We start from the raw sequence: 57,671 nt of genomic DNA, 5'->3' as shown, positions 1-57,671 counted from the left end.
TGTCGGATGTGTGCAGAAAAATAGGAATGACCGAGGCGTATGAAGAGTATAAAACGCTTCAGTTGTGGAATAGTGTTGTTGGTGATGCCATAGCGCGGGTAACAACGGTCGAGAAGATGAAAGAGGGTGATTTGTATGTAAAGGTGAGAAATCCGTCTTGGCGAATGGAGCTGAATTTCAGGAAACGTGATATAGTGGGAAGAATGAACAAAGCTATAGGATATGCTATGATAAGGAATATCATTTTCAGATAACCCGGAATGTATCATTTTATTTACATTCCGGATTACTGAATTACCTAAGTCACTTTAAAATAATATCTTAGTTAAATATTGCAGGTGAGATTATACATCTCGATCATTTTTTCTGCAAATGCTTTTCCAAACTCATGGCATTGCTCGAACTCAGGTTCGTGAGGTTGGAATTTGATCATAAGGTTCTTGTCGAAAACCTTCATTTTTAGGTTTGAAAGATTGCTTTCGATGATTTTAACACCTTCACCGCTCCAGCCATAAGAACCAAAAGCTGCCGCAAGTTTGCCTCGGTCGCGTAATGGATTGAGCACGGCAAAGATGTTGTAAATCTGCTGGACGATGTTCTGATTGATGGTCGGAGAGCCGATGATGATTCCCATCGAGTGAGAGATTTTCTCCTCAAGTTTCTCGGTTGAAATATTTTCTATATCGCACACATCAACGTTGAAATCGCAGGACGATCTCAAACCATCAGCGATTTTTTGCGCGAGAACCGAGGTATTTTCATATGCTGATACATACGCGATGAGAATGCTTTTTTCGTTTGGCATCGCGATTGCCGCCTGTGAAAAACGCTGTGAAAGATCGACATACTTTTTCCAGTCCGATCTGAGAATCGGTCCGTGACCGGGGCAAATCGCGTGAATATCGAGCGGGCGGATCTTCTCGATCGCCTGAAGCATGTATTTGCTGAACGGCCTCAGAATTGCGTCAAAGTAGTATTTGAAAGCGTCGTCGAAATCACCGCAGAGGTCATCATACATCGCTTCGTTGCAGTAATGGCAACCGAAAGAGTCGCAGGTAAAAAGTACGCGATCCTCTTCGAGCCAAGAGTAGATCGTATCGGGCCAGTGCAGATTGGGCGCGCCGATGAATTGGATCGTCTTGTTGCCGAGATCGAGCTTGTCGCCGTTCTTGACGACAATATGCTTGAAGTCGTGACCGGTCTGGTCGCGCAGAAACTTGATGGCATTGCCACTGCCGACAACGGTGGCGTTGGGCGCAACGGAGAGCAGGTTGTGAATGTTGCCTGAGTGGTCAGGCTCGGTGTGATCGACGATGATATATTCGATCTCTTCGGGGTTGACCACCTGCTTCAGTTTTTCGAGATACGTTGGCCAGAACTTCAGTTTGGTGGTTTCAACCACTGTTTTTTTCTCGGCATTGATGAAATACGAGTTGTAGGTGGTGCCGTATTTTGTTTCCATGACGATATCGAAGGTGATAAGGCCTGGATCGAGTACGCCAATCCAGGAGACATCGTCGGTAACGGGAAGTATTTTGTTGTCTATCATACTATTTTAAGGTTTATGTTTGTGATCGGCTGATTATATAATTATAGAGTCGGTTAAAACGTTTAAAAAATAAGGATTTTTAAAAAGGGGTTTCATCTCGATAGATATCTTCTGTTTCAAGATGACGAATTTCACGAATTATCTCTATGCCATCAGTCGAAAAGGCGAACAGGGTATCAGCGGAAAATATCGTGCTGAAATCCTGGGGTTTGAAGAATGGCAGAAACTTTTGCGTGAATTCATCGAGGCGTTTCAGGTAGAACGCGGTGTTTTCATCAGGTTGTTCCTTGTTCCACTCTTCGGCAAGACGCCCTTTGTCAACGAATGTCGCAGGATTGCCGGAGCCGGAGATGTAATAAGTCATCCGATCCCCTTTAGAAATTTCCAGACCCTGACGAAGAGCGATTTCGTAAGTGATTGATTTGGAACGCTTTCCGGAGCGGACATCGGCAGCATACTGAACGAGCGGGGTTTTCATCGATTCGGTTCTTGAAAACTCCGAGATATTGAAGCGATGGTTCAGTAGATCATCACGATAGCGCACATACAGGTCATGGAGGCCCTGAATGTCATCCCTGAGCAGGAGAATGAATCCCTCCCTGATGAAATCGCGTCCGAACTTTTCCCCGCTTCGGCTCACGAAGGCCGACCCTTTCAGCTTCAGCTTGTCATGGTAGTCGAGAAGAACGTAGTTCTTTTTCATATAGGAGATCATTTTCCTGAAGCGTCCGTCGTATGCGATTCTGATGCCTGCCGGCATGGTCGATGAAACTTCCTCGACGAGACTGCGCTCTTCCTCTTCGGTCGCGACGTGTGGCGGCGGCACCAGGAAAATGCCGTCGGTATCGACCTCGATGACCTGAGCGCCGCGTGACTCGAACTCCCGGATCATCGTCCGGGCGATCTCCTGGCCTTTGGCGGTGACGCGGTCAGCTTCGTCGAAATCGTTGAAAATGCCGCTGCTGAAGCCAAGATAGCCGTACATGGCGTTGATGATGATCTTGAACGACGACTGCATGGCGTCGAAGTTGTAGGCCACGGATCGATTGCCGGCAGCGCTCTCCTCTTGCGCCCGTTTCTTGGCTGCAAAGCGTAAATCCCTGAGATCCTTGAGAATGGTCGGAAATGCCTTGAGGGTATCGGTTTTCGGACAGACGCCGAACGAGAGCATGATGGATGGATAGAGCGATTCGACGTCGGCATAGACGACAGGGCCGAGAATTCCCTTGAGGAAAACCTCGGTAAAGCCGCCGCTATGCTGCTGGCCTATGGAGGGTCTCGGAATGGAGATTTTCCGCCTGAGATATTCACGAATCAGGATCGCTTCTATTTTTGCCGCTGGGCCAAGTCTCGACGTGTTGGCATAGCTGTAGGGAACCATGCTGGTCATGCTGAAATTGGTGCCGGAGAGTAGTGCCGCTAATTCACGGGTTTCACGTACATCGTCGAGCGCGTAAGCAAGGAGGGTTTCAGGATTGTTGTCCCAGGTCGAGACGATATCCTTGTAACTCACGTAGGTTCTGTTCGGCGAGGCGAAACCGAAAAATTTGGCGACAGCCTTCAATCCATAGCTGGGAAGAACGCGTTTGGAGGTGTCGTAATTCTGGACGAGGAAATAGGTGTCGATAACGTGTCTTCCGGGAATGTCAAAAAACTGGAAATCAGCCGACCGTTCAGCGAAACGGATGGATGAGGGATAGGAGCGCGGCATCTGACCATCACGCCCGATGGCGAAACGAACTCCGTTAAGTTCGCAACGGCGTTGCAGATAGGGGAGATCAAAACCGAAAATGTTATGCCCCTCGATCACATCGGGGTCTTTCTGGCGAATGATGGAAACCAGTTCTTCAAGCAGCGCTTTTTCGCTTCTTCCTTTCGAATGAATGACATGCTCCCATGAAAGATTGTCGCTGAGAGAGATGATGATGACCGGATCATCGCCAATACCTTTTCTGTTTCCGTCATTTTTTTCAGGGCGGAAATAGGTTTCAATGTCGAGCTGAAGACGATAAATATCGTCGAAAAGCATCCCTTTAAACAGGGTTTTACCAGTCTGCATGAGGTACTGGGTAATGGCATCGCCCCTGCTGTAGGTCAAATGGCTGTTAAAGCCTGACGTGCTCTGCGACTCTCCGCTGGCAGAAGAATCCGTAGTGCTGGAGTTGACGAAATCGAGCGCAGCACGATAATTCTTCCAGCTTCTGAAGATGGCAAGATACTGGTAGTAGTTCTCGCCTTCGAGTGGAATCAGCCAGAATTTTTCCTTGTCGATGGGCGTGAAACCGTCAAGCAGCTCGTTGTCGGATAGAAAAAAGAATGGGTAAAAAGGCTCGTCACGTTTCGTTACGCCATCTGGTGTTCTGATAAACAAACGAATTTGCGAATCATTGAGTTGGTACGCACCGACAATGTTCTCCTCGGGGTCTTTGCCAAAAAGCAATTCATTGCCAAGGGTAAAATCGACAAGGTTATTCATGCAAAAAAGAATGCAAGTTTGAAAAAATGTTTCACGTGAAACTGCATTATCGACCGAGTCTGATCATGAGGATCGAGATGTCGGACGGTGAGACGCCGAGAATTCTCGAAGCCTGTCCGATGGTCGATGGACGGTGTTTCATGAGCTTTTCCCGTCCCTCGCTTGAAAGGGAGTTTAGTGACTCATAATTGAAATGGTCTGGAATATGCAACGAGTCGAGACGGACTATCCTGTCGGCGACGAGCTGCTCGCGTTTGATATAACCCTCATACTTGATTTCGATCTGAACCTGTTCGGTAACCCGAGGATCACTACAAAAATCTCTCGCTACGGTACGCAATGATACAGAGTGATGCAGGATGTCCTGAAGCTCGATACCTGGACGCTTGACCAGACTCAACGCGCTTGCCGGGGTTTTGAGTTCCTGCAAGCCTTTGCTTGCCAGTAGCGCATTGATCTCCGCAGGCGGCACTTTGGTTGTCTTCGTCAGTTCAAGACAGTGCTGAACCTGTTCGATAATTGTTTCAGTTTTGATGAGTTCATCAGAAGATACCAGGCCGCAATCGTAACCGATTTTGCAGAGTCGTATATCGGCATTGTCGTGCCGCAGGATGAGGCGATGCTCCGCCGAGGAGGTGAACATGCGATAAGGTTCTCTGGTCTCCTTGGTTATCAGGTCATCGACAAGGACGCCGATGTATGCCTGGTCGCGTCCGAGGATCAACGGCTCTTTGCCGAGAATCTTGCGAACGGCGTTGATGCCTGCCATGAGTCCCTGCGCGGCAGCCTCCTCATAACCCGAAGTTCCGTTGATCTGACCGGCAAAAAAGAGGTTTTCGACAGGGCGGGTTTCCATTGTCGATCTGATCTGCCAGGGATGGAAAAAGTCATATTCGATGGCATAGCCGGGTCGGATCATCCTGACCTTTTCGAGGCCGGGAATAGATCGCAGGCCGGCGAGCTGAACCTCTTCAGGCAAGGAGGTCGAGAAACCGTTGACGTACATCTCGATGGTATCGACGCCTTCAGGTTCGAGAAAAATATGGTGGCTGAGCTTGTCAGGGAATCTGAAAATTTTGTCCTCGACTGATGGGCAATACCGGGGACCAACGCCCTGAACCTTGCCGGTAAAGAGCGGAGAGCGGTCGAAGCCGGTACGCAGGATGTCGTGGGTCTCTTCGGTGGTCTTGGTCAAATAGCAACTGACGAGGTTTCTCTCGGCAACGCTGTTCGATGAGAAGGAGAATGGCACCGGATCGACATCGCCGGGCTGCTCGGTGACAATGTCGTAATCGACGCTTCTTGAGTCGATTCGCGGCGGCGTACCGGTCTTGAGTCTGCCGAAAGAAAAGCCGAGCGATGCGAGCGATTCGGTCAACCCTTCGACAGGCGGCTCCGCCGTGCTGCGGCCACCCGGAAAGTGATCCATGCCGATGTGAATCAGGCCGTTCAGAAAAGTCCCGCAGGCAAGAATGGCGGTTTTGGCCTTGATCGCCCGGCCAGATCGAACCGTGACAGAGCTGAATATTCCTCCGGATGCGGACACGCCGATAACCGTATCCTGAGCAATGTCGATGTTCTTCTCATGTTCTATAACCTTTTTCATGTAGAGGCTGTAGAGCGTCTTGTCTGCCTGGGCGCGAGGCGAGTGCATGGCAGCTCCCTTGCTGCGATTGAGCAGGCGGAACTGGATGCCCGTGGCGTCGATGGCTTTGCCCATCTCTCCGCCAAGCGCGTCGATTTCGCGGGTCATCTGTCCTTTGGCCACGCCGCCAATCGCCGGATTGCAGGACATTCGAGCGACGGCTGAAAGGTCGGAGGTTATGAGAAGGCAGTGAAGCCCGCTTCGGGCGACGGCCAGCGCCGCTTCACAGCCCGCATGGCCAGCGCCGACAACTATGACATCGTACATGAAAAAAGAGTTGTTTCACGTGAAACATCGAGTGTGGTTCGTCTTTGTTATTTATAGCAAAAACAAAGGGTTATAGGTTTTTTATCACAACAGCCTGGCTGGCTGACCCATCGATATCACGCGATCTGATTGCAGAAAAGCTGTTTTTTTTTGTCTTTTTACAGTGTCTCGTGATGGCTGTAATGTTTGATTTTGCAGCAAATCGTCTCTAAGGGTAAATACCCCTGCCGCTTGCGGCGTAAAGTATGTAAAATTGTCTTCAAGATACCCCGCGGCTTGCGGCGGGGTTCTTCATTCGATTTCCAGAGCCTTTCGCTAATCAATCGGTTTTTCATTGTGTGCCGGTTGACACAATGCGCATAATAACAAAATAGGTTAAAGAGGTCAACGGGATGAATCGAGAATAGGGTGAGTGCATTATGAATGCTGCGGCAGGTTTTGGAAGCTTGGAGGATACGATTCGCCTGCCCAAAGAAACTCTCCGCAAGAAAGATGCATTCCTGCCCACGCTAAATTGAATGGATATGGCGTTTCTGCGACTGGCGTAAAATATGATTTGCTGTTTAAGGCGTTTTTCCGTCGCAGGATGTGGGTGAATGATGAAAATGTCTCCGAGAGACGAGGCGGCAGAATATCTTTGCCGCCGCCTCATCGGACTGTTTTGTCGTCAATCAGTGGCATTCAGACGCTACCGCTTGCTTCGAGTTCGCGCTTGAGGGCTTCGCGCTCGATTTCGAGACGACGAAGTTCGCGGTTGATACGGTCGAGTTCTTCCGGCTCGCTGTCGATCTCCAGCCGCAGGCGTGAGGAGGCTTCGTCGATCAGATCGATGGCCTTGTCCGGCAGGAAGCGGTCGGCGATGTAGCGGTTCGACAGCTCGGCGGCGGCCACCAGCGCGGCGTCCTTGATGCGTACGCCGTGGTGGATTTCGTACTTCTCCTTCAGGCCGCGCAGAATCGACACGGTGTCCTCCACGCTTGGCTGATCGACCACGACGGTCTGGAAGCGGCGTTCGAGGGCCGCGTCTTTTTCGATGTGCTTGCGGTACTCGTCGAGCGTCGTGGCGCCGATGCAGCGCAGCTCGCCCCGCGCCAGCGCGGGCTTGAGAATGTTGGCCGCGTCCATTGATCCCTCGGCGGAACCCGCGCCAACCAGCAGATGCAGCTCGTCGATAAAGAGAATCACCTCGCCGTCCGAAGCCTGCACCTCCTTGATCAAGGCTTTCAGGCGCTCCTCGAACTCGCCCCGGAACTTGGTGCCCGCAACCAGCGCGGCGATGTCGAGCGCGGCGACCTGTTTCGATTTGAGGTTTTCCGGCACGTCGCCGCCAACGATGCGCTGGGCGATACCTTCGACGATCGCCGTTTTGCCGACGCCCGGCTCGCCGATGAGCACTGGGTTGTTCTTGGTGCGGCGGCTGAGAATCTGGAGCACACGGCGGATTTCGTCGTCACGGCCAATCACCGGATCGAGTTTGCCCTTGCGCACCAGATCGTTGAGATTACGCGAATATTTCTTGAGCGACTGGTAGCTCTCCTCGGCGTTCTGGCTTGTGACGCGCTGCGATCCCCTGAACGTGGCCAGCACTTTCAGAATGGCGTTGCGGTCGATGCCCGCATCTTTCAGCAGCTTCGAGACCTTGACGCCCGCCTCGCAGAGGGCGATGAACAGATGCTCGGAGCTGATGTAGTCGTCCTTGAGCTGCTCGGCCTCCCTGAGCGCCGCGTCGAACACCTTGCCGAGATCGTTGGAGATATACTGGCCGGTCGCCGAAGCGCCGGTGACTTTGGGAATGCGGTCGATCTCGCGGTCAATGACGCTGAGCAGCGTATCGACGGGCGCTTCGAGTTTTCGCGCAATCTGGCAGGCGATATTGTTGTTGTCGCCAAGCATGACGCTCAAGAGGTGTTCGGGTTCGATCTGCTGGTTCTGCTTACTGCTGGCCAGCAACGAGGCCGCCTGGAGGGCCTCCTGCGCCTTGACGGTGAATTTGTTCGGATCGAAGTGCATGGTTGATCGTTTCTTGCTGTTTCTGGTTCGTTCTTCACGAAGGCGAAAAAATCAAAAGCTTTCTCCGCCTTGCGTTATCATCACTATAACCATCGAAAAAGCAAAAAAGTCACACCGTGAAATCCGGAATGTTCCAAACGTCACTCCGCGATTTCATCATGACTGCAAATGCGGAAAGCGCTGTTCGATCAGTGGCGATCCATGCTCTTCGGCAGGTTCTGCATGAAGGAGCGCGCGATCACCTTGACGATCTCGCCGCCAGTCACCAGCAGTTCCGCGCCCTTTTCGCGGATGTGGATCTGCGTAGCCACCTGATCCTTGAAGAACTCTATGCTTGCCGGGTCGTAATTCTTGCCGCTCACGTATTCGTCGATGAGCACTTCGGCCTGGCTGTAGGGCAGATTGAAAACCTTCACGCCAAGTTTGGCGCGTTCGATGGGGTCGAGAATTCTCTGTCCCGATGCTTGCTGCTCCATATCGCTGCGTTGTCTTCTGGTGAAAGAAAAGAGTGAAACAGCCCGAGCCGCCAAAGCTCTGACTTTACGGAATTTAACAATCTTCGAACAAGATGCCAGCGCCCGCTTTTTCGGAAAGTTCAGGCGTTTTGCCTGGCTGGACGCCGGACATCGGTCATCATCGATCCTGAAACAAAGAGGAGAAGCGCGACAAAGATCATCTCTCCATGCACCGGCACCCGCTGACCCGGCGCCATGATCCAGCGGGCGGCGGCGGCCTCGGCGGCAATGTTGGCGGCGACCTCGTCATGCACCGGGGCCTCGGGGCGGCTGTAGTAGAGCTGCCCGTCCACCGTCTTGATGAGACCGGCGAGCAGATCAGGCCTGAACGAGGTCAGCACGACCCTGCCCTGGGCATCACGCTTCGGCCCGCCTGGCATGGGAATTGGCACCGGCTGAACTCCGCCCACGCCTATTACGTGGAGATGCACTCCCCGCTTGTTCATCGTCGCGGCAATATCGCCAAGATCATACCCGTGATCCTCCCCGTCGCTGCACAGCACCAGCACCGTTTCGTTCCCCGACGCCCGCTCGCCTGAATCGGCGAGCCGCAGCGCCGACTCGAACGCGCGGCGGTAATCGGTGCCCTGCGTCGTGATGAGGTCAGGGGTCGCCATATCGAGCAAGACTTCGAAATCCTCGTCGTCGCTTGTCAGCGGGCACTGCACGACAGGGGTTCCCGCAAACAGCAGCAGCGCCTGTCGCCCCTCGCCGAGGCTCCGGCTGATCTGAAGCAGCTCCGACCTGGCGCGCGTCAACCGGTCGGGCGCGGTATCCCGCGCAAGCATGGAGTTGGAAATATCGAGCATGAAAACCACATCGATTCCCTTCTGACGCACCGGTTTCTGGCCGCTGCAAAGTTGCGGGCCAGCCAGCGAAACGATCATCAGCGCAGCCGAGAGGAGCAGCATGAGGCGGCGAAGTACGAGCTTTCTGAAGCTTACGGCAGGCAGGATTCCGGAAATCCCACCGGTAGCGTCGATCTTTTTCCAGAGCGACATTTTTCGGCGAACTCCGTAGAACACCAGAGCCGAGAGCGGAACGAGCGCCCACAAAAGGATGAGATAGCCGGGCCTTGCGAAGCACATGGTTATGGAATCCTGATGAAACGGGTTGCCGAGAGCGCCTGTTCGGCAAGCAGCAGGAGCACCGCCGACATGAGCAGCCACGGATACAGCTCCATGGTTCGGCCCGGCATTCTGCCTTTCAGGCGTGATTTTTCGAGGCGGTCGATGTCGCGGAAGCTCTTCATCAAGCCGAACATATCGCCAGCACTGAACATGCGTCCGCCGCTGATGCGGGCCACCGCTTCGAGCTCGCCGCGTCCTTTGCGGCTCGAATCCGTGCTCTTGACGCTCTCGAACGCACGGGCCTCTTTGCCAGCGTAAACGGTGTAGATTCTGACGCCATATCTGGACGCCAGCCGCGCCGCGGTCTCCGGCGAGACCTCCCCGGCGTTGTTTTCGCCGTCGGTGATCAGCACCAGCGCTTTTTGCCTCGACGGGGCGGCTCTGAGGCGGTTGGTCGCCGTCAGTATCGCCGTGCCGATCGCCGTGCCCGGCTCGTCGAAAAAGCCCGGCGTGAGCGTCTCTGCCAGCCGTTCGAGCACGTCGTGGTCGATGGTCAGCGGGCAGCGAGTGAAGCTTCCGCCGCTGAATACCACAAGCCCGATACGGTCGGCTGGCCGGTTGTCGATGAAGCGCATCGCCGCGTCGCGCGCCCCATCGAAGCGGCTTTTGCCGCCGAAATCGGGCGTGTTCATCGATTCCGAAACATCGAGGGCGATCATGATGTCGATGCCGACCGTGTCGCGCGAGGAAGGCGGGAACGGCGCTTTTGGGCCGGAGAGCGCCAGCACGACGAGCGCCAGCACCAGCCAGTGCAGCCATGCGGGAAATTTCGAGAAGAGCGACAGCGCGGCAAACCCGGCGCCGCGAAGCGCCGACACCGACGGAAACAGTACGCCCGGCCGGTTTTTCCGCCAGAACATGCGGTACGTGATCGACCCGGCGACCGCCAGCGGCAGCAAGAGCAGCCACCATGGATTGTCGAACCGTATGCCGCTGACTATAGTGAACAATGAATTCATCTGATGGGTCGGCTTTTCCAGAAGATGCAAAATCCCCCGCACATCCACAGCATTCCGCCCCGCACGGAGCGTCTCAGCCCGAAATTGTGATCACGCTGACGACGAACAGCAAGCAAATTTGCAGGGACTCCACTCCCTTGATTTCGAGCCGGATCATCCTGAAAAAGCGAAGCCGCAGAAGATCACTGCGGCTTCGCTTTGACTATTGTGCCGCACGTACGGCGCCGCAGTCAAAGCGAGATATTCTTCAGTGCACCGACGACACATCTGCCTTCTCCTTCTTATCCACGCGGATGAAAAGCAACAGCGGCATACAGATGGCGAAGAGGATGGCGATCAGTTTGAAGGCATCCATGTAGGCGAGGTGGTAGCTCTGGGTCGTCACGGTGTACTCCATCGCTTTCATGGCCATCTGGTGCGCGTCAACCGGAGCCGCGCCCGTCGAGGCGAGGCTCTGTTCGATTCCGCCGATTCTCGTCACGGCGGCGGGGTCGTAGGGCGAGAGGTGGCTGAGCATGTCGATGCGGTGCGCGGCCACGCGCTGGGTGACGTAGGTGTTGGTGATGGCGATGCCGAACGAGCCGCCGAGCTGGCGCACCATGTTGTTCAGGCCGGTCGCCTGACCGATGTCCCTGCCGTGCAGGCCGGTGACGGCGAGCATCGTCACGGGGATGAAGATGAAGCCGAGGGCGAGGCCCCTGAGCATCAGAATCCAGAAAAAGTTCGTCGCGCCGGACTGCATCGTCTGGTTGCCCAGCTCCCAGCAGAAGAGGAAAAAGGCGACCATGCCCACCGTCATGAGCAGCTTCGGCGATGCCCCTTTCTGCAGGGCGATGCCGAGCGGCATCGAAATGACGCCGGTGAGCATGGCGCTGGGAAAGAGCACCAGGCCGGTCAGAAGCGCCGTGAAGCCGAGCAGCCGCTGCACGAAGACCGGAAAGACGAAGAGCGAGCCGTACAGCCCGTAGCCGACAATGAAGGTCAGCACGGCGGCGATGGCCAGATTTTTGCTCCGGCCCAGCACGGAGAGGTCAACCGCCGGATGCTCCGTGTGCAGCTCGTGCCACACGAAGGCGATGAGTGAAACGACGGCAATGAACGTAAAAAAGGTGATGTAAGGCGTTTCAAACCAGTCCTTCGACTCGCCGCGTTCGAGGATGAACTGGAGCGAGCCGATGCCCGCCGAGAGCAGGCCGATACCCGCCCAGTCGATCTTTTGGACCGTATGCTTCACCCTCGGCTCCTTGACGTAGGTCAGGGCGGCCCAGGCAGCCAAGAGGCCAACCGGAATGTTCACGAAAAAACACCACTCCCAGGAGAAGTAATCCACCAGCCAGCCGCCGAGCAGCGGGCCAATGGTCGGGCCGAGCACCAGGCCCATCGAAAAGATGCCGGTGGCCGCGCCGCGCTCTTCGGGCCTGAAGGTTTCGTACAGAATCGCCTGCGAGGTAGGAAGGAGCGCTCCGCCGCCGATGCCCTGGATGAAGCGGAAGAGCACCAGCGTCCAGATGTTCGTGGCCATGCCGCAGAGCAGCGAGGCGGCGGTGAAGAGCAGGATCGAGCCGATAAAGTAGTTTCGTCGCCCGAAAAGGTTGCCGAGGAAGCCCGACAGCGGAATGATGATCACGTTGGCGATGGCGTAGCTCGTCACCACCCACGAGACATCCTCGATGCTCGCGCCGAGGTTGCCGCTGATGTGGTTCAGCGCAACGTTGACGATGGTGGTGTCGATCAGTTCGAGCATCGCGGCCACGATGACCGTGATGGTGATGATCCACTTCCGGATCCCGGTTTCGTAATGATTCTCCGTCGCCTGGGCAGTCGGCGCGGCTGTTGCGATAGTTTCAGACATTATTTCACCTTCACTTCGACGATGACGTTCATGCCTGCGGCGAGCGGCAGCTCGGTTTTTTCGTCGAAGACGATCTTGACCGGTACGCGCTGGGTCACCTTCACGAAGTTGCCGCTGGCGTTATCGGGTGGAAGCAGCGAGAACTGTGCGCCCGTTCCGGCGGAGATAGAATCGACATGGCCATCGATCTCCTTGCCGGGGAACGCATCGGCCCTGACGATCACCTTCTGGCCGGTGCGCATGTGTTCGAGCTGCGTCTCCTTGAAATTGGCGACCACCCACAATTTGCCGCTGCCGACGATGGCGATGAGTTGCTGGCCGGGAGTCACGTACTGGCCGGGCTGAACATTCTTTTTTGAAATCTTGCCGTCAGCCGGAGCGGTAATGGTTGTCCACGAAAGCTGGAGTTCGGCGTTTTTCAGCTCGGCCTCGGCAAGTTTTGCCTGGGCGAGCGCGGCTTTGTAGTTGTCGCCAGCAGCGGCGTGCTGCGCGGACGAGGCGGTCGCGCCAGCCGTGGCGGCATCGAGTTCCGCGCGCGAAATCACATCCTGCATTTGCAAATTGCGGCTGCGGCGGAGGTCGGCATCGAGCTTCGTCTGCGTCGCGCCCGCGGCCACGATTTCAGCCTGCGCCGCCGACACCGCCGCCCGCGCTCTCAGGAGTTGCGCCTCAGCCATGTCGCGCTTGATCTGGTAGTCCGAAGTATCGATGCGGACGAGCGCGTCGCCTTTTTTGACTGTCTCGTTGTCTTCGGCGAGCACCTCGGCAACCTTGCCCGGTACGCGCGGAATGACCGGATAAATATCCCCAACGATCTGGGCGTTGTCGGTCTCGACGTAGCTGAACGAGCGGACGAGCTTCATGCCGCCCCAGACGAGGCCGATGGCGAGCAATATGCCGAATATTGCCATGCGCACCCACGAGCGCTCCTGTTTTGGTTTGCCCGATTCGTTGGCCGGCGTCTGGGGGTTGGATTGCTGCGTTTCTGCCATTGGTGTAAATCTGTCGTTGGTGTTTACAGGATTGCTTCTTTCTGTTTCCGGTGAACCGCCTCCGCTTCATTGACGGGTTCCGGCGAGCGGAGCACCAGCACCGGGCACGGCGCGTTGCGCATGACCGATTCGGCGGTGCTGCCGACGAGCAGGCGGCGGATGCCGCTCGCGCCGTGCGAGCCGAGCACGATCATGCTGGCTCCGGTTTTTCGTGCATGGTCGATGATCGTCGCGGCTGGTGAACCGTACTCGACGGCAAAACGCACCCGGCAACCGTAGGTCGAAAGCAGGTCCGAATATCTTGAAAATTGGTGGAGATGCTCCTTGAGCAGCGTGCCCCGGTCGCCGGAACCGGCGTTGCCGACATGCAGCACGATCAGCTCGGCATCGCCCTGGCAGTGCTCGGCGGCGTGAAGCAGCGCCCTCTCGGACGAAGGCGAGAAATCAACCGGGCAGAGCATGATTCTCGATGGTTTTGCATGAGTTATCGTCATAATCGTCACTCCGTTTATCGCTCGATCAGATCGCCAGCGGCGCGTCTGACCGAATAGGTGTTCATTACATATTCATATCGCGACTGCAAGTTCGCCAGCTCGGCTTCGGCCAGCGTCGCTTCGGCGTCGAGCAGGTCGAGCGTGGTGGCGAGGCCGTTGTCGTAGCGGATTCGCGCGTGCTTGGCCGCCAGGTCGGCCTGCGAAACCTGAAGGCGGGTGGTCTCGATCTTCTCCCGGCTGCTTTGCAGGTCGTTGACCGACTGGCGTACCTCGGCCTGGCTCATCTGCTCGGCGTCGAGCCGCTGCTGCTCGGCCGAGCGCTTCATCGCGGCGGCCTCCCTGAGCGCGGCGCTCCTGCCGAAGCCGTCGAAGATCGGCACCTGAAGCTCCACCCCCGCCGCGACGTTGGTGCGCATCTTGTCGATGTCGGGCACGTAGCCGTTGCTTGTGCCCCACGAGGCGCTGCCCACGATCTTCGGCAGGAACTCACGGGTGGCCAGATTTTTTTTGTACGCCGCCGCCTTGAGATTCTCGCGGGCGAGCATCACCTCCGGCCGGTGGTCGAGCGCCGAGGCGGCAAGCTTGTCGGCATCCATGCCGGCAGCCGAAATGTCGAACGAGCCGCTCAGGTTCAGCGGAGCGTTCTCGTCGAGGCCGCAGAGACGGCGCAGCGTGATCTCCTGATTGCGGAGCCGGGTCTGATAGTCGATCCTGCGGGTGGCGGCTCTCGACAGCCGAACCTGGGTCGTCAGGAGGTCGAAGCGGGTGGCCGCGCCCTCGGCGTAGCGCTTCCCCATGTTGTCGAGATTGGTTCGCAGGGCGGCAACCTCCTTTTCCTGCACGCTGACCGCCTCCTGCAAAAAGAGCACGGAGTAGAAGGTCTGGACGGTCGCCAGCGACAGATCGCGCAGGGTCATATCCTGCCGGATGCTCGCCGAGTTCCGTCCGGCCTTGGCCATATCGACGGTGCTCGAGGTGCGGCCGAAATCGAACAGCATCATCTCGGCGGTAATTCGCGCGTCGTAATTGTCGTTCGGCATGAACTTCATGGCCGCGCCGCCAAAAGATATCTCGGAGACCGGATCGAGGTAGCGGTAGCCAGTCTTGCCCGAAATTTGCGGGAACCAGGCGCTGCGGCTTTCCGTCACTTTCGCATCGGCGGCCTTGACTTCCTCCGAGGCTTGCCGGGCTTTCGGGTTGTGCTCGCGCGTCATGCGGAGCGCGTCGTCGAGCGTCAGCGGCGTTGCGCTGTTTTCAGCCGCCAGCAGAGGCTCGCCCGTCGAAAACGAAACGGCGATGAGGAGCAGGGCGGCGATGGTATTTCTTTTCTTCATGGTATGCTGCGTGTTTGTATCGATACGAACTCAACCTCAACTTTCATGCCATAATTTCTGTTGTGCTCTGATATGCCCTAAGTCTTTTTTATTTGATGACTTATTTGTTTTGATCCGACTTGGGGGCTTTTGATGAATTCTGAAAATTTCAGAATATTCCGCAAACAGCGTTCCGAAAAAATAAGAAATCTGCCCATGAATGCCACCACTTTGCCCGAAGCGCTCAAGCTCATGCAGTATATCGGCGACGCCATCGGCACCATCCGCGACCCGCAGGAGCTGTTCCGCACCGTGACCGACAAGCTTCGGCTCATCTTTCCGTTCGATTCGGCGGTCATCATCACTCTCGACCGCGACCGCCGCCACGTGAGCGTTTTTTTCGAGATGCTGCGCTTCGAGCTGCCCGAAGAGCTTCGGGTGCAGAAGCGCTCCATTGTCGGCACCTGGCTTGAAAGCCACCTCGACGACCGCGCGGTCACGGTCGCCACGATCGCCCGCGACATTCCCTCGTTTGGCCAGGGTGACGCGCCGCTGCTTTGGACGCTGCACGAGCTGGGGATGCGCCAGATCGTGCTCTCGCCGCTCCGGTCTGGCGGGCGGGTGATCGGCTTCCTCAACTTCGTCTCGAAGGAGGAGGAGGCGTGGAGCGAGAGCGACGAGTCGTTGCTCGCCGGGGTTTCCTCCTCCATCGCCATCGCCGTCAGCAACGCGCTCGCCTACGAGGAGCTTCGCCAGCGGGAGGCCGAGACCGCCATGCAGCTCGCCATCAACAACGCGCTGTTCACCATCAAGGATCGCAGCCAGATGCTGCTCACCGTCTGCGAGCAGATCAGCCGCCTCGTGCCCTGCTCCTTTCTCGGTATCCGGGTGGTGGGCCACGACGGCCGCTATCGGATTTTCGACAACTTCATGCGTGAGCCGGGCCAGAGCTTCGCGCCATTCTCGCCGCTCGAACAGCTCGAAATGAGCGTTGATGACCCCGTCGCGCGCGAAAGCGTCGAGGTGATTTCGAGGCCGGGGGTCTATTCGGGCGAGCGCTTCGAGGAACTGTGCCGCGAGTTTCGCCTTGTCGGCATGGTGCGTGAGCGCTTCGGCGTCAGTTCGAGCATCATCGTGCAGCTCTGGGATTTACCGGGCAGCCGCGCGGGCCTCATCATCTCGGGCATCGGCGTGGCGCTCGGCGAGGAGGAGCTGGCCACGGTGCGGCTGATCGTGCCGCAACTCGCGCTCGCTTTGCAGAACTATCTGGCCTTCGACGAAATCGACCGGCTGCGTCGCAAGCTCGAAGGGGAGCGCACGTACCTCGTCGAGGAGATTCGCGAGGCGCACAACTTCGAGGAGATCGTCGGCCAGAGCGCCCCGCTTGCCGAGGTGCTGCGGCGCGTCAGCCAGGTCGCGCCGACCGATGCCACGGTGCTCATCGAGGGCGAGACCGGCACCGGCAAGGAACTCGTCGCCCGCGCGATTCACAACCGCTCGCCGCGCAAGGAGCGGGTGCTGGTGCGGGTCAACTGCGCGGCCCTGCCCGCCTCGCTCATCGAGTCGGAGCTGTTCGGCCACGAAAAGGGGAGCTTCACCGGGGCCGTCGAGCGGCGCATCGGCAAGTTCGAGCTGGCCGATGGCGGCACCATTTTCCTCGACGAAATCGGCGAGCTGCCGCTGGAGTTGCAGTCGAAGCTGCTGCGGGTGTTGCAGGAGAAGGAGCTGGAGCGCATCGGCGGGCGGCGCGTGATTCCTGTCGATGCGCGCGTCATTGCCGCCACCAACCGCGACCTCGAAAAGGAGGTGGCCGCCGGGCGCTTCCGCGAAGACCTCTACTTCCGGCTCAACGCCTTTCCGCTTGCGCTGCCGCCGCTCCGCGAGCGCCGCGACGACATCCCCGTGCTGGCGATGCACTTCGCCCGCAAGTTCGCCCGCGAGTTCGGCAAGCCGGAGCGAGCCATCCGCGAGCGCGACATGCGCGAACTGATCTCGCGCGACTGGCGAGGCAACATCCGCGAACTTTCGCACTGCATCGAACAGGCGGTGATCGTCTCCGAAGGCGAGATGCTTGACTTCACCACGGCGCTGCCGCCACGGAGCGAAAAGCGCGAGCCATCCGCACCATCGGCGATCATGACGATGGCCGAATTCGAGGAGGAGTCGCGCAGCATGGAGCGCAAGCTCATCCTCGACGCCCTCGACCGCGCCGGAGGGCGAGTCAGCGGCGCAGGCGGCGCAGCGGAGCTGCTGAAGATCAACGCAAAGACGCTCTACTCGCGAATCGAGAAGCTCGGAATACGGAAGCGGTACGACGGGGGGTGAGGGGGGACATTTTTCCTTGTTGAAAGAGAGTTGATAGTAAACTGATGGTCATTTGATTTTTTTATTATCTTTTTGTCAATAGTACTTGCCACGCTACCCGTCAGAACAGCGTCCCAGGGCAAGTCTTTTGCATTAAGCCTTACAAGTGTCCACCACCTGTAAGGCTTTTTTTATACCCCTGCCCATGCTTTACAACAAACAGTCTATCTCTCTGCCTCAACAGATTCAGCAACTGAAAGCGCGAGGTCTCGTAATTTCAGATGAATCGACTGCTGAGCACCATTTGCGAAATATCGGTTATTACCGGCTTGCCGGTGACTGGTGGCCCATGCAGTCAGACAAGGTGAACCATGTATTCAAGCCGCGCAGCCGGTTTGAGGATGTTATCGCCCTGTACAGCTTCGACAGCGATTTGAGGCTGCTCGTGTTCAAAGCCATCGAGCGCATTGAGATCGGCCTTCGCACAAGGATGATTAACCACCTCTCGGAGGAAATCGACCCGTGGTGGTTTGAAAATCAGGCGATCTTTATCAACCCCAACGCCTTTAAAACCAATCTAAAATCTCTTGATCGTGAGTTGAGCAAATCGAAAGAGGTCTTCATTCAGGAGCATTTCAAGAAATATCACACAGACCATCGGCGGCCTCCGGCATGGAAGTCGCTTGAGGTAGCCAGCTTCGGGCTTTTGTCCAAATTGTATGGCAATCTCAAGCCAGGGATCAAGTCGAAAGACTCGATAGCACAAGAACTTGGCACGGTCAATCACTCCTTTCTGAAGAGCTGGCTTCAGTCCATTTCGCAAATCAGGAACATCTGCGCTCATCACAGCCGCTTATGGAACAAAAACCTGCCGGGGCGACCGAAACTGATGCCAAATCCTCCTTTGCTGTGGGTTATAGACTCTCCTCACGTTTCAAAACATCATATGCTCTATGTGCATCTGTGTTGCATGACGTATCTGCTCGATGCCGTCAGTCCGGGACACCGATACCCGGAACGCCTGAAGCATCTTTTCTACTCGTACCGGAGCGTTGATCCCAACGCGCTCGGGTTTCCGGAGCGGTGGCAGGCCGATCCATTCTGGCAGTGACCTCTTGATGGATTTGATAGTTCGCGGCGCTGGATTGTTGCTGTCTGTTTGTGCATTTATTAGATTTATACATGATGTGTATAACCGAAACCTTTAACCGCGAACCATCATGAAAACCATTACCCGTCGATTGTTTGCTGTTGTGCTGGCGCCGGGGCTGTTGCTGTCGGCATGTGGCAAGAAGGATGCCGATGCGCCCGGTTCTGCCGGCGTCGAACAGTCGGCTCCCGCCATCGCTGGCCCGTTCACCGGCGTACTCACCATGAAGACCACCATGCCGAATGCCGGCACGAGCGACATGAAGCTCTACATCGGCCCGAAAGGGATGCGCGCCGAAAGCAAGGCCAGCTTCGGCGACCAGAAAAAAGAGGTGTCGATGAGTGTGCTGTCGCTCGCGGACAAGCCCGACACGATCTACATGATCAACAGTGAGACCGGCGACTGCATGGCGTTGGATGTGTCGAAGGTGAAAGAGCAGGATACCGTCGAGGACCCTTACGAAAATGCGAAGTTCGAAAATCTTGGCAAGGAGCGGGTCAACGGTTTCGACTGTAACCATGTCCGGATTTCGTGGCCCGACAAGAAGAGCACCGTCGATCTCTGGGTGAACAAGGATATTCTCGACTATTTCGCCTATGCGCGGATGCAGGGATCGAAAGACCAGAAATATGAGCGTCTCGCCGCAAAGCTGAAGGCAGCGGGTCTCGACGGCTTCCCGGTCAAGACGCTGATTTCGCCGGAGGGCGTGGTGACCGAGCTGGTGAAGGTCGAGCGGATCACTCCGGACGCCAAACTTTTCGAGGTTCCGGCCAACTGCGCAAAAATGGAGATTCCCGCCGTGCCCGCTGGCCCTCAGGGCATGAGCAAGGAGGATGTGAAAAAAATGCAGGACTGGGCGCGCAAAATGCAGCAAACGCAGAAGCAGTAATCGGCAAAACGATGAAACCCCCGGCGATTTCGGGGGTTTCGTGTTTTATGGGGCGAATGGATCGGATGCCGGATCGTCGAGCAGCTCGATGGGGAGGCGGCGGCATCCGTCGGCGATGCCGAGAGCAGCTCCGGCTCTGTTTCGCTCCACGACGCGGTTTCGTTGTCCGGCAGCCCGGATTTTCATCATGCAATCGCTCCATTTTCTTTTTACCTTCGTGAGACAGCGCCCGGCGAGAAAAAGAAAATGAACCATTGAAGACGACGCACACCATCATTCACGGCGACAGCCGCCAGATGAACCTCTTGCCGGATCGATCTGTGCATCTGGTCATCACCTCTCCGCCATACTGGCAGCTCAAGGATTACGGCAGCGAGCGGCAGATCGGCTTTCATGACAGCTACGAAAGCTACATCAACAATCTGAACCTTGTCTGGCGCGAGTGCGACCGGGTGCTCCATCCGGGCTGCCGCCTCTGCATCAACATCGGCGACCAGTTCGCCCGCTCGGTCTATTACGGACGCTATAAAGTCATTCCGATCAGGACGGAGATCATCCGCTTCTGCGAAACCATCGGCCTCGATTACATGGGCGCGATCATCTGGCAGAAGGTTACCACCACCAACACCACCGGTGGCGCGACCATCATGGGCAGCTTTCCCTACCCGCGCAACGGGATTCTCAAGCTCGATTACGAGTTCATCCTCATCTTCAAAAAGCAGGGAACCGCGCCGAAACCCACGCTCGAACAGAAAGAGCGCTCCGCCATGACCAAAGAGGAGTGGAACACCTTTTTCTCCGGCCACTGGAATTTCGCGGGCGCCAAGCAGGACGGCCACATCGCGATGTTTCCCGAAGAGCTTCCGAAGCGGCTCATCAAAATGTTCGCCTTCCAGGGCGACACAGTGCTCGATCCTTTCATGGGCAGCGGTACGACCTTGCTTGCAGCGAAAAATCTCGGACGCAACTCTGTTGGCTACGAAATCAATCCCGAGTTCATCGACATTGCCAAAGTCAAACTCAACACGCAGCAGCAAGACCTCGCCGGAACCGAGTTTCATTTCCGGCAGGATCGTCAGCAAGGCAACATTGCCGACATGCTCGACCGGCTTCCGTACCTCTTCGAAGACCCGCACAAGCTCGACAAAAAGGTCGATCCCCGCAAACTGACCTTCGGCTCGAGAATCGATCAGCGGAACGGAGCGCAACGCGAGGAGTTCTTTACGGTCAGCGATATTCTGACTCCTGAACGGATTCGTCTCTCAAACGGTCTTCTGGTCAGGCTGATCGGCGTGAAAACCGAGGCAGAGAAAAAAGAGCAGGCCATGCGCTTTCTGGCCGAGAAGGTGAGAGGCAAAAAGGTGTTCATGAAATACGACGCCACGAAACACGACGAACAGCGTAATCTGCTTTGTTACCTCTATCTCGAAAACAAAACCTTCGTCAACGCCCATCTCATCAAAAGCGGTTTTGTGGGAATCGACGAGAGTTATGAGTATAAGCACAGGGAGAAATTTTTAACGCTAACCGCTCAAATCGATGGCTAAAGAGTGGATTCTGAACAGCGCCATGAACCGCTTTCAGCTCAACTTCAAAAAGAACGTCGGGCCGACCTCCGAATCGATCAGGAAGTGTTCGCCGAAAAATCTCGAGGAGTGGCGCGACTGTTATTACGCGCAGGTCAGGCCGGAAGAGCATATCGTCGAACTCGGTAAACGGCTCTATGTAAAAATAACGGAAGTGATTCAGTCCGAAGTGGCCGAGGTTTCTGAAGAGGACTGCATTCAGTACATGAAGCAGCTCGTCATCGACAGGACGTATGATGGCTACGTGACTGAAATCCAGACCGTTTACGGTCAGTTACAGCACAAACTTGGCGTGAAAATCGAGTCAGCCCTGGATGAATGGGATCGCTTGTACAATGTTGACTTTTTCATCAGCGTCAACCAGCATTATATCGGATTGCAGATCAAGCCGATTACCTTTGGCGGCGGTGCTCCGCAACTTCCCAAGATTTTCAAGGAGAAGTCCATTCAGGAAGAGACGCACAAAGCGTTCAGCGAGAAATTCGGCGGCAAGGTGTTTTATGTTTACTCAGCAAAAACCGGTGAGAAAAAAGAGATTTGCAATCCCGAAGTCATCGGCGAGATCGAAGCGGAGATAAAGCGCCTTTCGTGAGAATTTCCTGAAAATCGAATCATATTGAGACTACCCCTTGATTATCCGGTTCCGCTTATCTTCTTCTTCCTGAACTCGAACGCCACCCGCTTTGCCTCGTATCCGGCGCGAAGCTTTTACCCGCACACCTCGCGGATGGCGCGGGCGATGATGGGGATGCCTCGTTCGATTTCGGCGGGGGTGTTGTTGCAGTAGGAGAGGCGCATGGTGTTGTTGCGCTTGCCTGCGGGGTCGAAGGTGCTGCCGGTGACGAACACCGCGCCGCCTTCGATGGCTCGCTTGAGTATCTCGGTAGCATCGGCTCCTTCCGGCAGGGTGAGCCAGATGTAGAAGCCGCCTTTCGGTTCGTTCCAGCGGACGTACTCCGGCAGGTGCTTGCGGAGGGCGTTGGTCATGCTGGCGGCGCGGTGCTTGTACTCCTCGCGCACGGTGGCGATGTAGCCGTCGATCTTGCCGGAGCGGATGAAGGCGTCGGCGATGACCTGCGAGAAGCTCGGCGAGCAGGCGTCGGCGGATTGCTTGATCAGCTCGCACTTTTCGTAAATCGCTTCCGGCGCGAGCAGCCAGCCGAGGCGCAGGCCGGGGCCGAGAATTTTGGAGAAGGAACCCATGTAGCAGATGTCGATGCCTTCGGGGTCGAGCGCCTTGATCGGCGTCAGCCGCTCGCGATCCTCCTCGCTGAACCAGAGGTCGCCGTAAGCGTCGTCCTCGATGAGCGGGATGTCGCGCCCCTGCAACGCCTCGACAAGCTCACGCTTGCGCTCCGAGGTGTAGAGCATTCCCGCCGGGTTGTGGAAGTACGGCGTGATGTAGAGAAACTTCGCCGGATCGGGCCGCGCGGCCTCCTTTCGCAGCATGGCGATGTCGAGGCCCTCCTCGTCCACCGGAATCGAGACGATCTGTGCCCCGGCGGAGCGGAAGGCCGCGATGGCTCCGATGAAGCAGGGATACTCGGTGAGCACCTGGTCGCCGGGATCGACGAAGGCGCGCGCGACGATGCTCAGCGCCTGCTGCGAGCCGGTGGTGATCATGAGCCGGTTCTTTTTCACCGGCAGACCTTTGCGTTCGAGGAATCCGCCGAGCGATTCGAGCAGGGAGGGCAGGCCGGGCGTCGGGCCGTACTGGAACGCGGCCTGCTTGGTTTTCGTGTCGAGTCCCCGGAACAGCTCCTCCACCTCATCTACCGGAAACAGTTCGTTGCCCGGCATTCCTCCGGCGAACGAAATGATGTCAGGGCGCGAAGCGAGGCTCATCAGCTCCCGGATAGCCGAGGAGCGCAGTGCCGAAACGGAGGTCGAAAATCGTGGCATTGGTTATTGTTTAGTCTGAACTACAGATTTTTGAATCATCCGGGTTTGAACCTGTTGTCTTCAGGATGGCTTCAGCCGTCCGGATAATTCAAACCTCTTGCATTCACATTGCCCCGGACTTCAGTCCGGGGGGATCGAAGAAGCGATAAAATTACTCCTGCGACAATACATCGCAAAAACCATCGCAGTAAGGGATTGGGCTAAAGCCCTGATTTATTATGCTTTATCCGCATACCCCGGACTAAAGTCCGGGGCAATTGTTAAGAGTTTTAATCGCCTGAGAATAAATGAGCCTCCGTAACCCCCGGCTGAAGCCGGGGGCAACTGTAGAAAGAGAATTGAGAAGATTCTCAACCATTCATTGTTACATGATTCAGGCTATCGTCAGCTTCCTTTTTCTTCCTTGCAGTCCTTGTTGTCCCTTCCGTCTTTCCCTCAAATCTGGTACACGTCGCCCGCCTTCAGCAACTCCATCTTGTGCAATTGCAGCACCTCGATGGCCTTCTGCGGCGTATCGGTTCGGATGACGGCGCTCGCCCGGTCGTCGCCCGACGCGAAGGCGTACATGTACTCGATCGAGATGCCGTTGTCGGTCAGGATTTGCAAGGCGTGGTGCAGGCTGCCCGGCTTGTTGGGCATGATCATGCCGATGACGTCGGTAATTTTTACCGCGAATCCCTGCTCTTTCAGGACTTTTTCGGCCAGCTCGGGCTTGCCGGTGATGACGCGCAGGATGCCGAAATCGGTGGTGTCGGCGATGCTGAAGGCCGAGATGTTGATGTCGTTTTCGGCCAAAATGCCGGTCAGTTCGGTGAGCCGTCCGGCGCGGTTTTCGAGAAACACCGAGAGTTGTTTGATGATCATGGAGTCCTCCCTTTATTTGAGTTTCCGTTTGTCAACCACGCGTTGCGCCTTGCCCTGGCTGCGCTCGATCGTGCCGGGTTCGACCAGCCTCACGCTGGCGTGCAGGCCGAGGAGGCTCGCCAGGTTGCCGCTGATGCGCTTGCGCAGACCTTCCAGCTCCTTGACCTCGTCGGAGAAGAACTGGTCTTCGACTTCGACCTGAATTTCGAGCGTGTCGAGGTTGTTTTCGCGCTCCACCACGAGCAGGTAGTGCGGCCTGGTTTCGCTCATTTCGAGCAGCACCGATTCGACCTGCGACGGGAAGACGTTCACGCCGCGAATGATGAGCATGTCGTCCGATCGGCCCACGCACTTCTCCATGCGCACCAGCGTACGTCCGCAATCGCAGCGCTCGACGTGCAGGCGCGTGAGGTCGCGGGTGCGGTAGCGCAGGAGCGGCAACGCCTCCTTGGTGACGGTGGTGAAGACCAGTTCGCCAAGCTCGCCGTACGGCAGCACCTCGCCGGTTTCCGGATCGATGATCTCCGGGATGAAGTGATCCTCGAAGACGTGCATTCCGTGCTGGACGCCGCACTCCATCGAGACGCCCGGCCCGATCACCTCGGAAAGTCCGTAGATGTCGTAAGCCTTGAGGCCGAGCAGTTGCTGGATCTGTGCGCGCATCTCCTCCGTCCACGGTTCCGCGCCGAAGATGCCCGCCTTGAGCTTGATCTTCGAGCGGTCGAGCTTCTCCTCCATGATCGCCTCGCCGAGGTAGGCGGCGTAGGAGGGGGTGCAGGCGATGGCCGTCGAGCCGAAATCCTCCAGAAGCTGGAGCTGCTTTTTGGTGTTGCCGCCGGAGATCGGAATGACCGAAGCTCCGACCTTTTCGGCGCCGTAGTGCAGGCCGAGTCCGCCGGTGAAGAGGCCGTAGCCGTAGGCGACCTGGATGATGTCGTGCTTGGTGACCCCGGCCATCGTGAGCGAGCGGGCGACCACTTCCGACCACATCTGGATGTCGTTATGGGTGTAGCCGACGACGGTTGACTTGCCGGTGGTGCCGCTCGATGCGTGGAAGCGTACGACGTCTTGTTGGGGAACGGCGAAGAGTCCGAACGGGTAGTTGTCGCGCAAGTCCTGCTTGGTGGTGAACGGCAGCGTTTTCAGGTCGTCGATCGAACGGATGTCGCCCGGCTCTATGCCCATCTCCTGAAGCTTGTTGCGGTAGAAGGGCACGCGGAGGTAGATGCGTTCCACCATGTTCCGCAGGCGCTCGCCTTGCAGTTCGGCCAGCGGCTGGCGATCCATGCACTCGTGATGCTCGTTCCAGATCATGTGGTGGTGTGGTTATGCGTTGGAAAGTTGCACTCCGGCGCGGAATGCCCTGATGTTGATTTCGACGATCTCCCGCCCTTTCGAGCCGAACAAGGCCTCGATGCCCGCTTCGAGTTTCGATGGCGCGATGCCGGTGAATGGCGCGCCCGCGCCCAGCATGACCATGTTCGAGGCCCTTGCGCTTCCGGCCTCCCGGGCCAGTTCGGCGGCGTGAACCAGTACCGGACGATCGGTCTTGCCCAGTTCGGCTTCGATCTCCTCCATCGACGGGTAGCCGGTCATGTTCACGAACGGGTCGAGCGAGGTGACGACGCGACCCGAGGGGGCGAGGTATGGCAGGTAACGGAGCGCTTCGAGCGGTTCGACCGACAGGATGAGGTCAGCCGTGCCGAGTCCGATGAGGTCGGCGAAGATCTCCTGATCCGAAATGCGCAGGTGCGACTGCACCGCTCCGCCGCGCTGGCTCATGCCGTGCACCTCCGCCTGGCGGAGGTTGAGTCCCTCCTGGAGGGCCGCCCAGTCGATGACCGCGGCGATGCTGAGGATTCCCTGACCGCCAACACCGGCGAGAATGATGTTTTTCTGCATGTCTGTTTACTGCCCTGTGGCCGCCGAGCGGCGTTTCTTTTTTGCTGCCGTCTCGATGCACTCGCGCCGGACGATGACGACCGAGACCCCGTCGTAGGCGAACTCCTCGCGCAGCACGGCGACATTCTCGTCGAGATGCTGGCGCAGCGGCGTGATGGTTCTGATGCGCGCCTGTTCGACGCCGAGGCCGAGGCATATCTTCACCAGTTTCGAGCCTGACGCCGACGAGCACTGCCCGCCGGTCATGGCGGTGGTGTCGTTGTCGGCGATGATCACCGTGACCGGCGCACGGTCGTTGACCGCGTCGAGCAGACCGGTCATGCCGGAGTGGGCGAAGGTCGAGTCGCCGATGACGCATACGGCCGGACGAAGCCCCGCATCGGCAGCCCCCTTGGCCATGGTGATGGACGCGCCCATGTCCACGCAGGTGTGGATCGCGTTGTAGGGCGGCAGCGCTCCGAGCGTGTAGCAGCCGATGTCCGAAAAAACATGGTGATCGGCGTTTTCCCTGATGGCGATGTTGATCGCGTCGAACATGTCGCGGTGGCCGCAACCCTTGCAAAGCTCCGGCGGACGGTTGGCCACGATCTCCGGCACGGCGGCGATCTCCGGCAGCTTTACGCCAAGCGCCGCAGCCACCAGGTCGGTGGTCAGTTCGCCGTCACGCGGCAGCGCGCCGTCCAGCCGCCCGCGAACCTTCGGCGAGCCGAAATAGCCTCGGAAAAGCTCTTCGTAAACCGGATAGCCCTCCTCGACGACAAGCACTTCGGAGCAGGCCTCGAACAGTTCGTTCACCTGCGTCCGTGGCGGCGGATACTGGCCGATCTTCAGCAGCCGACACTCGATGCCGTGGGCTTTCCGCGCCTCCATCGCATAATTGTATCCGATGCCGAAAGCGATAATGCCAAGCGGGCCGCGCCCCTCGACCGGCCGGTTGAGGAACGACGACTCCGACAGCGCTTCGAGCTTCGGCTGGAGGTCGAGCAGATGGCGGTACTGCGCACGGGCGTTGTGCGGCATGAGCACGAACCGGCCGGGCGCGTACTCGGCGTTGAGCCGGTTCTGCTCCACCGGGGCTTTCAGTTCGACGCCCGCGCGAGAGTGTGACAGGCGCGTGGCCAGCCGCACGACGACCGGCAGCTTCACCGATTCGGAGAGTTCGAAAGCGTGGAACATCGCGTCGTACAGCTCCTGCTGCGAGGCCGGCTCGAGCACCGGCGTCATGGCGAAACGTCCGTAAACCCTGCTGTCCTGCTCGTTCTGCGATGAGTGCATCGACGGATCGTCGGCCACGGCGAGCACCAGCCCGCCGTTCACGCCGGTGATGGCCGAGTTCATGAAAGCGTCCGCCGCCACGTTCAGCCCCACGTGCTTCATGCACACGAGGCTCCGCTTTCCGGCGTACGACATGCCGAGCGCCGCTTCGTAGGCGGTCTTTTCGTTCGCCGACCAGGCGGCGCGAATGGCTCTTTGGCGAGCCAGCGAGGAACGCTGGATGTATTCGGTGATTTCAGTGGACGGGGTGCCGGGATAGGCATAGACGCCGGACAGCCCGGCATCGATCGCGCCCTGCGCGACAGCCTCGGCGCCAAGAAGAAGTAAACGACTGCGATTCATCTGCGGATTCAAACTTGATCAATTGACAAAGATCAGAAAAATTTAAAACAAAGCGAGCCAGAAAAAACGACAAGGCCGTCCGCAGCTCACAGAAGAGCGCCGGACACCAGTTTTGGCTGGAAAGATAGTGCGGTTGGCGTTTTTTTTCTTGAAATGTTTCAAACGCAGAGGCGCTGAAATCATCGACCGCCGAGTTTGCGAAAGCCGTGACGATGACGGCTCGTTCGGTTTGATTCCGGGAGGATTGTCAGAGGCTGTCTCAGAAGCAGAGGGCGAGTCGTTTTTTTTTGTGCTGTTCAGTTTGTTTGCACTTTCATTCTGAGTCTGAGGCAGTCGGGCGAAGAATCAGGAAAATTCTCGTAAGATACTGCAATGCATTCGGTTATCATCAAACCTGCAAGAAACAGGACTCTTCACTTCTGCATCTCCTTCTTCCTGAACTCGATCGCGAGCCACTTCTCCTCGTATCCGGCGTGGGCGACTTTCATTCCGGCAAGGAAGGTTGGCAGCACGACGCCTTTCTGGTAGTTGCCGATGCGCACGGTCAGCGAGTCGCCGACCTGCGTGACGTTGGCTTCCATGCGGTTGTCGAAGACGAAGGGCAGGCGCAGCTTCATCTCGTAGTGGCCGTCGCCGATTTTGGTGATCTCCGTGTGCTCTTCGTGGTAGAAAATATCGAGCGGGTTGCGGTCGCCGTAAACCGTTTCGCCGACGAGTTTGAGCATGTCGAGACCGAGCACCTCGGTGCGGAAAAGCGGCACTTTGGTGATGGGAATCGGCGCGAAGGAGGATTCGATCTGCTCCATGTACTTCTTCTGAATCTCTTTCCAGCCTTTGAAATACTGCCCGTCAACGTCGTCCATATAAACGCGGTTGATGACGATCTGGTCAACCGTGATGCCGTAAAGGTTCAGGTAGGTGAGCGCCCGCATCGACTCCTTGATGACCATTTTTTCGGGATTCATGACCAGCCGGACGGTGGTTTTCGAGTCGTCCGAGAGGAGTTCGATGATTCCATCGACCGACGAAAAGAGGTGATCGACCTGGTCATAGACTTCGGTGTCGGGCACGAAGTCGTGCAGGCGACTGATGCGTTTGGAGAGCGGACGGATCATCGGTTTGACGACGTACTTCTCCATGTTGCGCATGAGCTTGAGCATCCAGCCGAAGGTCTCCGGAATGGAGAGCAGGCGTAGCGTTTCGCCGGTCGGGGCGCAGTCCACCACGAGCAGGTCGTACTCGTTCGACTCGTTGTATCGCTTGATGTAAGAGAGCGAAAACAGCTCCTCCATGCCCGGCAATACGCCCATCTCCTCGACGTAAATTCCCTCGATGCCCTGCACCTGCATGAGGTGGGCGAAGTGCTCGCGCACCACCTCCCAGTTGAGCGACAGGTCGCCGTAAACGCTCACCTCCTGGCCCCAGAGGTTTTCGGCCACTTTCACCGGCGAGGGGCCGAGTTCGATGTCGAAGGAGTCGCCGAGGCTGTGGGCGGGATCGGTGGAGATAATGAGGGTTTTGTATCCGAGAGCCGCGGCCCGCACGGCGGTGGCCGCTGCGATGGAGGTTTTGCCGACGCCACCTTTGCCGGTAAACACGATGTTTCTCATGACGCCTCCTCGGGAGGATGGTTTTTTTCCGCCAGTGAACGGACGTAATGAAGAGAACCGGTTCGAGGGATTGAAAAGTTCAGATTTGCGTGAAGGCGCCCGGCGCTGCAGGGGCGGCTCTTGTGGCCGCCCAGCGATTTGAGTTCTTGTCGTTGTATCCTCGCAGATCAGATCAGGGGCTGTCTCAAAAGTGTTCGCTCAATAAGTTTTCCTGATTTTCTCTGTCATTCTGAGTCCGGCGCAGTCGGGCGAAGAATCCAGATTAATCTTGTAACACATTACGGAATAGTCGCTTATTGCGAATCTCCGAAAAATGGATTCTTCACTGCGTTCAGAATGACAATAGATATAAAGACTTGACTTGTCGTGATCGAGTGACGCTTGAAACAGCCTCCTGTTCGGAAGATCAGCGCGTCAGCTTCCGGCACTTTTGGGGCGGATTTTCCGTTTATGCGAAATCGGGATCGATTCCGGTCAAGTCATGGCTCTTTTTTATGGTAAAAATGCACTGACGCTTGATTAATTATGAGTATATGGTTATAGTTGAGACGCATGATTCGCGGCATCCAGTTCACGCTTTTTGTTTGCGCAGCCCGGCAGCCGTTGCCGGAATTTTCTGGGATTATGATTGTGTCATGATCGCGGGCATGTCTTCACGTATTTATCAGCGTATTCATTCAGGTTTCCGTGCTGTGGAATAGCCGTCGGCATCTGTTTTTCGGCGCGCACAGGATTGCCTGTGATGTATATTTGGTTTAACAATTGAAAATTCTGACGCTCTATGGCAAAAGTTGTCGTTTTGGGAGCTGGTGTTTCGGGGCATACCTGCGCTTCGTTTCTCAAGAAAAAGCTTGGAAAGCAGCATGAAGTGGTGGTGGTTTCGCCCAACAGCTATTACCAGTGGATTCCGTCGAACATCTGGGTCGGCGTGGGCCAGATGACCATCGACGATGTGCGCTTCAAGCTCAAAAAGGTCTATGACCGCTGGGGCATCGACTTCAAGCAGGCCAAGGCGCTGTCGATTCATCCCGAAGGCGACGCCTCCACCAGCAAGGGTTACGTCACTATCGAATACACCGACGAGGAGTACGCCGGTTACACCGAGACGGTCGATTACGACTACCTGGTCAACGCCACCGGCCCGAAGCTGAACTTCGAGGCCACCGAAGGACTCGGGCCCGACAAGAACAGTATGTCGGTCTGTACGTACAGCCATGCGGCCCACGCATGGGAGGAGTTGCAGAAAAGCATCGAGAAGATGAAGAGCGGTCAGAAGCAGCGCTTTCTCATTGGCACCGGCCATGCGATGGCCACCTGCCAGGGCGCGGCCTTCGAGTACATTCTGAATATCGCTCACGAAATCGCCTCGCTCGGCCTCAGCCACATGGCGGAGATTACCTGGATTTCAAACGAGTACGAGCTGGGCGATTTCGGCATGGGCGGCGCGTTCATCAAGCGAGGCGGTTACATCACTCCGACGAAGATTTTCACCGAATCGCTGCTTGCCGAATACGGCATCAAGTGGATTCGCCGCGCGGGCGTTTTCAAGGTGGAGCCGGGCGTGGCGCATTATGAAACGCTGGATGGCGAAATGCTGACGCAGGAGTTCGATTTCTCCATGCTCATTCCGTCGTTCTCCGGCGTCGGCCTCACCGCTTTCGACAAGAGCGGTAACGACATCACCGACAAGATGTTCCTGCCGAACAAGTTCATGAAGGTCGATGCCGATTACAAGGCAAAATCCTTCGACGAGTGGAGCGCTGGCGACTGGCCGACCATCTACCAGACGCCGATGTACAGCAACATTTACGCCGCGGGCATCGCCTTCGCGCCGCCGCACCCGATCTCCAAGCCCATGACGAGCGCCAATGGCCGGCAGATTTTCCCGACGCCGCCGCGCACCGGAATGCCGTCGGGCGTTATCGGCAAGATCGTTGCGCTCAACATCTCCGAGCAGATCAAGGGTGGTCACAAGGAGCACCACCACCGGGCCTCGATGGCCCGCATGGGCGCGGCCTGCATCGTGTCGGGCGGCTTCGGCTCGTTCGACGGACTCGGCGCATCGATGACCGTGTTCCCCATCGTGCCCGACTGGGAGAAGTATCCGGAGTGGGGTCGCGACATGACCTATTCGGTCGGCGAAGCCGGTCTGGCCGGTCACTGGCTGAAGTTCATTCTGCACTACCTTTTCTTCCACAAGGCGAAGGGCTACCCGTTCTGGTGGCTCATTCCGGAGTGAGGATCGATCAGCGCAACCTGTAACATTCATTGTAACCTAACGTTATTGACCAATGGGCAACTATAAATTCAAGGCATACTACGACGAAGCCTATCCGCCGGTGCCCGACAAGGCAACGCTTTTCTGGCGCAAGTTCGTGCCGTGGCAGCTCTTCAGGTTTCTCATCCTGAACATCAAGATGATCCGCATCGTCGCAGGCGGCCACTCCTGATCGTCGCCTCGCGCATTTTCGGGAATCTGCAAAAGCCCCGGACGCTCCGCTAAAATTCGCGAGCGTCCGGGGCTTTTTCGTTTCCCGGCGGGAAGCTACGGCTCGGTGCGAGATTGTTTCCGCCCGCTCCTCGCATTGCCAAATGACTGTTGATTACGTACGTCGGTTGAGAGCTTAAAGACAGAAAGGACGGAAGGGACAAAAAAGACTGAAGGGACGGAAATGGATAACAAAAATGTATGCCTACGCCAGATATCGCAGGTTGTTCTCTTATCAAAAGTCCGAGATGGTTTATGATGCAACCGTCTGTTTTACGCGGCGCTTTTATGGCGGCTCGTTCCGGGAGGCAGAACATCATCGAGGGAAGCATGGCTGCGGGAATATCAAAGGATACGGAGCTGAAGCTGACCAATGTTGCAAGAGTGGGCCTTGAAAAACGATTTCCTCGAGCAGGGCGGCATCCGCGAGCGCATGACCAATGCCCGGTTTCAGAGAAGTAGCTGCCGTTTCCATTTTCCCTTCTCGTCCGTTCAGCCCCTTCCGTCCGTTTGGTTTTTTCCCTCTACTGGCCCTTCAGCAGCGTTTTTTCCAGCCAGTCGAAGGTGGCGGCGAGGACTTTGCGCGAGGCTTTGGCGGTGGCTTGTTCATCCTTGCCGCTCCAGTCGTGGCTGACGCCGTCGATGACGATGAGCGTCGTGTTGACGCCCACTGCTTTGAGGCGTTTGTCGAGCTCGCGGGATTGCGAGGCGGGGACTGTGGTGTCGGCGCTGCCGTGGATGAGCAGGGTTGGCGGGTCGTTGGCGTCAACGTAACTGATGGGGCTGGCCTTGGTGAACACGCCGGGCGGACAGCCTTCGCGGGTGCATCCGAAAAAGTGAAGCGGGCCGCTGGGGTCGATCGAGCTGTCCGGCGCTGTGGCCTGCGGGAACATGCTGCTCAGTTCGTATGGGCCGTACCAGCCGATGAAGGCCTGCACGCGGTCGGACTCTCCGGCGTTCTCCACGCCGGGCGGATCGAACTCCATATCTTCGCCCGTAAATGCGCTCATGGCGGCAAGATGCGCTCCGGCGGACGCGCCCCAGACGGCGACGCGATCCGGATCGATGCCGTACTTTTCTGCGTTGGCCCGAAGGAAGCGGATGGCCGCTTTGACGTCCTGCAACGCTGCCGGAAAGCGAGCCTCGCCGCTCAGCCGGTAGTCCACCGAGGCGACCGCGAAGCCGCGTTCGGCCAGCGTTGCGAGTACGGCGGGGAAGTCGGCGAAGTGGCCGGAGGTGCGCCTGGAGCCGGTCGTCCAGCTTCCGCCGTGGAGGAAAATGACGAGCGGGCGCGACGTCTCGCCGCCGGGGCGGTAGAGGTCGAGCAGCAGCGGGCGGTAGCCAGCCTGCGTCGAATAAACAATGTCTGGCGTCACCATGACGTTGCCGAGCCGGATGCTGGCGGGCAGGAGCGCGTCGCTTTCGACGTTGCCGCTGGAGACAGGAATCGCGGAAGGCTTCGCCCGAAGCGTTGGCGCTGCCGGTATGGTGAGCAGCAACGAAAGGGTGATGGCTGCGGCATGGCGCTTTGTCATTGGGTGTTTCCGGTTTAAAGGTAGCGGACGACTTCTTCGAGCGGCTTGCGGCTTTTCGGGCGCGTCTGCGCGTCTGCGGAGGCGTAGCCGAGCGGGGTGATGGCGAAGACCTCTTCGGTGGGGCCGAGGCCGAGCGCTTCGCGCAGCTTCGTCGGGTCGAAGGCGGAAATCCAGCAGGTGGCGAGCCCCTCGTCGTGCGCGGCCAGAATCAGGTGATCCATCGCGATGCCGAGGTCGGTTTCGAGCGAGTTCCATCCGTCCGACGGGCGCGCCCACGCGGCCTCGCGGTCGCCGGTAACGACGAGAATGTGCGGCGCTTCCTGGAACCAGTCGCGCTCGTAGCATGGACGGAGCTTCGCGAGCATCCCGGGCGAGCTGACGACGAGAAACTTCCACGGCTGGAGGTTCTTTGCCGACGGAGCGAGCCGCCCGGCGTCGAGCACCCGTTCGAGGATTTCCGGCGCGACCGGGCGACTCGGGTCGTAGCCCCGGACGCTTTTTCGTGATTCGACAAGGTTGTGCAGAATCATGATTTTTTCTCTTCGCCCAGGGTCAGCTTGCTGAGCATTTCGAGATCGCCGCCCTGGCCGATGACGATGATCGTGCCGTTTTTCTGGATGATCTCCGCCGGGCGCGGCGTGGTGTGCAGCTCGCCGCCGGGAAGTTTGTACCCGACCACGTTGATGCGGTGGTTGTTGTACAGATCGACCTCCTGGAAGGATTTGCCGACGAGCGGCGACTTGTCGCTCACCAGGTACTGGGCAATTCTGAGATTGAGGTTGTTGGCGTTGCTCAGCTCGTCGAGGTACGCTTCGAGTTCCGGTTCGGTCAGGAGATTGGCCATGCGCTTGCCCGCCGAGCGGTAGAGCATCACCACCTTTTCGGCGCCCGCGCGGCGGAGCTTGCTCTCCGACTCGTCGCAGTCCGCGCGCGCCACGATGTAGAGGTTTGGCTTGAGGTTGCGAGCGGTCAGCACGATGAAGACGTTTTCGGCGTCGTTGCCGGCGGCGGCGATCAGCCCCTTTGCGCGGTGCAGCCCGGCATCGGCCAGCACCTCTTCGTCGGCGGCGTTGCCCTTGATGGCCAGGAACCCTTCGTCACGGGCGCGGAGCACGTTGTCGATCGCGTTGTCGATCACCACGAAGGGAATCGTCTTCGTTCGGAGCTCTTCGGCGACGCTTCCCCCCAGGCGGCCGTATCCGCAGATGATGAAATGGTCGTTCAGTTTCCGAAGCATGCGTTCATTCCGTTGAGTTTCCCAGTGCGTCCGCCATTCGCCCGAGAGGAGGAAGACGGCGACGTTGGTCAGGGTGAAGAAAAAGAGGCCGGTGCCGCTGACGATGAGCACCATCGTGAAGATCTTTCCGGCGTCCGAGAGCGGATGGACTTCGTGGAAACCGACCGTCGCCACCGTGATGATCGTCATGTAGAGCGCGTCGAGCGGGGTCATATGCTCGATGGACATATACCCGAAGGCGCCGGAGAGTATCAGGAGCGCGACACTGACAAAAAAGACCCAGAACCGGCGCAGGGTGGAGAACTGTTGAGACTCTTTAGTCAATGGCGATGGTCGTCATGGCGTTTATCGGAGCGATTTCAGAGCTTGCGGATTTTGCCGAAATCTTTCGAGATTTTCTGGAACATGTGGTTCGTCGCCGTCTGCATGATCACCGTCATGCCGGTGCTGACCATGGTGCGGACAACCTTCTCGGGCACGATGCGGAATGCCGGGTAAAGCAAAAATTTGACGTTGACCCGGAGGTCGAAATCGACCCTCGTCCGCTCTGGCTGCATTGGCGCAATCAGCATTTCGGCCGAAACCTTGCCTTCGAAGAGGTACTTTTCAGGCATGGCGAATGTCTTGCTTGCGGGCAAGGGGCGCCAGGTAATTTTGCGGCCCACCGTGAACTGGCGGATCATCTCGTCGCTCATCTCCTCCGGGTCCATCGAGGCGACCTCGTCGGGCAGATCGACAAGAATTTCGCTCTCCTGCTGAATGTTGAAGATAACGTCGAACGGATTGTTCTGCGGATCGGTGACCCTGAAGTGCCAGCGATACGCGTCGTCCTGGTCGAGCGATTCGACTTTGCGGCAGAACGGGTTGAAGGCCAGAATTCTCGGTTGGTCGGAAAGATAGTCAACCGTATCGTCGAAGTTTCGGTAAAATACCCATTGACCCTTGCTTTTGCCTGTGGCGGTCATTTCCAGCATATCGTTGTCTCCGGCTCATGCGTGAACTATCGGCGCATGAGCGATCTCATATCCTTTGGTTGTAAAAATGGTCAACTGATCGGCGTGAACCCTGAAAATATAGCGACTCTCCGGCAAAATTTCGCACATCGCCCGGACTGCGCCGATGCCGCTCTCAGGCGGTTTCGGCCTGCAACCGCTCGGCCTGGTCGTGCATCCGCAGCGCTTCGATGAGCGGGTCGAGTTCGCCCTGCATGAACTGCGGCAGGGCGTGGCTGGTGAAGCCGATGCGGTGGTCGGTCACGCGCGACTGCGGAAAGTTGTAGGTTCTGATTTTGGCGCTCCGGTCGCCGGTGCTCACCATCGAGCGGCGCAGGTCGGCGCGGCTTTTCTGCTGCTCGGTGATCTGGATGTCGTAGAGCTTCGAGCGCAGCATTTTCATCGCGCGCTCGCGGTTATGGAGCTGCGAGCGCTCCTCCTGGCAGGCCACGACGATGCCCGACGGCACGTGGGTGATGCGCACGGCGGTCTCGACCTTGTTGACGTTCTGGCCGCCCTTGCCGCCGCTGCGGAAGGTGTCCATCTGCAAGTCATCCTTGCGGATTTCCACGTCCACCTCCTCGGCTTCGGGCAAGACGGCGACGCTGGCCGCCGAGGTGTGGATGCGCCCCTGCGTTTCGGTTTCCGGCACACGCTGCACACGGTGTACGCCGCTTTCGAACTTGAGGATGCCATAGACGTCGTGGCCGCTCACTTCGAGCACAGCCTCCTTGAGGCTGCCCGGCACGGAGCCTTCGCTGACGTCGAGCGTCTGGCAGCTCCAGCCCCGCCGTTCGGCGTAGCGCTGGTACATGCGCACCAGGTCGGCGGCGAAAAGGCCCGCTTCGTCGCCGCCGGTTCCGGCGCGGATTTCGATGATGGCGTTGCGGCTGTCGGCCTCGTCTTTCGGCAGCAGCAGGATTTTGAGCTGCTGCTCAAGCTCCGGCAGGTGCTCCTGAAGTTCGGCGGCCTCCTGTTCGACGAGCGCGCGCATCTCCGGATCCTCCTCATTTTTCTGCATCGCGAGCGCCTCGTTGAGCTGCCGTTTCGCGCGGCTCCAATCGTCGTATGCCCGGACGATCTCTTTGAGACCGCTGTACTCCTTGTTCAGCTTTCTGAAGCGATTCTGGTCGGAGACCACCTCCGGATCGGAGAGCTGCTGCTCGATGGTCTGGAATTTGTCCTTGATGGACTGAAGCTTGTCAAACATGAGCGACGGGCGAAACCGGAATCAGGGGTTCAGGAGATCGTTGACCATGAAATAGGCGAAGAGCGCCAGCAGGATCATCATGCCGACTTGCTGGATGCGCATCTTGATCTCGAACGGAATTTCGCGGCCCAAGGCGCCTTCGATGGCGTTGAGCAGAAACTGGCCGCCGTCGAGCGCCGGGATGGGCAGGATGTTGATGACGGCCAGCGAGATGGAGAGCACGGCCACGAAGTATATGAAACTGATCGGCCCCTGCTCGGCGCTCTGGTTGGCGATCCTGGCGATTTTGATGGGGCCGCCGACCGATTTGCGGAAGTCCTCCTGTCCGCTGAAGATTTTGCCGAAGCCCTGCACGGTGAGCACGGTGGTTTTCCAGGTCTGGTTCAGGCCGCTCGAGATGGCTTGCGGAGCCGAAAGTCTGATCCGTTCGCTCTCGATGGTTTGCTTGAGCGAGATGCCGATTTTGCCGGAGGTGCTAGCCACCGCCCTGGTGGTGAAGGTCTCGCCGTTTTTGCGGATGAGATCGGCAGTCAAGGGTTCGGTTGACGCACCCTTCAGGTGCATCCCTGTGATGACGAGCGTTTTGCCCGCACTTCTGGAGATGATATCGACCACCTCGCCCCAGTCGTTGACAGGCTTGCCGTCAATGGCGGTAATGAGCGAACCGGGCAAGATGCCCGCTTTGGCTGCGGGATCGCCCGCCAGCACCTGGTCGATGACCGGCGGCATGGTCGGCCTGATGCCGAGCGCCTGGTTGTCGTTGAGCTTCGATAGAATGTCTTTGGGAGCCGTGAGCGTCAGCACCTCTCCGTTCCTCTCGATGGTGTATTGCAGTTTTCCCGAAGCGAGCTGTTCGGGAGCGAGCGCCTCTTCCCAGTATTGAAGTTTCTGGCCGTTGATGGCAACCAGCCGGTCGCCACTCTTCATGCCCATCCCTGCGAACACCGAGTTCGGCTCGATGTAGGCCGGAGTGCTGATGGCGGTGCGTGATTCACCGAACGTGGCGGTGATGCCGATGAAGATGGCCGCGGCCAGCGCCATGTTCATCGCCACGCCGCCAGCCAGCACGACGAGGCGCTGCCAGACCGGTTTGGCCCGGAACTCCCAGGGCTTGACCTCTTCGGTGACGTGGTCGGTGTCCATACTTTCGTCGATCATGCCGGCGATCTTGACGTAGCCGCCGATCGGAAAGGCTCCGATGCCATATTCGGTTTCGCCGATCTTTTTCTGCCAGAGCCTGATGCCCCAGAAGTCGAAGCCGATGAAGAACCGGTCAACCCGCATCCCGAAAATTCTCGCCGTGATGAAGTGCCCGAATTCGTGCGCCGTGACGAGAATGAAGATGGCGATGATGAAGTAGAAAATCGTGCTTAGTAGCTCCATGATGAGTGCGGTTCGACCGGTTGTTTCTTGATGTTTTGCCCGGAATTATCCGATAAGCTGTTTTGCCGTTTCGCGCGCCCAGCGGTCTGCCTGAAGGTACTCTTCGAGCGTGACTGGCGTGTACGCTTCGTGCGCCTGCATGGTTTTGTCCACGGTGTCGGCAATGGCGGTGAAGCCGATCTTTTTGTCGAGGAACGCGGCAACGGCGATTTCGTTGGCGGCGTTCAGCACTGCCGGGTAGGTCTGGCCGGCCTTGAGGGCGTCGAAGGCCAGGCGCAGCGCCGGGAAGCGCTCCATGTCGGGTTCCTCGAAGGTGAGCGTGGCGACTTTCGAGAGGTCGAGCTTGCCGATGCCGGTTTCGCAGCGCTCCGGCCAGGCCAGCGCGTAGGCGATGGGGGCGCGCATGTCGGGTACGCCGAGCTGAGCGATGACGCAGCCGTCGATGTACTCCACCATCGAGTGGATGATGCTTTGCGGGTGCACCACCACGCCGATCTTCTCGGCGGGCATGTCGAAGAGCCAGTGCGCCTCGATCACTTCGAGTCCCTTGTTCATGAGCGTCGCCGAGTCGATGGTGATTTTTGCGCCCATCGACCACTGCGGGTGCTTGAGCGCTCGCTCCGGGCCGACGTTTTTCAGCTCCTCGGCGGGGGTATTGCGGAACGGGCCGCCCGATGCGGTCAGGATGATGCGTTCGATATCTTCGGTGCGGTGGCCGACCAGCGACTGGAAGATCGCCGAGTGTTCGCTGTCCACGGGCAGCAGTTTGACGTTGTGCTTTTTGACGAGATCGGAGACGAGCTGACCGGCGACGACGAGCGTCTCCTTGTTGGCCAGCGCGATGTCTTTTCCGGCTTCGATGGCCCGGACGGTCGGCACCAGACCAGCCGCGCCAACGATGGCCGAAACCACCATGTCCGCGCCATCGACGGCGGCAACATCGGCGGCTCCGTCGAGGCCGCAGAGAATTTCGGGCTTGTGCTCGCCGAGCATTCCCTTGAGGCGTTCGCGCGACGCCTCGTCACGCACCGAGACCAGCGACGGCCTGAATTCATCGATCTGCTGGCGAAGCATTTCGACATCGTGGCCTTCGGCAAGGGCCTCGATCGAGAACCTTTCGGGGTGACGCCGGACGACGTCGAGCGTGCTGAGTCCAATGGAACCGGTACTGCCGAGAATGGATAAGGATTTCATGGTTAAGACATTGGCGTGAAGAGGGATGAAAAAAGCGCCGCTGAAACTGTTTTGTCCCGTCTCGCGGCTTACCGGAGCGGGATCGTCACGTTTTTCCGGGCGGCGACCTGAATTCGACGGCCTGAATTTATGCTTTTTCAGCACGCTGTACAAACAACGCCTTCCGCCCCAGCGGGTAATTGGCCGATTCTGTTTGTTATCTTTTGAAAATATGTTATACTGCCAACCCTTTTTCACGGGTCTCTAGCTCAGCTGGTTAGAGCGACTGGTTTACACCCAGTAGGTCGGGGGTTCGAATCCCTCGGGACCCACCATTCTCCCTCTCTTTTCCCTCTTCGCTTTTCCGAAGCTTTTCAGGTCAGGATGCGGAATCCGCTGTCGGAGGTATCGACCTCTATTTCCTTCACTTTGAACGCGGTGACGCTGGCGCGGGCCGGGCCGATCCGGGATTGCCGGAGCAGTTCATCCACCAGCCCCGCGCTGCCCTGCGCTTCGATTTCGACCTTGCCGTCCGGCAGGTTCCGCGTCCATCCCGAAAGGCTACGGGCGGAGGCTTCGCGCCGCACGAACATGCGGAAGCCAACGCCCTGCACCAAGCCGCTGATGATGACGTGAACCCGCTTTTGCGTCGTTGCGCTCAATTCTGGGAAATATTTCTGGACTGCCGGAGTCTTTCGACGGCCTCTTCCAGCTCCTTGCGCTCCGGGTCTGCGGGCGTCTCATCGCCTGAATCGGCAGGCGACGCCGCCGGTTCGGCTTCAGCGATGAGCTGCTGCGTGGCCATATCGACGCCGTTGTGGCATTCGTGGGCGAGGTGCTCGGTGAACTTGCCTGCCGAGCGCTTGCCGAGAATCGCCTCGATCTGGCAGTACTGCACGACCTCTTTGGTGAGCAGCTCACGGGCGAGCGTTTCGAGCTTGTCGCGGTTCTCAGAAAGCATCTGGTGCACCTGCTTGCGGGCGGCTTCGACAATCGCCTTGACCTCATTGTCGATCATTCTGGCGGTTTCGTCCCCATACTTTTTGTCGATGCTCGGCCCGCCGGTGTAGGGATTGTTGCTTTCGAGGAACGAGAGGTAGCCGACCTTTTCACTCATGCCATAGACCACGACCATGTTGTAGGCGATTTCCGTTACCCGTTCGAGGTCGTTCTGCGCGCCGGTCGAAATCTCGCCGAAAATGATCTCCTCGGCGATGCGTCCGCCAAGCAGGCCGCAGATTCTCGCTACAAGCTCGCTTCTGGTCATCAGATAGCGGTCTTCGAGCGGAATGTTCAGCGTGTAGCCAAGGGCGCTGACGCCACGCGGCACGATGGAGATTTTCTGCACCGGGTCGTTTTCCGGCATCATCCAGCTCACGATGGCGTGACCGGCTTCGTGGTAGGCCACGATCTCCTTTTCGCGCGGGTTGATCACCTTGTTCTTCTTTTCGAGACCGGCGATGACCCGCTCGATGGCGTCCTCGAAATCCTTCATCTCGATGCTCTGCTTGCCGCGACGCGACGCGAGCAGAGCCGCCTCGTTGGCCGCGTTGGCGATCTCCGCGCCCGCGAAACCGGGAGTCTGCGAGGCGAGCGCCTTGAGGTTCACGTCAGGCGAGAGCGAGAGGTTCTTGGTGTGCACCATGAAGATGTCGATACGCCCTTTCAGGTCGGGCCGGTCAACGACGATCTGGCGGTCGAAGCGGCCAGGGCGGAGCAGCGCTGTGTCGAGCACGTCCGCGCGGTTGGTGGCGGCCATGAGGATCACGCCTTTGTCGGTGGCGAAGCCGTCCATCTCGACCAGAAGCTGGTTCAGCGTGTTTTCGCGCTCGTCGTTGGCGCCCATCATGAAGCCCTTGCCACGGCTGCGGCCGACCGCGTCAATTTCGTCAATGAAGATGATGCACGGCGCTTTCTCCTTGGCCGACTTGAACAGGTCGCGCACTCGCGCCGCGCCGACGCCGACGAACATTTCAACGAAGTCTGAGCCGCTGATGCTGAAGAACGGCACATCGGCCTCGCCCGCGACCGCCTTGGCGAGCAGCGTCTTGCCGGTGCCGGGAGGGCCGACGAGGAGCACGCCCTTGGGGAGCTTGCCGCCAAGCTTGGTATATTTTTTCGGGTCTTTCAGGAAATCGACCACCTCCATCACCTCGGCCTTGGCCTCGTCCAGACCGGCCACATCCTTGAAGGTGATGCGGGTGTGCTCGTCGAGATTTTCATAAAGCGCGGCTTTGTTTTTGCCGATATTCATGAACTGCGAACCGGGGCCGCCCATCCTGCGGAACATGAAGAAATAGATGCCGATAAGCAGGCCGAAGGGCAGCAACCATTGCAGCAATTCGCTGATCCAGCCGCTTCCCGGAGTCGCTTCATAATGAATTCCTTTCGATTCAAGAAGCGGAATCAGTTGTTCGTCGCGCACGGGATTGACGACGACCTCGTTTTTCGATGAGTCTTTGCCCGGCATCCGGAATGCGGGAGTGTTCTGCCCGGAAGGCTTGCTCGCCGCCGCGGAAAGAGAGTCCGCCTTGAGCTGGACATAGATTTTTTCCGGCGCGAGCCTGATCGATTCGACCTGGTTCTGGTCGATCAGTTTACGAAAGTCACTGTAGGCAATTTCGCGGGTCGAGCCTGACCAGAAGAATGCGAGCTGAAAGCCGATGATCAGTAAAATGACTGCTATGTAGTAGAATATTGAAAAACGGGGCTTCCGCGACCCGTTGTCTTCCGGCTCGTTTTTATAGGGATTGTTCAGCTTGAATGGGTTGTCTGCCATCGAGTATGCTCATAATTAAAGAGATTCATCGACATCTTTGCCGATTTTCAGTCACGAAACTTGCGGTAACTTTTCAGGGTGGAGAGAATTCCGGGGGCCAGAATTTGAAAATAATACACCATATTACTCCGACTCACAAGATACATAACTCTGTTGGATTAATATATTCTTTTGACTAATAGTTTCTTGTGCCCCGGCGGGCATCCGGCCAGGAGTGGTCGAACGATGTTCTTCAATCCGGGGCCAACAGTTATATTTATAAAACAATGTGTGATCTGATCTGATAATTTTTCGTGTTTTAGCCATCTATGAGTTCAGCAAGAAACAAGGCGAACAGCAGGATCGCCTCGCTCCGGTCGATGCTTTGCGTCGGTCTCGACAGTGACCTGTCGAAAATGCCCGCGATTTTCCGTTCGATGGAGCGCCCGGTTCTCGAGTTCAACCGGGCGGTCATCCGGGCGACCGCTGCTCATGCCGCAGCCTACAAGGTCAATACCGCATTTTATGAATCGCGGGGACTTTCCGGAATGCGCGATCTCGACGACACGCTCCAGGCGCTGCCGCCGGAGTGCCTGAGCATTGCGGACGCCAAGCGCGCCGATATCGGCAATACCAGTCGTCAGTACGCGAAGGCCTTTTTCGAAGCATGGCCTTTCGATGCCATCACGGTGGCTCCCTACATGGGCTTCGATTCGCTCGAACCCTTTTTTGAATATGACGACAAACTTGTGTTTGTCTTGTGCCTCACCTCAAATTCCGGTTCCGCCGATTTCGAGGAGCGCATCCTCGATGATGGCCGCCCGCTCTACCGCGCCGTGCTCGACAGGGTCAGGAGCTGGCAGCGCAACGGAAACGCAGGAATCGTTGTCGGCGCCACCAAGGCAGGCCTCTTGCAGGAACTTCGGCAGGAGGCTCCGGAGCTGTTTTTCCTGATTCCCGGCGTTGGTGCGCAGGGCGGCTCGATGCAGGAGGCGGTCAATCAGGGCGCTGATCCGGATCGCGGTGGCGCGGTGGTCAACGTGAGCCGGGCGCTCATTTTTCCGCCGGGCGACTTTCGGAGCATCGAGGAGTTTGAGGATGCGGTGCGCCACGAGGCAGCGAAGTTGCATAATGATATAAAAGCGATACTGTAAATTTGTACGCATATAGTATATTGGAGCGATAATAATACGGTGCAGCCTTTTCGCTCCTTCTGGAAAGGAGTGCGAAGCGCTGGTAAAAGGCAATAATGCTACCAAAGGAGAGGATGTATGTGCGGGATCATTGGTTATATAGGCAGGCGAGAGGCGGCTCCATTACTGTTGAACGGTTTGAAACGCCTGGAGTATCGCGGTTATGACTCGGCCGGCATGGCTGTACTGAACGGCTCGATGAAGATGCTCAAGAAAAAGGGCAGCGTCAGCAATCTCGAAGAGCTTCTGAACGTGTCGGGCACCGTCATGGTTGGCGCCACGGTCGGCATCGCTCACACCCGCTGGGCGACTCACGGCGATCCGAGCGACAGGAACGCCCATCCCCACATGAACGTCTCCGGCGATATCGCCCTGATTCACAACGGCATCATCGAAAACTATTCGACGCTCAAGCAGGAGCTGATGGCCGAAGGCTATGAGTTTGAAAGCGATACCGATTCCGAGGTGCTCGTTCACCTGATCGACCGCATCTGGAAAAACGATCCGGCGCTCGGCCTTGAAGGTTCGGTGCGTCATGCGCTCCGGCATGTCGATGGAGCCTACGGGATCTGCGTCGTCTCCTCGCGCGAGCCGGACAAGATTGTGGTGGCCCGCAAGGGCAGCCCTCTGGTGATCGGTCTCGGCGACGGTGAGTTTTTCATCGCTTCCGACGCCGCACCCATCGTCGAGCACACCAACAAGGTGGTCTATCTGTCGGATGGAGAGATGGCCGTTGTGACCAGGGACAACTATACGGTCAAGACGATCGAGAATGTCGAGCAGCAAAAAAGGGTGACGGAACTTGATTTCAGCCTCGAAAAGATCGAAAAGGGCGGTTTCGAGCACTTCATGCTCAAGGAGATTTTCGAGCAGCCCGAGGTGATGCGTGACGTCATGCGAGGCCGTGTGCGCGTCGAGGAGGGGTTGGTGCATCTTGGCGGCATTCACGACTACCTCGATCGCCTCAAGCAGGCCAAGCGGATCGTGATCTGCGCCTGCGGCACGAGCTGGCACGCCGGCCTGATCGGCGAGTACCTGATCGAGGAGTTCGCCCGCATTCCGGTTGAGGTCGATTATGCCTCGGAGTTCAGGTACCGCAACCCGATCGTCTCATCCGACGACGTGGTGATCGTGATCTCCCAGTCGGGCGAAACCGCCGATACCTTGGCCGCGCTCAGGCTTGCCAAAGAGAAGGGGGCGATGGTGATGGGCATCTGCAATGTGGTCGGCTCGACCATTGCCCGCGAGACGCTGTGCGGCATGTACACCCACGCAGGCCCCGAGGTGGGCGTGGCTTCGACCAAGGCGTTCACCGCCCAGGTGATTGTGCTCTTCATGCTCGCCATAGCCATGAGCAAGGGACGCACCATTTCACACGAGGAGATTCGCCTGAACCTGCGTGAGCTTGCGGAAGTGCCCGACAAGGTTGCCCGGATTCTGGAGCAGAACGACGCCATCAAGGAGATGGCCGTCAAGCTCAAGGATGCGCGCAACGCGCTTTACCTGGGCCGGGGCTACAACTTTCCGGTGGCGCTCGAAGGCGCGCTGAAGCTCAAGGAGATTTCGTACATTCACGCCGAGGGGTACCCGGCCGCCGAGATGAAGCACGGGCCCATCGCCCTTATCGACGAGGATATGCCGGTGATCGTGATTGCCACGCGCGACAATACCTACGCAAAGATTCTGAGCAACATAGAGGAGGTGCGCAGCCGCAAAGGAAGGGTGATCGCTATCGCCAGCGAAGGCGATCGGGAGATCGAGCGGCTGACCAAAGATGTCATCTACATTCCGCAGGCCTCCGCCGCAGTGCTGCCGCTTCTGACAGTCATTCCGCTGCAACTGCTCTCCTATCATGTCGCCACGCTTCGCGGCTGCAACGTCGATCGTCCGCGCAACCTCGCCAAATCGGTGACGGTGGAGTAGCGATTCCTCTCATTTCCGCAGGCCGCCATTTGCCGCATCAGCCGGGCAAATGGCGGCCTGTTTCTCGCCGATTGACTCTCCTCCGAAAAGAGCATTCCGCCAAATTATCAAACACTCTGTTTTGGCGATCAGTCGCCGGAGCGCACCGGGCTTGCCGTAATCCGGGTGGTCGGGAATTATTTCTTTGTCTCTTCCGGTTATCTGTCGAACAGTTGCTTGCCAGATAGAATCATTCAAATCGCAGAGTTATGGAAGGTCATATTGTCATCACGGGCGCTACCGGAGTGATCGGCAGCGAAGTCGCGCGCCGACTCGTCAAATCTGGCCGAAAGGTCGTTCTTTTCGCCCGCTCTCCGCAATCGGCAGCGGCGAAAGTTCCCGGCGCGGCGGGCTATGTACGCTGGGATTCAGACATGACCTCCGGCGAGTGGACAGCTTCGATCAATGGCGCTTATGCCGTGATCCATCTTGCTGGCCGACCGTTGCTCGAAACCCGCTGGACCGAGGAGCACAAGGTCGCCTGCTACGACTCCCGCATCAACAGCACCAGAGCACTGGTGGCTGCAATGGCGTCGGCTGCGGTCAAGCCAAAGGTATTCGTCTCCTCGTCGGCTATCGGCTACTACGGTTCGTTCGAGCGGTGCGAGGAGACCGCTCCCCTGACGGAAGTGGCTGTGCCTGGCAAGGATTTTCTCGCCAAAATCTGCTACGATTGGGAAAAGGAGGCCATGCCAGCTGAAAAACTCGGCGTGAGGGTCGTGCGTCTCAGGACGGGAATCGTGCTTTCCACCAAGGGGGGCTTGTTGCAGAAGATGATGACCCCCTTCAGTTATTTTATCGGCGGGCCGGTCGGCTCCGGTGATCAGTGCCTGTCATGGATTCATCTTGATGACGAGGTATCGATCATTCTCGAAGCGCTCGACAATCCCGCCTGGAGTGGGCCGGTCAATGCGGTCGCGCCAGAGCCGGTCAGCATGAAAGCGTTTGCCGATACTCTTGGTTCGGTGATGCACCGTCCTTCCTTGTTCCCGGTGCCAAAGCTGGCGGTACAAATACTCATGGGAGAGGGAGCCGAGTATGCCGTAAAGGGGCAAAAAGTAATACCAAGGTTTCTCGAAGAGCACAACTTTCATTTCGCTTGGCCGCTTTTGCACGAAGCGCTTGATGATCTTGTCTCAAGAGAGATTTGATTAGCCGCTTTTTTGGCGAACGAGGCGGGTTGAGCTGTTGACTCCAGAGTCGATCCAGCGCATAAAAAAAGCGGGCAAGACCTTTGTGAGCCTGCCCGCCTGAAAAAATCCATTATCTGAAGCCGTAGAAGTGCTCAGTACTGCTCTCTTCTGGGCGGACGCTGCTCGCGGGGCCTTGCCTCATTGACCTTTATGGTGCGGCCTTTGAAGTCTTTGTCATTCATCGCATCGATAGCTTCGCGAGCTTCGGCTTCATTCGGCATGTCAACAAATCCGAAGCCTTTGGAGCGGCCTGAAAATTTGTCACTGATGATGTTGGCGCTGTGCACCTGCCCGAACTCAGAGAACTTCTCGCGCAAGTCTCCATCGGTAATGCTGTACGGCAGATTGCCAATGTAAATATTCATTGTGGGACGGTAGAAACATGTGCTTCGATAGAAAAGAGACGCTACGGGATAACCAAAGCACCTGTTCCCCCGCAAGCGATCAGCCAACCACTGGCTAAATAAGCCTAAATTTACCTTAGTAGACATTTTTTTTCAAAAAGAAAAACTTTTTCGAGCAGAGTTTTTACGCTGTATTTTCGTTAAATACCTGTTCTTTTTTTTGTTTTCTTCTCTCATTTCCCTGCTATCGTTTCTTCAGAGAATGATGCACGTATGTCGGTATTGTGGGCTGTTTCTACCTGGTCGTAAGAAAATGGCTTTAAAATTTGCCAGAGCTTAAATATTTAATTATTATGAGTCGTCATTCATAAAATATTAAGGCTCTAAAAATCAATTAATTAAAAAGGGTTATGGCAAAAAAAATCAGTACATCGCTGTTGCTGTTTTTCGCAGCGATGATGGCCCACAGTACAGCGTGGGCGGCCGAGCCGGTTGTGACCGATACCGGCACGACCTCATGGATGCTCACTTCGACGGCGCTTGTTCTGTTGATGGTTCCCGGTCTCGCGATGTTCTATGGAGGCCTCGTGCGAACCAAAAACGTTCTTGGCACCATGATGCATAGTTTTGGCGCCATGGTTGTGATCGGCGTGTTGTGGCCGCTGGTCGGATATGCGCTGAGCTTTGGCCCCGGCATTTTGGGTGGTTTTGTCGGGTGGGAACCGAAGTATTTCATGTTGCAAGGTATTGACGATTCAATCATGTCTTCCCAGATTCCCGAGTATGTGTTTGCAATGTTTCAGGGCAAGTTTGCCATTATCACTCCCGCTCTGATCGCCGGCGCGTTTGCCGAGCGTGTCGATTTCAAAGGCTATCTTGTCTTTATCGCCTTGTGGTGCATTTTTGTTTACAGTCCGATCTGCCACTGGGTTTGGGCTGCCGACGGTTTTCTGTTCAATCTCGGCGCAATGGGTGCTATCGATTTTGCCGGTGGAACGGTCGTTCATATCTCTTCTGGCGTGACTGGTCTTGTTGCAGCGCTTTTCCTTGGCGCTCGCAGAGGATACCCCAGAAACGTGATGTCGCCGAACAACCTGGTCATGACCCTCATGGGCGCAGGCTTGCTCTGGGTTGGATGGTTCGGTTTCAACGCAGGTAGCGCCATCGCCAGCAACCTGGCTACAGCTCGCGCTTTGACGGTTACCCAGATCGCCGCCTCATCGGGCGCCTTCACCTGGCTTGTCATTGAACTGGTGCATCATGGCAAGGCAAGCAGCCTTGGCGTGGCATCGGGCATTCTTGCCGGCCTGGTGGCGATCACGCCGGCCGCCGGCGTCGTGCCTCCTTCCGGCGCATTCGCGCTTGGCGCTATTGCCGCGGTTATCTGCTATCTTGGTCTTCTGCTGAAAGGCAAGCTCGGTTACGATGACAGCCTCGATGCTTTCGGCATACATGGTATTGGCGGTATTGTCGGCGCTCTCTGCCTGACCTTCTTCATCCGCCCGTCCTGGATGGCCGAGGCTGCCGCCAAGGTTGGCGGCTCATGGACCGTCTGGCAGCAGCTCGGCGTACAGGCGACTGCGGTCGGCATCACGGTTGTCTATGCGGCAGTCGTTTCGCTCGTCATTCTTTTCATCGTCGAGAAAACCATTGGACTGCGCGTTAAAGAGAATGATGAAATGTCCGGGCTCGATCACAGTATGCACGGCGAGCAGGGATATGGCCTTATCAACCCTAACTAATTACGAAGCATGAAACTGATAACCGCCATCATACAGCCCGACCGGCTCGACCATGTTCGTGAAGCGCTGATCCAGGCTGATATTACGAGGATTACCGTCAGCCGGGTCACCGGCCATGGACGCCAGGAGGATATAGAATATTATCGCGGTCAGAAAATCGCGCCGAACCTGCTTCCGAAAGTCCGTCTCGATATCGCAGTCAACGACCAGTTCGTCAACGTGACCGTCGATACCATCGTTGCGGCGGCAAGGCACGAAAGCGGCGAGATCGGTGACGGCAAGATTTTCATCACCCCGCTGGAGGAGTGCGTGAGGATCAGAACCAACGAGCGAGGGGGCAGCGCTATCTGATACCGGGGTATTCTGTTCATTTGTCTTTCAGCCCAACCACAAGAAAAAAGCCGCAAGGATTCTCTCCGCTGCGGCTTTTTCTTTTTGTTCCATTTCGCTTCGGCACTCTTTTTTCCTGCCGAATCGCTATTTCATTTGCCTCCAGTCAGGCGTCGTGGCGTCGAGCCAGCGCACGGCATCCGGGTCGCCGCGCCGGGCGGCCTGCTTGAAATCATCGAAAGCGCCGGTGCTGTCGCTGGTCTTGATCCTGGCGATGCCGCGATGGAAATAGGCTGACGCCATTTTCTGGTCGATGCCGATGGCCTGGGTGAAGTCGGGGATCGCCTCGGCGTAGCGGCCGCTCATGTTTTTGACGACGCCCCGGTTGAAGTAGCCCACGGCCTGAAAATAGGGTTCGCCGAGGTCGATGACTGCGGTGTAATCGGAGATCGCCCTCTGGAACTGGCGAAGCCTCTGCCACGCCGCGGCTCGCATCTGGTAGGCCATGACGTAACGGTTATCGTTTTGTATGGCCTGCGAGTACAAGCGGACAGCTTCATTGAGATTTCCTGTGCGGTGCATCGAAAGCGCCTCGTTGTAGTAGCTTTCAGATGACTTTGCCGCGCATGGAACCCCAGGCAGGAACATCGACACGGAGGCAAGCACGAGCAAGGTCGAAAGACGCTTCATGGGGTTTTGGGTCGGGTGAAATTAGATTCGTGCGGTTTTGCGGCGAACAGGAGGCCTCTGAATAAAAATAGTTATCACGTCTCAAAAAATTAAACGGAAAGTCAGTACCTTACCCAGTAAACAGGTCTGCTGACGCTATCTTTGTTCCCGCTCTTGCCATGAGGCGAGGCGTATGGTCGGCCCACTCAATCCGAAATCAGGGCCTGCATGTTTCGCATCAGTCTTGAAGAGTTCGAAGGCCCCCTCGACCTTCTGCTGTTTTTTATCAAGCGTGACGAGCTTGACATTTACAACATTCCGGTCTCGAAAATCACCGGCGATTTCATCGCCTACATCCACGCCATGCGGAGGCTGAATCTGGAGGTCGCCGCCGAGTTCATCTACATGGCCTCGATGCTGATGAGCATCAAGGCGCGGATGTTGCTCCCCCGCGCGGAACCCGAGGCTGGCGATGACGGGGAGTTCGATCCGCGAACCGAGCTGGTGCAGCGCCTGCTCGAATACAAGCAGCTCAAGGAGGGTGCTTCCGAACTGGAGCTTCTCTGGCTCGACCGGGAGCGGATGTTTCCGCGCGGTTATTTCGAGGAGCTGGAGCCTGCGGTGATCGACGAGATGGACGAGCCGGTCAACCGCCCGACGCTCTATCATCTGATGTTGGCCTACCAGTCGGTGCTCGACAACATGCCGAAGGAGCGAACCCAGAATGTAACCGACGCGCCGGTGACGATCGAGGAGCAGAGCGCCCTCATCATGGCGCGCCTCCGGGAGCGGGTGCAGGTGTCGTTCAGCTCGCTTTTCGTCGAAATCCGCGAAGCGATCGTGATGGTCGTGACCTTTCTGGCCGTGCTTGAACTCTGCCGCAACCACAAAATCTCCGTCATCGTCAAGGAGGGGGTCAACGATTTCTGGATTTCGCAGAGAGATTCCGCCGAATAACCTTTAAACTCAATAAGCCCATGCCTGAAATTGCGCCGTTCAAGGGGATCGTTTATGGCCCCGATCTCGCCCGGGATGCCGCCCGGCTCGTTTGCCCGCCGTACGATGCCATTCCTTCCGCCATGCAGCAGGAGCTGTACGAGAGTTCCGATTGCAATGCCGTCCGGCTGGAACTGCCCGCCGAGGCGGATCCCTACGCCGCCGCCGCATCCCGGCTGCGCGAGTGGCTTGCGTCGGGCGTTCTCTCGCAAGATGGCGAACCGGCGCTCTATCCCTGCTTCCAGACCTTCGAGGACGAGCACGGCGTCACCCGTACCCGCAAGGGGCTGTTCGCCGCGCTCCGGCTCTACGATTTTGCCGAAGGGCAGGTGCTGCCGCACGAGCGGACGCTCTCCGGCCCGAAGGCTGACCGGCTGAAGATGTTCCGCGAAACAGGCGCGAACATCAGCAGTATCTTCGGGTTGTACGCCGATCCCTCCCGCCAGGTTGACGAGGCGATCAGCGAGTTTGCCGCGCAGCACGAGCCGCTGATCGACGCCACCTTCCAGGGGGTGCGCAACCGCCTGTGGCGCGTGATCGATCCCGAACTGATCTCCGCCGCGCAGTCGGTGCTGGCCGGGCTGAAGGTCTATATCGCCGACGGCCACCACCGCTACGAAACCGGCCTGGCTTACCGCAACGAGTGGGCGGCGTCGAATCCCGGCCATACGGGGCGGGAGCCATATAACTATATCATGACCTATCTGTCGAACATTTACGACGAGGGCCTCCTGATCCTGCCGATTCACCGTCTCGTTCACAGCATCGAATCGTTCGACCCCGAATGTTTTATCAAGCGTCTCGACCGCCACTTCACCGTGTGGGAGCTGCCGGGCAGGAGCGCGCTCGACGAATTTCTCGCGACTGGCGGCGCGGCAACGGTGTTTGGGCTGGTGCTGCCCGGCATGGTGCTCGGCATTTCGCTCGACCTGAAGCCCTCCGAGGCGCTGTCGTCGCCCGTGCCGGAAGCGTTGCAGAGCCTCGATGTCGTGGTGCTGCATGACCTGGTGCTCAACCAGATTCTCGGTATCTCCGCCGAGGCGATGGCGAGCCAGAGCAACCTCGCCTATGTGAACCGGACGGTCGATGTGTTCGAGGCCGTGGCGTCAGGCAAGGCGCAACTCGGCATTGTGCTCCGGCCCGTGCAGGTCGAACAGGTGATCTCGGTCTCCGTTTCAGGCGAGGCGATGCCGCAGAAATCCACCTGGTTCTACCCGAAGGTGATGACCGGCATGGTCTTTCACTCCCTGGAGAAGGCGTCGTGAGGGGAGAGTTTCTGTCGGCTTCGGCGGACGAAACCCGCGAGTACGCCCGGCGCTTCGCCGCCGGGTTGCAGCCCGGCGACGTGGTCTGCCTCACCGGCAATCTCGGCGTGGGCAAGACCGAGTTCATGCGCGGCATCACCGAGGCGTTCGGCTGTGAGGAGCAGCTCTCCAGCCCCACCTTTTCGCTGATGAATATTTACGAAGGCTTGATGCGAGGGCGTCCGGTCGAGCTGCACCACTTCGATCTCTACCGGCTCGAATCGGAAAAGGAGCTTGACTCCGCCGGGTTCGACGACTATCTTTCGGGGCCATTTCTCTCGGTGGTCGAGTGGGGCGAGCGGTTCTCGTCGCTGGAGCGGCGCTACACCCGCCGGGTCGAGTTGTTCATCGCCGGGGAGAGCCAGCGGAAAATTGTCATAACCTGAAGCGGATTCATGAAGATTCTTGCCATCGAGTGTACTCACGGTTTTGCCAGCGTGGCTGTCAGCAACGGCGAGCGTGTTTTCGAGCGCCGTTTGGCGGAGTGGCAGAAAACCGCCGAGTCGCTCGTGCCGCTCGTCATGCAGGCGATGGCGGAGGCGGGATTGGCGGTGGCTGAACTCGACGGCGTCGCAGTTTCCTCCGGCCCCGGCTCCTTTACCGCGCTGCGCATCGGCCTCTCCGTGGCCAAGGGCGTCGCCTTCGGCGCGGGTCTGCCGCTCGCGCCGGTTTCGACTTTGCTCGCAATGGCCGAAGCCGCCACGGAGCATGTTGCGTCGAGGTTCGTCGTGTCGGTGATTCAGTCGAGGCCGGGCGAGTATTTCTATTCTATTTTTTCGGTGGAAGATGGAGCGTTTACGGAGATCGAAAGCTCGCGCTGCCTCGTCTCCGGACTGACCGCGCGGCTTGCCGCTTTTGCCGATAGTCTCGCCATGGTCAGTCGATCGGCTGACACGCTTGCCAGCGAGGCTCCTTCGCTCGCGCCTTACCTGATCGACGCTTCATTTTTCAGCGCCGCATCCCTCATTGGCCATGCGGAAAAAGCGTTTGCCGAAGGTGTCGCCGGAACCGCCGCCGGGACGGCTCCCGATTACCGGCAGACCTTCACGCCAGCGCCGCCGCGCGGCTGATCCTCCTCTTTTCCACGCCGTTCCGCCCTGCCGGAACCCGCCTCCACCAGCGGGTTACTGTTTTGTTTCAGGGTTAGTTCAATAGTACATTATTGCTATATTGATTCGCGGGAATGCATCCCGCGTGAAGGATTATTCATTATCAAAACGGATACCAATGTCCCGTTCGGAACATGATGCCTCTTCCGGGATCGAAGCCCGCGAAGTGGCGATAAGTGAGTTGCTTGCCAGGAGAGTCGCGGAGTTGTCGCTTGAAAAGAAAGGTGAAAATGTCAAGATTCTCGATCTCCGCAGTCTGACGAGCGTGACCGATTTTTTTGTGATTATCACCGCCGACTCGGAGCGTAAAGCCAAGGCGGTAACTGATTTTATCGTCGATGAGATCAAGGAGGAGGGCGAGCGCCCGATGCATATCGAGGGTCTCGATTCGCTGCACTGGGTGCTGATCGATTACGTCGATGTGGTCGTGCATATCTTCCAGCCCGACGAACGCAAATTCTATGACCTCGAATCGCTCTGGTCGGATGCGCCGGTCACGGTCGTCACCGCTCCGGAGCCGACTGAAGAGCAGGAGACGCCGGAGAGCTGACGGATAGCGTCCGTGGGCGCTCCGGCGTTTCAGGTTTTACAAGCTATTTCATACATTAGGCCATCGTTTTTCAGGGTAACTCAAAGTCAGGGTATCGATTATGCAGCGTGAGAAGATTTTGCCGATCAGCATCGAGGAGGAAATGCGGGGTTCCTATCTCGATTACTCAATGTCGGTCATTGTCAGTCGAGCGCTTCCCGATGTCCGTGACGGCCTGAAGCCGGTGCATCGCCGTGTGCTCTACGGTATGCACGAGCTGGGCCTCCAGGCGGGCAAGCCGCACAAGAAATCGGCTCGTATCGTCGGTGAAGTGCTCGGTAAGTACCATCCGCACGGTGACACCGCCGTCTATGACAGCCTGGTGCGCATGGTGCAGGACTTTTCGCTGCGCTATCCGCTGATCGACGGCCAGGGTAACTTCGGCTCGGTCGATGGCGACTCTCCTGCGGCGATGCGTTACACCGAGGTGCGCATGAAGCCGATCGCGGGTGAAATGCTCAAGGATCTCGACAAGGAGACGGTCGATTTTTCCCTCAACTTCGACGATTCGCTCGAAGAGCCGACGGTGCTTCCGGCGGCGATTCCGAACCTGCTCGTCAACGGCGCGTCGGGCATCGCCGTCGGCATGGCGACCAACATCCCGCCGCACAACATGCGCGAGGTGGTCAGCGGCCTGATTGCGTTCATCGAGAATCCGGAGATCGAGATCACGGAGCTGATGAAGCACGTCACCGCGCCCGATTTCCCCACCGGCGGCATCATCTACGGCTACGAAGGCGTCCGGCAGGCCTACCTGACCGGTCGCGGCAAGGTGGTGATCCGGGCCAGGGCGCTGGTCGAGGTGACGCAGAAGAACGGCCGCGAGTCGATCATCGTCACCGAACTTCCCTACCAGGTCAACAAAGTGAGGCTGATCGAGAAGATCGTCGAGCTGGTGCACGACAAGAAGGTCGAAGGCATCGCCGACATTCGCGACGAGTCCGACCGCGAGGGAATGCGCTTGGTCATCGAGCTGAAGCGCGACGCGGTGGCCAAGGTGGTGCTGAACAATCTCTACAAGCACACCCCGATGCAGGACACTTTCGGGGTCATCATGCTGGCGCTGGTCGATGGCGTACCGAGAGTGCTGAATCTCAAGGAGATGATGCAGTACTACATCCGGCACCGCAACGAGATCGTCCTGCGCCGTACGCAGCATGATCTTTCGGCCGCCGAGAAACGCGCGCACATTCTCGAAGGCCTCAAAATCTGCCTCGACAACCTCGACGAGGTGATCTCGACGATCCGCCAGTCTCCCGATGCGGCCACCGCCCAGAACCGCCTGATCGAGCGCTTTGGCCTGTCCGAAGCGCAGTCGAAGGCGATCCTCGAAATGCGCTTGCAGCGCCTGACCGGCATGGAGCGCCAGAAGATCGACGACGAGTACCGCGAGACGCTCGCGCTCATCGAAGAGCTGAAATCGATTCTCGAAAGCCCCGCAAAGCAGATGGAGATCATCAAGAGCGACTTGCTGAGGGTCAGCGAGGTCTATGGCGACGCGCGCCGTACCGAGCTTCGCCCGCAGGAGGGCGACTTCTCGATCGAGGACATGATCGCTCAGGAGGATGTGGTCATCACCATCACCCACGACGGCTTCATCAAGCGCTTCCCGGTGTCGGGCTACCGTCGCCAGAATCGCGGCGGGCGCGGCGTGGCCGGAGCGCAGGCCAAGAACGAGGATTTCATCGAGCACATGTTCATCGCCTCCACGCATAATTATATCCTCTTTTTCACCACTGCAGGACGCTGTTACTGGCTCAAGGTGTATGAAATTCCGGAGGCGGGTCGCTCTGCGCGAGGCCGTTCGCTGGCCAACATCATGGAGCTTCCTCCAGGCGAGAAAATCAGAACCTATATCAATATCAGGAACTTCGACGATCCGCATTTCATCATCATGGCCACGGCCAATGGCATCGTCAAGAAGACTGATCTCATGCAGTACTCCAATCCGCGACGGACGGGCATCAACGCCATCACCATCGAGGAGGGCGACGAGCTGATCGAGGCGCGCCTGACCGACGGCGACCACCAGATCATTCTGGCCAAAAACTCCGGATACGCCGTCCGCTTCCCGGAGTCGGAGGTTCGCTCGATGGGGCGCACGGCGATGGGCGTCAAGGGCATCACGCTCGACGAGGACGAACGCTGCATTTCGATGGTCACCACCAAGCGCAACGACACCACGCTGCTCGCCGTCACCGATAACGGCTATGGCAAACGCAGCAAGGTCGATGATTACCGGATGACCCGGCGCGGTGCGAGGGGCGTCATTACCATCAAGGCGCACGAGAAGATCGGCCATCTGGTGGGGCTGCTCGACGTCAATGACGAGGACGACCTGATCATCATCACGACCAATGGCATCGTCATCCGCCAGCACGTTTCGGATATTCGCGTACTTGGCCGGAACACCTCGGGGGTCAGGCTCATCAGGCTCGACGCGGGCGACAGGATTTCCGGCACGGCGAGGGTGCCCAAGAGCGACGACGATTCGGCGACCGAGCCGCTCGGTGATGGCGACGATGTCCAGCTCGATCTGTTCTGATCGTCAAATCTGGTTCTTGTGCTCAGGAATGGAAGTTTATTTGAAACGGGGATGCAGTTTTCTGAAATGAATCTGAAGGTTATCACTTAAAATAGTATCTGAACGTATGGCGCGCCCGAAGAACGTAAAGCATATTTTTGTCACCGGTGGTGTGATCTCTTCCCTTGGCAAGGGCATCCTCTCCGCCTCGCTCGGCTTTTTGCTCAAGTCGCGCGGATTGCGCGTGGCGATCCAGAAGTACGATCCCTACATCAACGTCGATCCCGGCACGATGTCGCCCTACCAGCACGGCGAGGTCTATGTGACCGACGACGGCGCGGAGACCGACCTCGATCTCGGCCATTACGAGCGCTTCCTCGACGAGCCGACCTCACAGGCCTCCAACCTGACGATGGGGCGCGTCTATAAAGCGGTGATCGACAAGGAGCGGCGCGGCGAATATCTCGGCGGCACGGTGCAGGTGGTGCCTCATGTGATCGACGAGATCAAGGAGAAGATGGGCGACCTGGCCAAAAATGGCAGCCTCGACGTGCTCATCACCGAAATCGGCGGCACCATCGGTGACATCGAGTCGCTCCCGTTTCTCGAAGCGATGCGCCAGCTCAAGCTCGAACTGGGCGAGCACAATCTGCTCAACATCCACCTCACCTTTGTTCCCTACATCAGGGCAGCCAGCGAGCTGAAGACCAAGCCGACGCAGCACAGCGTCAAGATGCTGCTCGAAACCGGCATCCAGCCCGACATCCTGGTCTGCCGGAGCGAAAAGCCATTGTCGAAGGAGATCAAGAACAAGGTTGGTCATTTCTGCAACGTTCACGATCAGGATGTGATCGGGCTGAACGATTGCGATACGATTTACGAAGTGCCGCTTATCCTGCTCAAGGAGCAGCTCGACCTGCGCGTCATGAAAAAGCTCGGCCTGAAGAAGTTCCGCGAGCCGAACCTCGAATACTGGAAGAACTTCTGCGAAAAGGTGAAGCACCCGAAAGACGGCGAAATCACCATCGGCATCTGCGGAAAGTACACCGAGTACCCAGACGCCTACAAGTCGATTCTCGAATCGTTCGTCCACGCTGGTGCAAGTAACGATGTCAAGGTGTCGGTCAAGATGCTCAGGGCCGAAGATGCCGAAAATCCAAAGTTTGATATTGCCAGCGCCTTCGAGGGGATCAGTGGCCTGCTTGTCGCGCCCGGCTTCGGTGATCGCGGCATCGAGGGCAAGGTGCGTTTCGTTCGGTACGCGCGCGAAAATAACATCCCCTTCTTCGGCATTTGCCTCGGCATGCAGTGCGCCACCATCGAATTCGCCCGCAACGTCTGCGACCTGCCCGACGCCAACTCGACAGAGTTCAACAAGCGAGCGCGTTTTCCGGTCATCGATCTCATGGAGCACCAGAAAAAGGTCAAGGAGAAGGGCGGCACCATGCGTCTCGGCAGCTATCCGTGCATTCTCAGGGAGGGATCGAAAGCCTACGAGGTCTATGGCAAATTTCTCATTAACGAGCGTCATCGCCATCGCTACGAATTCAATAACCAGTTTCGAAAGCTGTTCGAGGAGAAAGGGATGGTTTTCTCCGGAACCTCGCCCAACGGTGATCTCGTGGAGATTGTCGAGCTGAAAAATCATCGCTGGTTCGTGGCCGTGCAGTTCCATCCGGAGCTGAAGTCGCGAGTGCAGAAAGTGCACCCCCTCTTCGACGGCTTCGTTCACGCAGCCAAAGAGTTTGCCCAGGGCAAGCGTCAGCTTTCGCTCGAAGTCGAAATGCCACGGCTCAGCGAGGAAGAAGAGATAGCCGGATAGCCTCTGTGTCAGAGGTTATTGCACAGAAGGGGCGCGGGAGCGCCCTTTTGGTGTTTTAAGGGCTATTCAGAGGACTTGGCGGACGAAGTGGA

At 57.7% G+C, this 57,671-nt stretch carries 49 protein-coding genes and 1 tRNA gene (1 of these 50 running past the window's edge); 22 read left to right on the top strand and 28 right to left on the bottom strand.

Translation table 11 applies throughout. From position 1 onward, the window contains the following. A protein-coding gene (locus FGF66_RS03890; RefSeq protein WP_139456392.1) for a DUF721 domain-containing protein crosses the window boundary here: on the top strand, positions 1-254 show its 3' portion. 40 nt of this gene lie to the left of the window's left edge; 254 of the gene's 294 nt are visible here — the last part of the coding sequence; the start codon falls outside the window, past its left edge; it ends in the stop codon at positions 252-254. Between the two features lie 71 nt (positions 255-325). Here the strand turns inward: FGF66_RS03890 and FGF66_RS03885 are convergent, their stop codons facing one another. The 11 genes from FGF66_RS03885 to FGF66_RS03835 all read right to left on the bottom strand — a co-directional run bounded on the left by FGF66_RS03885 (position 326) and on the right by FGF66_RS03835 (position 15,223). Next, positions 326-1,549: an FprA family A-type flavoprotein gene (locus FGF66_RS03885; protein WP_139456391.1), complete on the bottom strand. Its 1,224-nt coding sequence runs from the start codon at positions 1,547-1,549 to the stop codon at positions 326-328. Positions 1,550-1,628: 79 nt separating this feature from the next. Continuing rightward, the gene (locus FGF66_RS03880; protein WP_139456390.1) at positions 1,629-4,025 is read right to left on the bottom strand and encodes a DNA polymerase domain-containing protein; all 2,397 of its coding nucleotides are present in this window, start codon (positions 4,023-4,025) and stop codon (positions 1,629-1,631) included. A 46-nt stretch (positions 4,026-4,071) separates the two neighbouring features. Then, entirely contained in the window at positions 4,072-5,937 is a 1,866-nt protein-coding gene (gene mnmG / locus FGF66_RS03875) for a tRNA uridine-5-carboxymethylaminomethyl(34) synthesis enzyme MnmG (protein ID WP_139456389.1), read from the bottom strand. Between the two features lie 681 nt (positions 5,938-6,618). Next, a complete protein-coding gene (locus FGF66_RS03870) occupies positions 6,619-7,947 on the bottom strand; it encodes a Clp protease N-terminal domain-containing protein (protein WP_139456388.1) in 1,329 nt (442 codons plus the stop codon). A gap of 188 nt (positions 7,948-8,135) precedes the next feature. After that, positions 8,136-8,423: a hypothetical protein gene (locus tag FGF66_RS03865; protein ID WP_139456387.1), complete on the bottom strand. Its 288-nt coding sequence runs from the start codon at positions 8,421-8,423 to the stop codon at positions 8,136-8,138. A gap of 119 nt (positions 8,424-8,542) precedes the next feature. Beyond that, a complete protein-coding gene (locus FGF66_RS03860) occupies positions 8,543-9,550 on the bottom strand; it encodes a vWA domain-containing protein (RefSeq protein WP_139456386.1) in 1,008 nt (335 codons plus the stop codon). 2 nt (positions 9,551-9,552) lie between these two features. Next, a complete protein-coding gene (locus tag FGF66_RS03855; protein ID WP_139456385.1) occupies positions 9,553-10,551 on the bottom strand; it encodes a vWA domain-containing protein in 999 nt (332 codons plus the stop codon). A gap of 247 nt (positions 10,552-10,798) precedes the next feature. Continuing rightward, entirely contained in the window at positions 10,799-12,403 is a 1,605-nt protein-coding gene (locus tag FGF66_RS03850; protein WP_139456384.1) for a DHA2 family efflux MFS transporter permease subunit, read from the bottom strand. Then, on the bottom strand, positions 12,403-13,395 hold the full coding sequence (locus FGF66_RS03845; protein ID WP_139456383.1) for an HlyD family secretion protein: 993 nt from the start codon (positions 13,393-13,395) through the stop codon (positions 12,403-12,405). The genes FGF66_RS03850 and FGF66_RS03845 overlap by 1 nt, the downstream gene beginning before the upstream one ends. 23 nt (positions 13,396-13,418) lie before the next feature. Next, the gene (locus FGF66_RS03840; protein ID WP_139456382.1) at positions 13,419-13,889 is read right to left on the bottom strand and encodes a universal stress protein; all 471 of its coding nucleotides are present in this window, start codon (positions 13,887-13,889) and stop codon (positions 13,419-13,421) included. A gap of 14 nt (positions 13,890-13,903) precedes the next feature. After that, entirely contained in the window at positions 13,904-15,223 is a 1,320-nt protein-coding gene (locus tag FGF66_RS03835; protein ID WP_139456381.1) for a TolC family protein, read from the bottom strand. A 195-nt stretch (positions 15,224-15,418) separates the two neighbouring features. Between FGF66_RS03835 and FGF66_RS03830 the strand changes: the two genes are divergently transcribed. From FGF66_RS03830 to FGF66_RS03810, 5 genes are all read left to right on the top strand, one after another. After that, a complete protein-coding gene (locus tag FGF66_RS03830; protein ID WP_170181198.1) occupies positions 15,419-17,527 on the top strand; it encodes a sigma-54-dependent Fis family transcriptional regulator in 2,109 nt (702 codons plus the stop codon). A 184-nt stretch (positions 17,528-17,711) separates the two neighbouring features. Further along, positions 17,712-18,617 carry an Abi family protein gene (locus tag FGF66_RS03825; protein WP_139456379.1) on the top strand — a complete coding sequence of 302 codons (906 nt, stop codon included), beginning with the start codon at positions 17,712-17,714 and terminating at the stop codon, positions 18,615-18,617. Between the two features lie 109 nt (positions 18,618-18,726). Then, positions 18,727-19,545 (top strand): DUF4412 domain-containing protein, encoded by an 819-nt coding sequence (locus FGF66_RS03820; RefSeq protein WP_139456378.1) that lies wholly within the window; start codon positions 18,727-18,729, stop codon positions 19,543-19,545. Between the two features lie 296 nt (positions 19,546-19,841). After that, positions 19,842-21,092: a DNA methyltransferase gene (locus FGF66_RS03815; RefSeq protein ID WP_139456461.1), complete on the top strand. Its 1,251-nt coding sequence runs from the start codon at positions 19,842-19,844 to the stop codon at positions 21,090-21,092. Further along, positions 21,085-21,723 (top strand): MjaI family restriction endonuclease, encoded by a 639-nt coding sequence (locus FGF66_RS03810; RefSeq protein WP_139456377.1) that lies wholly within the window; start codon positions 21,085-21,087, stop codon positions 21,721-21,723. The genes FGF66_RS03815 and FGF66_RS03810 overlap by 8 nt, the downstream gene beginning before the upstream one ends. Positions 21,724-21,839: 116 nt before the next feature. On the opposite strand, the gene FGF66_RS03805 is transcribed toward FGF66_RS03810, so the two are convergent. The 5 genes from FGF66_RS03805 to FGF66_RS03785 form a co-directional block, all read right to left on the bottom strand. Continuing rightward, positions 21,840-23,033 (bottom strand): aminotransferase-like domain-containing protein, encoded by a 1,194-nt coding sequence (locus FGF66_RS03805; RefSeq protein ID WP_139456376.1) that lies wholly within the window; start codon positions 23,031-23,033, stop codon positions 21,840-21,842. Between the two features lie 435 nt (positions 23,034-23,468). Continuing rightward, the gene (locus FGF66_RS03800) at positions 23,469-23,897 is read right to left on the bottom strand and encodes an ACT domain-containing protein (protein WP_139456375.1); all 429 of its coding nucleotides are present in this window, start codon (positions 23,895-23,897) and stop codon (positions 23,469-23,471) included. A gap of 12 nt (positions 23,898-23,909) precedes the next feature. Then, entirely contained in the window at positions 23,910-25,211 is a 1,302-nt protein-coding gene (locus tag FGF66_RS03795) for a phenylacetate--CoA ligase (protein WP_139456374.1), read from the bottom strand. Positions 25,212-25,223: 12 nt separating this feature from the next. Further along, on the bottom strand, positions 25,224-25,799 hold the full coding sequence (locus FGF66_RS03790; RefSeq protein WP_139456373.1) for an indolepyruvate oxidoreductase subunit beta: 576 nt from the start codon (positions 25,797-25,799) through the stop codon (positions 25,224-25,226). A gap of 6 nt (positions 25,800-25,805) precedes the next feature. Next, positions 25,806-27,416, bottom strand: a complete 1,611-nt coding sequence (locus tag FGF66_RS03785) for a thiamine pyrophosphate-dependent enzyme (RefSeq protein ID WP_139456372.1) — start codon at positions 27,414-27,416, stop codon at positions 25,806-25,808. A 112-nt stretch (positions 27,417-27,528) separates the two neighbouring features. Between FGF66_RS03785 and FGF66_RS12580 the strand changes: the two genes are divergently transcribed. Continuing rightward, on the top strand, positions 27,529-27,738 hold the full coding sequence (locus FGF66_RS12580; RefSeq protein WP_170181197.1) for a hypothetical protein: 210 nt from the start codon (positions 27,529-27,531) through the stop codon (positions 27,736-27,738). 91 nt (positions 27,739-27,829) lie between these two features. Here the strand turns inward: FGF66_RS12580 and FGF66_RS03780 are convergent, their stop codons facing one another. Beyond that, positions 27,830-29,026, bottom strand: a complete 1,197-nt coding sequence (locus tag FGF66_RS03780; protein WP_139456371.1) for an ArsA family ATPase — start codon at positions 29,024-29,026, stop codon at positions 27,830-27,832. Between the two features lie 781 nt (positions 29,027-29,807). Between FGF66_RS03780 and FGF66_RS03775 the strand changes: the two genes are divergently transcribed. Further along, a complete protein-coding gene (locus tag FGF66_RS03775) occupies positions 29,808-31,265 on the top strand; it encodes an NAD(P)/FAD-dependent oxidoreductase (RefSeq protein WP_139456370.1) in 1,458 nt (485 codons plus the stop codon). 52 nt (positions 31,266-31,317) lie between these two features. Continuing rightward, a complete protein-coding gene (locus tag FGF66_RS03770; protein WP_129052525.1) occupies positions 31,318-31,476 on the top strand; it encodes a hypothetical protein in 159 nt (52 codons plus the stop codon). A gap of 562 nt (positions 31,477-32,038) precedes the next feature. Here the strand turns inward: FGF66_RS03770 and FGF66_RS03760 are convergent. The 7 genes from FGF66_RS03760 to FGF66_RS03730 all read right to left on the bottom strand — a co-directional run bounded on the left by FGF66_RS03760 (position 32,039) and on the right by FGF66_RS03730 (position 39,065). Beyond that, positions 32,039-33,049: an alpha/beta hydrolase gene (locus FGF66_RS03760; protein WP_139456369.1), complete on the bottom strand. Its 1,011-nt coding sequence runs from the start codon at positions 33,047-33,049 to the stop codon at positions 32,039-32,041. A 14-nt stretch (positions 33,050-33,063) separates the two neighbouring features. Beyond that, positions 33,064-33,582 (bottom strand): nitroreductase family protein, encoded by a 519-nt coding sequence (locus FGF66_RS03755; protein WP_139456368.1) that lies wholly within the window; start codon positions 33,580-33,582, stop codon positions 33,064-33,066. Beyond that, a complete protein-coding gene (locus FGF66_RS03750; RefSeq protein ID WP_139456367.1) occupies positions 33,576-34,610 on the bottom strand; it encodes a potassium channel family protein in 1,035 nt (344 codons plus the stop codon). The genes FGF66_RS03755 and FGF66_RS03750 overlap by 7 nt, the downstream gene beginning before the upstream one ends. Positions 34,611-34,645: 35 nt before the next feature. Further along, on the bottom strand, positions 34,646-35,260 hold the full coding sequence (locus FGF66_RS03745) for a DUF1997 domain-containing protein (protein ID WP_139456366.1): 615 nt from the start codon (positions 35,258-35,260) through the stop codon (positions 34,646-34,648). 154 nt (positions 35,261-35,414) lie between these two features. Further along, on the bottom strand, positions 35,415-36,488 hold the full coding sequence (prfA, locus tag FGF66_RS03740) for a peptide chain release factor 1 (protein ID WP_139456365.1): 1,074 nt from the start codon (positions 36,486-36,488) through the stop codon (positions 35,415-35,417). Between the two features lie 21 nt (positions 36,489-36,509). Then, positions 36,510-37,871, bottom strand: a complete 1,362-nt coding sequence (gene rseP / locus FGF66_RS03735) for an RIP metalloprotease RseP (protein WP_139456364.1) — start codon at positions 37,869-37,871, stop codon at positions 36,510-36,512. Between the two features lie 45 nt (positions 37,872-37,916). Then, positions 37,917-39,065 (bottom strand): 1-deoxy-D-xylulose-5-phosphate reductoisomerase, encoded by a 1,149-nt coding sequence (locus FGF66_RS03730; RefSeq protein WP_139456363.1) that lies wholly within the window; start codon positions 39,063-39,065, stop codon positions 37,917-37,919. A gap of 237 nt (positions 39,066-39,302) precedes the next feature. Here FGF66_RS03730 and FGF66_RS03725 point away from each other — a divergent pair. Continuing rightward, a tRNA-Val gene (locus tag FGF66_RS03725) sits at positions 39,303-39,379 on the top strand. A 39-nt stretch (positions 39,380-39,418) separates the two neighbouring features. Here the strand turns inward: FGF66_RS03725 and FGF66_RS03720 are convergent. Both FGF66_RS03720 and ftsH read right to left on the bottom strand, forming a co-directional pair. Further along, complete coding sequence (locus tag FGF66_RS03720) at positions 39,419-39,706, bottom strand: acylphosphatase (protein WP_139456362.1); 288 nt, start codon at positions 39,704-39,706, stop codon at positions 39,419-39,421. Then, positions 39,703-41,823 (bottom strand): ATP-dependent zinc metalloprotease FtsH, encoded by a 2,121-nt coding sequence (ftsH, locus tag FGF66_RS03715; protein WP_139456361.1) that lies wholly within the window; start codon positions 41,821-41,823, stop codon positions 39,703-39,705. The genes FGF66_RS03720 and ftsH overlap by 4 nt, the downstream gene beginning before the upstream one ends. Before the next feature lie 308 nt (positions 41,824-42,131). Between ftsH and pyrF the strand changes: the two genes are divergently transcribed. The 3 genes from pyrF to FGF66_RS03700 all read left to right on the top strand — a co-directional run bounded on the left by pyrF (position 42,132) and on the right by FGF66_RS03700 (position 46,108). Continuing rightward, positions 42,132-42,956: an orotidine-5'-phosphate decarboxylase gene (gene pyrF, locus FGF66_RS03710; RefSeq protein WP_139456360.1), complete on the top strand. Its 825-nt coding sequence runs from the start codon at positions 42,132-42,134 to the stop codon at positions 42,954-42,956. 117 nt (positions 42,957-43,073) lie between these two features. Continuing rightward, entirely contained in the window at positions 43,074-44,918 is a 1,845-nt protein-coding gene (gene glmS / locus FGF66_RS03705) for a glutamine--fructose-6-phosphate transaminase (isomerizing) (RefSeq protein WP_139456359.1), read from the top strand. Between the two features lie 248 nt (positions 44,919-45,166). Then, positions 45,167-46,108, top strand: coding sequence for a TIGR01777 family oxidoreductase (locus tag FGF66_RS03700; RefSeq protein WP_139456358.1), 942 nt, complete (start codon positions 45,167-45,169; stop codon positions 46,106-46,108). Positions 46,109-46,242: 134 nt separating this feature from the next. On the opposite strand, the gene FGF66_RS03695 is transcribed toward FGF66_RS03700, so the two are convergent. Then, positions 46,243-46,515 (bottom strand): RNA recognition motif domain-containing protein, encoded by a 273-nt coding sequence (locus FGF66_RS03695; protein WP_139456357.1) that lies wholly within the window; start codon positions 46,513-46,515, stop codon positions 46,243-46,245. A gap of 389 nt (positions 46,516-46,904) precedes the next feature. Here FGF66_RS03695 and FGF66_RS03690 point away from each other — a divergent pair, with 389 nt between their 5' ends. Together FGF66_RS03690 and FGF66_RS03685 are read left to right on the top strand one after the other, a co-directional pair. Beyond that, positions 46,905-48,236 (top strand): ammonium transporter, encoded by a 1,332-nt coding sequence (locus tag FGF66_RS03690; protein WP_139456356.1) that lies wholly within the window; start codon positions 46,905-46,907, stop codon positions 48,234-48,236. Positions 48,237-48,245: 9 nt separating this feature from the next. Then, positions 48,246-48,587 (top strand): P-II family nitrogen regulator, encoded by a 342-nt coding sequence (locus tag FGF66_RS03685; protein WP_069808456.1) that lies wholly within the window; start codon positions 48,246-48,248, stop codon positions 48,585-48,587. A 126-nt stretch (positions 48,588-48,713) separates the two neighbouring features. On the opposite strand, the gene FGF66_RS03680 is transcribed toward FGF66_RS03685, so the two are convergent. Then, on the bottom strand, positions 48,714-49,256 hold the full coding sequence (locus FGF66_RS03680; RefSeq protein ID WP_139456355.1) for a tetratricopeptide repeat protein: 543 nt from the start codon (positions 49,254-49,256) through the stop codon (positions 48,714-48,716). A gap of 207 nt (positions 49,257-49,463) precedes the next feature. On the opposite strand from FGF66_RS03680, the gene FGF66_RS03675 reads away from it, so the two are divergent. The 7 genes from FGF66_RS03675 (at position 49,464) to FGF66_RS03645 (ending at position 57,579) form a co-directional block, all read left to right on the top strand. Continuing rightward, positions 49,464-50,192, top strand: a complete 729-nt coding sequence (locus FGF66_RS03675; RefSeq protein ID WP_139456354.1) for a segregation and condensation protein A — start codon at positions 49,464-49,466, stop codon at positions 50,190-50,192. 20 nt (positions 50,193-50,212) lie between these two features. Next, entirely contained in the window at positions 50,213-51,496 is a 1,284-nt protein-coding gene (locus FGF66_RS03670) for a DUF1015 domain-containing protein (RefSeq protein WP_139456353.1), read from the top strand. Beyond that, entirely contained in the window at positions 51,493-51,921 is a 429-nt protein-coding gene (gene tsaE / locus FGF66_RS03665) for a tRNA (adenosine(37)-N6)-threonylcarbamoyltransferase complex ATPase subunit type 1 TsaE (RefSeq protein ID WP_139456352.1), read from the top strand. Before FGF66_RS03670 ends, tsaE begins: the two co-directional genes overlap by 4 nt. A 9-nt stretch (positions 51,922-51,930) precedes the next feature. Next, on the top strand, positions 51,931-52,605 hold the full coding sequence (gene tsaB / locus FGF66_RS03660) for a tRNA (adenosine(37)-N6)-threonylcarbamoyltransferase complex dimerization subunit type 1 TsaB (RefSeq protein ID WP_139456351.1): 675 nt from the start codon (positions 51,931-51,933) through the stop codon (positions 52,603-52,605). A gap of 157 nt (positions 52,606-52,762) precedes the next feature. Next, a complete protein-coding gene (gene rsfS / locus FGF66_RS03655; protein ID WP_170181196.1) occupies positions 52,763-53,194 on the top strand; it encodes a ribosome silencing factor in 432 nt (143 codons plus the stop codon). A gap of 100 nt (positions 53,195-53,294) precedes the next feature. Next, on the top strand, positions 53,295-55,778 hold the full coding sequence (gene gyrA, locus FGF66_RS03650) for a DNA gyrase subunit A (RefSeq protein WP_139456349.1): 2,484 nt from the start codon (positions 53,295-53,297) through the stop codon (positions 55,776-55,778). Between the two features lie 106 nt (positions 55,779-55,884). Then, complete coding sequence (locus FGF66_RS03645) at positions 55,885-57,579, top strand: CTP synthase (protein ID WP_139456348.1); 1,695 nt, start codon at positions 55,885-55,887, stop codon at positions 57,577-57,579. Positions 57,580-57,671: the final 92 nt, after the last annotated feature.

It is taken from the genome of Chlorobaculum thiosulfatiphilum (genome assembly GCF_006265165.1).
Classification (GTDB): domain Bacteria; phylum Bacteroidota; class Chlorobiia; order Chlorobiales; family Chlorobiaceae; genus Chlorobaculum; species Chlorobaculum thiosulfatiphilum.
This window is presented reverse-complemented; position numbering and strand designations above follow the sequence as displayed.

Excerpts from the sequence above, each read along its gene's own strand:
- glmS (WP_139456359.1), top strand. The coding sequence starts at position 43,074 with ATGTGCGGGATCATTGGTTATATAGGCAGGCGAGAGGCGGCTCCATTA.
- FGF66_RS03815 (WP_139456461.1), top strand. The coding sequence starts at position 19,842 with ATGAACCTCTTGCCGGATCGATCTGTGCATCTGGTCATCACCTCTCCG.
- gyrA (WP_139456349.1), top strand. The coding sequence starts at position 53,295 with ATGCAGCGTGAGAAGATTTTGCCGATCAGCATCGAGGAGGAAATGCGG.
- FGF66_RS03730 (WP_139456363.1), bottom strand. The coding sequence starts at position 39,065 with ATGAAATCCTTATCCATTCTCGGCAGTACCGGTTCCATTGGACTCAGC.
- FGF66_RS03685 (WP_069808456.1), top strand. The coding sequence starts at position 48,246 with ATGAAACTGATAACCGCCATCATACAGCCCGACCGGCTCGACCATGTT.
- FGF66_RS03855 (WP_139456385.1), bottom strand. The coding sequence starts at position 10,551 with ATGAATTCATTGTTCACTATAGTCAGCGGCATACGGTTCGACAATCCA.
- FGF66_RS03760 (WP_139456369.1), bottom strand. The coding sequence starts at position 33,049 with ATGACAAAGCGCCATGCCGCAGCCATCACCCTTTCGTTGCTGCTCACC.
- FGF66_RS03680 (WP_139456355.1), bottom strand. The coding sequence starts at position 49,256 with ATGAAGCGTCTTTCGACCTTGCTCGTGCTTGCCTCCGTGTCGATGTTC.
- tsaB (WP_139456351.1), top strand. The coding sequence starts at position 51,931 with ATGAAGATTCTTGCCATCGAGTGTACTCACGGTTTTGCCAGCGTGGCT.
- FGF66_RS03690 (WP_139456356.1), top strand. The coding sequence starts at position 46,905 with ATGGCAAAAAAAATCAGTACATCGCTGTTGCTGTTTTTCGCAGCGATG.
- FGF66_RS03870 (WP_139456388.1), bottom strand. The coding sequence starts at position 7,947 with ATGCACTTCGATCCGAACAAATTCACCGTCAAGGCGCAGGAGGCCCTC.
- FGF66_RS03850 (WP_139456384.1), bottom strand. The coding sequence starts at position 12,403 with ATGTCTGAAACTATCGCAACAGCCGCGCCGACTGCCCAGGCGACGGAG.
- FGF66_RS03645 (WP_139456348.1), top strand. The coding sequence starts at position 55,885 with ATGGCGCGCCCGAAGAACGTAAAGCATATTTTTGTCACCGGTGGTGTG.
- ftsH (WP_139456361.1), bottom strand. The coding sequence starts at position 41,823 with ATGGCAGACAACCCATTCAAGCTGAACAATCCCTATAAAAACGAGCCG.
- FGF66_RS03835 (WP_139456381.1), bottom strand. The coding sequence starts at position 15,223 with ATGAAGAAAAGAAATACCATCGCCGCCCTGCTCCTCATCGCCGTTTCG.
- FGF66_RS03695 (WP_139456357.1), bottom strand. The coding sequence starts at position 46,515 with ATGAATATTTACATTGGCAATCTGCCGTACAGCATTACCGATGGAGAC.
- rseP (WP_139456364.1), bottom strand. The coding sequence starts at position 37,871 with ATGGAGCTACTAAGCACGATTTTCTACTTCATCATCGCCATCTTCATT.
- prfA (WP_139456365.1), bottom strand. The coding sequence starts at position 36,488 with ATGTTTGACAAGCTTCAGTCCATCAAGGACAAATTCCAGACCATCGAG.
- FGF66_RS03780 (WP_139456371.1), bottom strand. The coding sequence starts at position 29,026 with ATGAGAAACATCGTGTTTACCGGCAAAGGTGGCGTCGGCAAAACCTCC.
- FGF66_RS03885 (WP_139456391.1), bottom strand. The coding sequence starts at position 1,549 with ATGATAGACAACAAAATACTTCCCGTTACCGACGATGTCTCCTGGATT.
- FGF66_RS03830 (WP_170181198.1), top strand. The coding sequence starts at position 15,419 with ATGAATGCCACCACTTTGCCCGAAGCGCTCAAGCTCATGCAGTATATC.
- FGF66_RS03770 (WP_129052525.1), top strand. The coding sequence starts at position 31,318 with ATGGGCAACTATAAATTCAAGGCATACTACGACGAAGCCTATCCGCCG.
- FGF66_RS03745 (WP_139456366.1), bottom strand. The coding sequence starts at position 35,260 with ATGCTGGAAATGACCGCCACAGGCAAAAGCAAGGGTCAATGGGTATTT.
- rsfS (WP_170181196.1), top strand. The coding sequence starts at position 52,763 with ATGTCCCGTTCGGAACATGATGCCTCTTCCGGGATCGAAGCCCGCGAA.
- FGF66_RS03670 (WP_139456353.1), top strand. The coding sequence starts at position 50,213 with ATGCCTGAAATTGCGCCGTTCAAGGGGATCGTTTATGGCCCCGATCTC.
- FGF66_RS03860 (WP_139456386.1), bottom strand. The coding sequence starts at position 9,550 with ATGTGCTTCGCAAGGCCCGGCTATCTCATCCTTTTGTGGGCGCTCGTT.
- pyrF (WP_139456360.1), top strand. The coding sequence starts at position 42,132 with ATGAGTTCAGCAAGAAACAAGGCGAACAGCAGGATCGCCTCGCTCCGG.
- FGF66_RS03880 (WP_139456390.1), bottom strand. The coding sequence starts at position 4,025 with ATGAATAACCTTGTCGATTTTACCCTTGGCAATGAATTGCTTTTTGGC.
- FGF66_RS03675 (WP_139456354.1), top strand. The coding sequence starts at position 49,464 with ATGTTTCGCATCAGTCTTGAAGAGTTCGAAGGCCCCCTCGACCTTCTG.
- FGF66_RS03810 (WP_139456377.1), top strand. The coding sequence starts at position 21,085 with ATGGCTAAAGAGTGGATTCTGAACAGCGCCATGAACCGCTTTCAGCTC.
- FGF66_RS03805 (WP_139456376.1), bottom strand. The coding sequence starts at position 23,033 with ATGCCACGATTTTCGACCTCCGTTTCGGCACTGCGCTCCTCGGCTATC.
- FGF66_RS03790 (WP_139456373.1), bottom strand. The coding sequence starts at position 25,799 with ATGCAGAAAAACATCATTCTCGCCGGTGTTGGCGGTCAGGGAATCCTC.
- mnmG (WP_139456389.1), bottom strand. The coding sequence starts at position 5,937 with ATGTACGATGTCATAGTTGTCGGCGCTGGCCATGCGGGCTGTGAAGCG.
- FGF66_RS03775 (WP_139456370.1), top strand. The coding sequence starts at position 29,808 with ATGGCAAAAGTTGTCGTTTTGGGAGCTGGTGTTTCGGGGCATACCTGC.
- FGF66_RS03785 (WP_139456372.1), bottom strand. The coding sequence starts at position 27,416 with ATGAATCGCAGTCGTTTACTTCTTCTTGGCGCCGAGGCTGTCGCGCAG.
- FGF66_RS03825 (WP_139456379.1), top strand. The coding sequence starts at position 17,712 with ATGCTTTACAACAAACAGTCTATCTCTCTGCCTCAACAGATTCAGCAA.
- FGF66_RS03795 (WP_139456374.1), bottom strand. The coding sequence starts at position 25,211 with ATGATCTGGAACGAGCATCACGAGTGCATGGATCGCCAGCCGCTGGCC.
- FGF66_RS03700 (WP_139456358.1), top strand. The coding sequence starts at position 45,167 with ATGGAAGGTCATATTGTCATCACGGGCGCTACCGGAGTGATCGGCAGC.
- FGF66_RS03845 (WP_139456383.1), bottom strand. The coding sequence starts at position 13,395 with ATGGCAGAAACGCAGCAATCCAACCCCCAGACGCCGGCCAACGAATCG.
- FGF66_RS03800 (WP_139456375.1), bottom strand. The coding sequence starts at position 23,897 with ATGATCATCAAACAACTCTCGGTGTTTCTCGAAAACCGCGCCGGACGG.
- FGF66_RS03840 (WP_139456382.1), bottom strand. The coding sequence starts at position 13,889 with ATGACGATAACTCATGCAAAACCATCGAGAATCATGCTCTGCCCGGTT.
- FGF66_RS03820 (WP_139456378.1), top strand. The coding sequence starts at position 18,727 with ATGAAAACCATTACCCGTCGATTGTTTGCTGTTGTGCTGGCGCCGGGG.
- FGF66_RS03865 (WP_139456387.1), bottom strand. The coding sequence starts at position 8,423 with ATGGAGCAGCAAGCATCGGGACAGAGAATTCTCGACCCCATCGAACGC.